Genomic DNA, 56,907 nt, shown 5'->3' with positions numbered 1-56,907 from the left:
GCTCCCGGGTTGTGGGGGGAGCCGGTGCCCTAGGGGTAGGTCACCCCAGGCTTCGGACCCTTACCGCGCAGCAGTACGGGCACCGTGACGAGATGGTAGCCGCGCTTCTTGAGCTCCCTGAGGACCTCCGGCATGACCTTGACCGTCTCCGGAACCACGTCGTGCATGAGGATCACGCCGTCGCGCTTGGCGAGCTTGAGCACGGCCGCCTTGATCTTCTTGGTGTCCTTGAGACTCCAGTCGAGCGTCGTGCCGGTCCACAGGATCTCCGACAGGTCCACCTGAGTGGCCACGCCGAGCACGCGCTCGTCGGTCTTCCCGTACGGCGGCCGGTACATGTCAGGCCGCTGACCCGTCGCCTTCTCGATCACTTCCTGGGTGACCTTGAGCTCTTCGAGGATCTCGTCGTCGCTCAGCGAGGGCAGCCAGGCGTGGGAGTAGGTGTGGTTGCCGATCGCGTGCCCGCGCGCGACGATCTTCTTGGCCATGCCGGGCATCTTCTCCACCCGTTTGCCCACGAGGAAGAACGTGGCTTTGGCACGTTCCTTGGCCAACGCCTTGAGCAGCGCGTTCGTGTATTTGCCCGGTCCGTCGTCGAAGGTCAGCGCCAGGCATTTGACCCGGGAGCAGTCGACGGCGGCGGCCTGGGCGGGCAGGGACGTGAAGGCTAACGAGGCAGCGAGGAGGGCATGAATCACCACACGGCAAGCCTAGAGCCAACAGCGCCCGCCCAGGCTACGGCCGAGGTCTCGTTAAGGGCACTGTCACCGGGCGAGCTTGGCCCGCAGGAACAGGGTCACGCCCTTGAGCGACTTCACCGGCAGGTAGCGCTCGGCCTGGACGATCGCCGACAGCCCCACGTTGACCAGCAGGGGCGTCCTGCGCAGGTCGTTGCCCCTGGAGCGGCGTCGGTGCCGGACCACGAGCGGGCGCAGCAGCACGTTCCAGCTCCACATCCGTTCGACCGTGAGCCCGGCCTTCTCGACGACGACCGTGAGCGAGTCGCGGCCGTAGCGGCGTACGTGGCCGACGGCGTCGTCGTGCGCCGACCACAGCGCCATGTCGCACGGCACCGCGATCAGCGCGTGCCCGCCGGGGGCCAGCACCCTGGCGATCTCCTCGGTGACCAGGTGGTCCTCGCGGATGTGCTCCAGCACGTCGAACGCGGTCACCAGGTCCATGCTGGCCGGCTCGAACGGCAGCGCCCGCGCGTCGGCGCGTACCGCCTTGATGCCGCGCCGCCTGGCCGTCTCCACCGCCGTCTGGCAGTGGTCGGCGGCCGTGGCGTCCCAGCCCGCCTCCACCAGCACCCTGGTGTTCCCGCCGCCGGCCGCGCCGACGTCCAGCGCCCGCCCCGGACGGCCCAGCCCGCGCAACTCCCTGCGCAGGATGGCCCGGCGCTCGCGGTACCACCAGTGGGAGTCCTCCAGCGCGATCAGGCGGCGGATCTCAGAGGTTTCCATTGATCATGTCCTTGGGTTGGAGAGGGTCAGGCGGAGCAGGCAGTACGTGATCGCGGCCGCGCCCGCCATCCGTCCGGCGTCAACGGGCACCGGCAGCACGGCCGGAGCGGCGAGCGCACAGACGACCATGAAGAGCAGCGCTCCGTGGAGATGCGTCGCGCGCCGCCGCCGGGGCGCCGGCCGGTAGGGGCGGGTGAGCACCGGGTCGGGATGCGTGGGCGTCGGCTCGGGCCTGCCCACCTCGACGCGCGCGCGTCCCCTGGCCATCGACCAGGCGACCCTGGCCAGCCCCTTGAGGTCGTCGATGGCCGTCCTGAGCACCTGTACGCGCGAGTCGGCGTCCTCGATCCAGTCCACCGGCACCTCGTGCACGCGCAGCCCGTTGTGCTCGGCCAGCAGCAGCAACTCGGTGTCGAAGAACCAGGAGTCGTCCTTGATCTTGACCAGCAGCGGCCTGACCACGTCCGTCCTGGCCGCCTTGAAGCCGCACTGGGCGTCGCGGAAGCGCACCCCGAAGCCGTGCCGCAACAGCGCGTTGTAGCCGCGCGAGATCACCTCGCGGCGCAGCGAGCGGCGCGTGCGCGCGCCGGGCGCCAGCCGGGAGCCGACGGCGATCTGGGAGTGGCCGCTGGCCACCGCTGCCACCAGCGGGAACAGGGCGTCGAGGTCGGTGGACAGATCGACGTCCATATACGCCACGATCTCGGCCGGGCTGTCCTGCCAGGCCGCCCGCAGGGCAGCGCCCCGGCCCCTGATGTCCAGCCGGCGGGCGTGCACCTGCTCGAACTCCCCGGCCAGCGCGGTGGCGACCGGCCAGGTGGCGTCGGTGCTGCCGTTGTCCACGATCGTGACGCGCCACTTGAGCGGGAAGTCGGCGAGGTAGCGGGCCAGCGTGCGTACGCAGCCGGGCAGCGCGCGTTCCTCGTTGAGCACCGGGATGACGATGTCTACAGTGGCCTGCCTGACCGCCCGGTCGAGTACGCGGGGGCGCGGCTCCATGGTGGCGCACGTGTCCATAGGCTCCCCTGATCTCGCTCGTGGCCGTGGGTCCACGGAAATGGTGCTGCTCAGGTCCAGCGCGGCGCGGGCGGCTTTTCCCGACCATTGCGGCGGCAGAAGATCTCTTTACCTTTGGGGGAGCCGGTAGACCGAGGACGTGGCGTTTCTGAACCGCAGGTCCGCAAATTCCGCCAGTTTCGGATTTATCCCGGTGAAGAGCCATTTGACGCCATATTTCGCTGCCAGGTGCCGCACGTTCTCAGCCGTCGGGGCCATGAACACCGCGTCGTTCGCCACCAGCCGGGCCTGGTCCGCGTACGGGATCGCCAGGTAGGACCGCAGGAACAACTCGGCCCGCGACAACGTGCTCTCGGCGTAGGCCCATCCCTCGACCAGCACCCGCCGCTCGCTGAACCCCGACACCCAGAAGTGCCTGCTGTCGCACACGCGCCACTGCTCGTGCAGGCAGTGCAGATCCGTGGCCACCACGTCATCCGGCGACGAATGCGCCCGCAACCACCGCCCCGCCTCCAGCGCCCCCTGGGGAATCAGCCGCTCACGCCCCTCCTGCGACGGAATGACGTGCCCGGCCACATGCACGACAGAGGACGGCACCGCGTACCCCGCCATGACCGCCACCACCCCCACCACCGACCCGCGCGCCCACGACCCCGGCGCGCCCACTCCGGACGCCGACCCGCGCGGCCACACCACCAACGCCGCCAGCCCCAGCACCAGGTACGGCGTCACGACCCGCCACAGCGCACCGCCGGTGAACTCCACCACCGAGACCACCAGCGCGGCCCCCGCCCCCAGCCCGGCCAGGCAGACCGCCCTGACCCACGGCACGCGCGGCGCGGCCAGCACCCCGCACACGGCGGCGATCGACAGGTAGGGCCGGGCCGCCTCCAGGAAGTACAGCTGCGACTCGGCCGGATGCCCGAACACCACGGTCGCGCCGATCCCCGCCGCCCCGATCCCCAGCAACAGCAGGATCGGCGGCTCCAGCACCCGCCGCCCCAGCCCCGCCACCCCGCCCCACACGCAGGCCAGGCAGAACAGATGCACCCCCGTCAGCACCACCAGCGGCGTCAGGGACACCGAGGCGACCCCCGGCATGCCGATCCCCGCCACCGCACCCCACAACGTGCGCATGGTCGCCAGCGGCGAAACGGCCAACCCCTGACCACCCTGCCCGAACACGACGAACTGGGCGAACACCAGAAACCCCAGCGTGACCCCCGCCGCCCCCAACCACCCCAGCCAGCGTTCGCCCACCGCACGCCCGCCCACCGCACGCCCGCCCACCGCCGCCCGCCCGCCCACCGCCGCCCGCCCGGCCACCGCCACGCACTGGGCCACCGCCGCACGTCCGGCCACCGTCCCGCGCACGATCACCACTACCAGCAGCCCGGCCAGCAGCAACGGCAGATAGGTGGCCTTGGCGCCGGTGAGCGCCGCCAGCAGCACCACGAACGCCACCCACCGCGACCGGGGCCCGCCGAGCAGCAGCACCACCACAGGAGCGAACAGCAACGCCCCGAACGTCTGCGTCGGACTGGTCGACATGGTGAACATCGAGCGCGAGCTGAACACCACGTCCTCCACCAGCACCGGGCTGAACAGCGCGTACGTCACCCCCGCCGCCGCCACCCCGGCCCCCCACCCCCCACCGAGCCGCCGCCCGAGCGCCGCCACCAGCACCACCATGGCCGCCGCCATCGGCAGCGTGGACAGCCGGTAGACCAGGGTCGCGGGCTCGATCCCGGTGACCCAGCTCGTCGCGGCCATCTCGGCGTAGACGAACCAGTGGTAGGACAGCCGCTCACCCAGGACCGACGGCAGCGTGGGCGGGAAATGGTGCTTGGCCTCGCCGACCATGGCCAGGTGGTACGGCAGGTCCACGTACCCGGCCCTGATCGGCACCCCGTACAGGAAGATCGCGCTCCAGGCGATCAGGAAGGCCACGATCCCCGCCAGCATCCAGGCACACCACACCGGCACCCGTTCCCGCGCCGCGGGCCCCCGCCAATGGCGGCGCAGCCGTGGCACGCATGCGAACGTGCCCACCACCACGACGGGCGGAACCAGCACGAGCAGCGGCAACCCCACGGCCCTGGCCGGAATGTAGGCCAGCACCTCGACCGCGTACCCGAGCGCCAGCCCCGCCGCCAGATCCTCCGCCACGGACCGGCCACCCCCGGCCAGCGCCCGCCACAACAACAACCCCGGCAGCGCCACCCCCACCCCGAGATAAGCGGCGAAAACGGCCAGATCCCGCCAGGACACCCCGCACCACCCGAACACGGCCACGGCCCCGGCCAGCACAAAAACGGCCGGCGTCCACCTGGAGCCGACCCACCGCCCCCAAGCCCTGCCGGAGCCGAACGGTGTCATCCGATGACGGTCACCAGGCGCGTGAACTCGGCCGGCAGATCCACCCCGTCCCACACCCGATGGAAGCTCAGCGCGCTGCCCATCGGCACCATACGATCGACCCCGCGCCCGGCCAGCTCCAGCGCCAGCTCCTCCAGCTCGGCCTGGCCGAACCCGAAGTGCGTCATCGTCTGATCCCGCCGCTCGACCAGCCCCGCCAGCTCCCGCAGCGCCGCGAGGCCGGCATGCGCGAACGTCCCCGCCCCCAGCCACCGCCTCGGTGCCGCGGCGGCGGCCGACAAACGCACGTTGGCCAGCGCGTTCCCGCGGAAGTCCACGCTCTCCGCCAGCCCGTCCGCGGCCAGCCCATAGGTCGAGACCCGCTTCTCCACGGCCATCGCCGCATCGACCCCCCACCCGCGCACGGTCACCACCCGCGAGACGTGGTCGATGAAGTCGGCCCGCGCCGTGTCGCAGTCGCCCTCGTCACCCACCCAGAACACGGTCCTGGGGGAGGAGCAGGCGGCCTGGTCGAACCAGTAGGTGTCGTTGACGAACCCCTCGGCGACCGTCACCCGCGCCGCCCGGGGCGCGCACAACCAGGCCGCCGCACGTACCACGGCGAAGGAGGAACGGTCGGGGAAGGTCAGGTCGCGGGCGTGCGGGGCGAGCGCGTGCCGCCTGATCTCCCGCACGGTACGGTCACCGCCCCACACCACCCGCAGGTCGCAGGCCGCCGACAACGCGGCCGTCACGGCGTCGGAGCGGTCGTAGGAGATGACGCGCTGGGTGGCGGCGATGGCGGGGTCGGCGTCGGCCAGCGTCTCGTGCAGGGTCTCCACGATGGTCTCGGCGACCGGGCCCGAGCGGGGCGACAGGCGTACGACGTTGCGGTTGCCCATCAGCGCGGACAGGGCCCAGGAGTAGACGAAGACGGTGTCCACGTTCGCGGGCGGGATGTGGAAGACCAGGCCGCGCGGGACGCGTACATGGTCACGGCCGAGCCCTTCGACGGTGCGGGTCAGCTCGCTGGGACGCAGGAAGAAGCCGAGCGAGCCCAGCTCGGGATGGCGCCTGGCCAGCGCGGGCCGCAACAGCCGCCGCCCGAACGCCGCCAGGAACTCCCGCACCCGCACGTCCCCCACCCGCAACGTCCCGCCGCCTTCGCAGAGGCCGCCTTCGCAGGGGCCGCCTTCGCAGAGGCCGCTGAGCAGCGTGTCCACCGGTACGGACCCGCGTACGGGGAAACGAACGTCCACGGCGCAGGCGTCCAGTATGGTGCGGTCGTCCAGCATCAGCCCTGCCCAAAGGTGTCACTGCAGCCGCGCGCCTCGGCCCGCGGCAGCCTGCCGAGTACCTCGAACCGCTTGCCCGGCCAGCTCCCGTCATCCACGCCCCGCACCACGCCCAGGTCCTCGGTCAGCAGCACGTGGCCCGGGTAGGAGGTGGGTAGCGTGCTCACCACCTCGATCAGTCCCGGCACCCCGGTCGGCGCCTCGCGCCAGGTCTCCGGGTCGCGGATCACCACGTCGGCGAAGTCCGGGCAGTAGAGCCCGTCGCCGTCGGCGCCCTCCAGGAACACGGTCCCGATCTGCTCGACCATGCCGTAGAAGTTGTGCACTCTGCTCAGCCCGCATTCGGCGGCCAGCCGCCGCCGGAACTCGGCGTTGTCCACCGCCTGCTCGGCCAGCCGCTTCCAGCCGCCCGAGTGGATCAGCACCGCCTGCGACAGGTCCACGCCGAGGCCGCGCAGGTACAGCCAGACCATGAACGTGAACCCGAAGATCAGGAACCGCTCGTTCCCGTGCCGCGCCAGGAAGGTCTTGACCGCCTCCGCGTCCACCCGGCCCTGCTCGTCCAGCACGAACGTGTGGTCCCTGCCGAAGTTCATCATGCCCAGCACACCGGCGCCGCGCGCGCTCAGCGTGGGGTCGCGTACGACCGCGTGGCTGTCCACGACCAGCATCGGCAGCCGCCGCCCGCCCAGCACCGCGCCCATCGTGGCGGCCAGCATGCGGGTCTGCGCCGCCGCGGCCTCCCGGTCGAGGTAGACCCGGCTCGGCCGCTGCCCGGTGGTGCCGCTGGAGGTCAGCACCCTGAACACGCGCTCCTCCGGCACGCTGCGCAACTCGTGCGTCTTGAACAGCCGCACCGGCAGCCACGGCAGGTCGGCCACGCGCTCGTACGGCGGCCCCGCACCGACGGCATCGAGAATCCTGCGATACGGCTGGCACGCCGCCCGGTGCCGCTCGGTCAGCTTCACCAACTCCGGCAACAGCACAGCCTCACGCTCGGCCCCCCGCAGGCTGAACACGTCCACGCTCATACGAGAGACTCCAACGTCCGGCGGTCCTTCTTCCTCATGCGTGCTTCCTCATGCGTGGGACCGACCCCAGCGTTCGGCGGTTCTTCCTGCCTATGCGTGGGACCGACTCCAGCGTCCGGCGGTTCTTCCTGCCTATGCGTGGGACCGACTCCAGCGTCCGGCGGTTCTTCCTGCCTATGCGTGGGACCGACCCCTGCGTCCGGCGGTTCTTCCTGCCCATGCGTGGGACCGACCCCAGCATCCAGCGGTCCTTCATGCTCATGCGAGGGACTCCAGCGTCCGGTAGTCCACCTTGCCCGTCGCGAGGATCGGCAGGTGATCGAGATGCCGCACGTCGAACCCGCTCCAGTGCAGCCGTAGCTCGGTCGCCACCCGCCGGCCCAGCCGTACCATGGCGGACGGGTCGAGGGTCTCGGTCCAGATGATCACCCGGTCGTCCCCGGCGGTGACCGCCACCGGCCCGCAGTCGTGCAGCAGGCGCTCGATGTCGTCCAGGTTGACCCGGGTCCCGAAGACCTTCGCGATGCGCTTGAGCCGCCCGGTGATGTGCAGGAACCCCTCGGGGTCGAGCCGCCCGAGATCGCCGGTACGCAGCACCCCGCCCAGGTCGTCGCCCCTGGCCAGGTCCTCGGCGGTGTCCGCGTACCCCATCATGACGTTGGGCCCGTGGTAGACGACCTCGCCGTCGTCGATCTCCAGCCGCCCGCCGGGTACGGCGACCCCGACCGAGCCCGGCTTGCCTGCCAGCCGGTCGGGCGGCAGTACGGCGATGCGGGCGGTGGCCTCGGTCTGGCCGTACATCACGTAGAACCGCTCCATCTTCGCGGCGAACTCATCGACCAGCTCAGGAGCCATCCGCCCGCCCGCCTGCGTGAGCGTGGTGAGCGCCGGATAGTCGGAGCGGTCGAAGCGCATCCGGCGCAGCATCGTGTACTGATACGGCACGGCCGCCAGTGAGGTGCAGTCGTAGGCGTACAGATCCGCCCAGAACGAGCGCTGCAGCAGCCCCGCATCCGTCAGCACCACGGTGCCCCCCGCCACCAGGTGGCTGTTGAGCACCGACAGGCCGTAGCTGTAATGCAGCGGCAGACTCGTGATCGTGGTCTCTCCAGGGCCGATCGACAGGGCCGTGGCGATGGACCGGGCATTGGCGAGTACGGCCCGGCGCGACAGCCGGACAAGCTTGGGATTTCCGGTCGAGCCCGAGGTGGCCAGAAGAAGAGCAAGGTCGGGATGGGTGTCGGGTACGCCGGTGCGTGGGGGCGGCGGCCCGTCGAGCTCGTGCGTGAACCCAAGCAGCCCGGCCGGCCTGTACCGCTCCGACAACTCGGTCAACGTGGCGGCGGGCAGGTCAGGATCGAGCAACGCAATCGGCCGCCCCGCATGCAAGGCACCGAGGTAGGAGTACACGGAAACCAGGTCATTGCGCATCCCACAGAACAACGGCCCCGGCCGCAGACCGTCGAGATCCCTCGCCGAGGCTTCGATATGGCAAGCCAGCCTGTCACCGCCAATACCCTCCTCAGACCCCGAAGGAATGAGCCTGGCCTGCGGATGCGGAAACATCATGAGACCAGCCCACCATCCACGCCCAGACCCGGCCCGGGACCCTGACCGGCGATCAGCCTCGCCTGCGGTGATAGCGGGATCATCATGGGATCAGCCCGCCATCCGCGCCGGGACCCTGGCCGGTGATTGGCCTCGCCTGTGGCGGCAGCGGGAGCATCATGGGATCAGCCCGCCATCCACGCCCAGCACCTGGCCGGTGATGAACCCCGCCTGCGGCGACAACAGGAAAGTCACGGCTGCGGCGACGTCGCCGGGCTCGCCGAGGCGGCCGAGCGGGGTCGCGGTCACCACTTGGGCGCGGCCGGTGTCGTCGAGCGTCTCCAGCATGTCGGTACGGATGTAGCCGGGGGCCACGGCGTTGACCCTGACCCCGGACGGCCCAAGTTCCTTGGCGGCGGCCATCGTGAGTCCGAGCAGCGCCGCCTTGCTCGCGGAGTAGACCGCCTGCCCCGGACCGCCCGCCCGGCCCATGACCGAGGAGACCAGCACCACCGCTGGATCGGCGCCCCGGCGCAGCAGCCTGAGCGCGGCCTGCAGGGTGTGCGTGGCACCGACGGCGTTGACCGCGAAGAGACGCTCGATGGTGTCGTGACCCGTCATGCCGAGCAGACCGCCCGCATGCACGCCCGCGTTGATCACAAGCCCGTCAAGCCACCCGTGCCGCTGAAAGATCAGCCGCATCATCGCGGAAACCTGCGCAACATCGGCCACATCCCCAGCAACCGAGTCCACGGTCCCGCCCAAAGCACCGGAGCCGCCGCAGTCGTCGGAGCCGCCGAAGCCATCGGAGCCGCCGCAGCCGCCGGAGCGGCCCGTGTCACCGAAGCCGTCGCCGGAGCGGCCCAAGCCATCGGGGCCGCCGCAGTCGCCGGGGCCGCCGAAGTCATCGGGGCCGTCGCTGGAGCGGCCAAAGCCGCCGGCGACGCCGCGCGTGCCGGAGTTGCCTGTGTTGCGGGGGCCGCTCAAATCGCCGGAGTTGCCTGGGTCGCCGGGGCTGCTCAAATCGCCGGAGCCCACCGTGCGGTCGGAGGCGCCGGAGCGGTGGGTCGTGTCGTAGCCCGCCACCATCTCGCCCGTCGGCACTGAGGCCATCACTGAAGCCGCCGCCTCAGCCGCCACTTCGGCCGCTGCCTTCGCGGCTTGCTCCTCGTCGCGTCCGTGCATCACGACCGTGTGCCCGGCGGCGGCCAGCATGGTCGCCACGGCCCGGCCGATGCCCCTCGTCGAGCCCGTGACCAGCACGACCCTGGCCTCCGCCACGGGGACCCGCCCCCGAGCAGCGGCCTGCACCCCACCGGTGGCCCGCCCCCCAGCGGTGGCTTGCCCCTGAGCGGCGGTCTGCGCCTCAGCGGCGGTTTGCTCAAGAGTGGCGGCCCGCCCCTCGGCGGTGGCCTGTCTCTCAACGGTGGCCCGCTCCCCAGCGGTGGCCTGCTCATGGGTGGCGGTACGCCTCTCAGGGGTGGCCTGCCCATAGGTGGCAGCCTGCCCCCCAGCGGTGGCTTCCCCATGGGCCGGGGCCTGCGCCTCAGTGGTGGCCCGCCCCTCGGCGGTGGCCTGTCTCTCAACGGTGGCCCGCTCCCCAGCGGTGGCCTGCCCATGGGTGGCGGTACGCCTCTCAGGGGTGGCCTGGCCATGGGTGGGGGCCTGCGCCTCAGCGGCGAGCCGTCCCCTAACGGGGGCCTGCCCTCTGGCGGGGGCTCGTGGCTCGGTGGTGGGTCGACCCTCGGTGGTGGGTTGACCCTCGGTTGGGGGGCGTCGGTTAGACGGTGGCTGTGCCGACGCCATGCTTTTCCAGCAGTCTGGTTGCCTCTTCGAACGAGCTCATGTCGATCATCTCGTCCGTGTCGATCATGATGGAGAACTGGTCCTCCATCGCCGCGATCAGCGCCATGTGCGCGAGGGAGTCCCACTGCGGGATGGAGCGGTATTCGAGGCCGTCGACGTCGGCGTCGGCCGGAAGGTTGAGCGCCAAGCGGAAGACGTCCCGCAGGCGATCGAGATGACTCATGATCACTCACTCTCTGTCCTCAAGCCACAACGAAGTGTAGCGGCAATGGGGCGGGGAGAGAAACCAAGGCCCCGTCCTCAGTAATGGAACCGTATAACGAGGCGTGGCCCACGGACGAGGCTGGGAATGTCGGATGGGACACGGCAACCGTACGGGGGGAATGATGGACGAATCCAATCACTGGTACGGGCACTCCCGCATAATCGGCCGATACTGCGGCCTGCCGGACGAGGCGCCGAAGCGGATTCAAGGTTTCCTCCAGCATGGATGGAACTATCTTCACGGATTTCCGCCCAACGACCACTGGTGCAGCCCCGGTTATCCCCGTTTTGTCTGGTCGGAGGTGCTGCGTACCAGGGGCTGGTCGATGGGGCGCAGGGGACACTACCTCGTCGGCGCGCCTTGGATTTATCTTCTTTACCTTGAGCCCGAGCTCGGCGTGCGGCGCGAACGGAACGGTACGATCTGGTATCCCTTTCATGGCTGGGAAAAGCATTCCGTTAGCGGCGACCACGCCCGGCTTGCCGACGAAATCCGAAATGTCGAGACTGATCCGGTCACTGTCTGCCTTTATTGGCTGGAATACGCAAATCCGGACATTCGGCGTTCTTATGAAACCAGGGGATTCCGGGTCATCTGTCATGGCGAGCGCGGTTCCCGGTGGGAGGGAAAAGGCCGCGACTTCCTGCGCAAGCAGCTGGTCGAGTTGCGGCGGCACCGCAGGGTGGCCTCCAACAGGCTCGGCAGCGCGCTGTTCTACGGCGCCTCGGTGGGCTGCGAGGTGGCCGTCTACGGAGATCCGATGCAGTTCGAGGACGAACGTCCCGAGTACGGCGGCACCGCCCGCCGCATGCGGCTCTGGCCGGAACTGCACGGCACGCACGTCGATCCCGAACTCGCGACCGAGGTGGCGCGGCGCGAGCTGGGATTCGAGTATCAGGCGACACCGGAGGAGCTACGGCGAATGTTCGGTTGGAAGCGGGCGCGCGCATGAGCCACGACCACGAACTGGAAGCGGGCGTGCCCATGAGTACGACCACGAAAGAGGTACCGGGGAACGTCCGGTTGATCGGCGGGGAGATGCTGTTGTGGTCCGACGCGGCCGGCATGGGCGGGGTCACGGACTGGCGGGGTGCGGCGCTGGAGTTGATCAGGCGGCTGGTCCCGGAGGGCGGCCGGGTGCTGCTGGTCGGGCCGCATCCCCAGGCGCTGGTGGACGACGTGGTCGCGCGGGCCGGCTCCGCCGCCGTGCTGCTGCGCTCCTACCCTGACGCCTGCGCGCTGGGCGTACGGCACCAGGACCTCACGGTGTTCTGCGGACGGCTGGAGGTGCTCGACGCCGACGAGCCGTACGACCTGGTGCTGGCCATGGACGGACTGCTGCGCACGCACTCGGCCGAGGCCCCGGCCGCGGCCTGGAACGAGTCGCTCGAAGCGCTGGCCGACCTGGTCGCGCCCGGCGGGCGGTTGATCCTCGGCGTACGCAACGACCTGGGCGTGGACCGCTTCATCGAGGCCAGGCCCGCCGACAGGGAGGGCGCCGACGACCAGTGGGCGCCGCACGGCTTCGACCCGAGCTACCCGGGCGGCCCCGAGGCGCTCGACCAGGGGCTGGAGGCGTCAGGGCTGAGCGTCGAACGGTGCTACGCGGCCTACCCGGACCGGCAGGCGCCGCGCTCGTTGTTGTCCAGGGAGGCGCTGGGGGTCGACCTGCCGGAGGCGCTGACGTTCCCGCTGAGCGCCAGGGAGGGCGACCGGATGCTGGTGGCCGACCCGCTGCGGCTGACCCGGCTGGTGTTCCGGCACCGTCTGGGGGAGGAGCTGGCCCCGCTGTGGCTGGCCGTGGCGACCCGGCTCCCGCACGCCGCGGACGAGGCCAGGCCGGTACGGCTGCCGCTGGGCCTCATCGAGGAGGGCCCGGCCCTGTACGAGCTCACCGCCACGGGCACCAGACGCCTGCCGGGCGGCCAGGAACGGCCGATCCCCGCGGGCCGGGTGGTCGAGGAGATCCTCATCGAGGCGTGCGCCCGCGAGGACGTCAGGACCGTACGCGAACTCCTCGCCGAGCTGGCCGCCTGGCTGGAGTCGGGCGGCGACCCCACGGCCGCGACCGACAGCCTGGTCTACGACGGCGAACGCTTCACCTCGGTCAATCCACACGGGGGCACGGGCGCCGATCTTGAGCCGCGCGTCGTGCTCTGCCGGATCCTGTGGCGCTTCGCGGTCAGGCTGCTGGCGGCGGGGCACCACCACCCCTGGCCCTGGCCGCTGCAGGCCGACCAGCTCACGCTCACCCTGTGCGGCATGGCCGGCAGCCCCTGCGAATCCGGCGACCTGGACCTGGCCCGCAAGCTCGACGCCGAGCTGGGCCGCCCAGCCGAGCTGGCCGAGCGCGCCCCGGCCTACCGCGACCTGCTGGGCGCCCGCGACCGCCTGGCCGACCAGCTGACCGCGGCCCTGGCCAGGATCTCCCGCCTGGAGACCAAGCTCTCCTACCGCGAGCGCGAGCTGGTACGGGCCAAGGCCAAGCTGCGCAGGACCCAGCGCAAGGCCACCGCCTACCGCAGGACGCTCGGATACCGCCTCTCCCGCCGACTGGCCCGCCCCCGCAAGGTCGCCCGCCGCGTCATACGCCTGTTGTCCGGCTGACCACACGATGGCTGTCCATACGATGAGGAGTGCATGTGCCGGTTCTTTCGGTGATCGTCCCTTTCCATAACGTCGAGAAGTACATCGGGCCCTGCCTCGACTCCATCTCCGCCCAGACGCTGGAGGAGCTGGAGGTGATCTGCGTGGACGACGGCAGCGCCGACGAGGGCTCGGCCGAAGTCGAGGCGAGGATGGCCCGGGACCCGCGGATCGCCCTCATCAGGCAGGACAACCACGGCGTCGGACACGCCCGCAACGTCGGCGTACGCCAGGCAAGCGGCGACTACCTGGCCTTCGTGGACGGCGACGACGTCGTGCCGCCCGACGCGTTCAAGCGCCTGGTGACCTCCCTGGAGGAGACCGGCTCGGACCTGGCCTGCGGCAACGTCATGCGCCTCTACCGCAACCTGCTCATCCCGTCCTGGGCGCACCGGCTGGCGTTCGCCAAGCCGGTCAGGCGCACCCACATCACCCGCCACCCGCTGCTGCTGCGCGACCGCATGTTGTGGAACAAGGTCTACCGCCGCTCCTTCTGGAACGCCCTGGGCCTGTGCTTCCCCGAGCGCATGTACGAGGACCAGCCCGTCGCCATGGCCGCCCACATCGGCGCCGAGTCCGTGGACGTGCTGGCCAAGGTGGTCTACCACTGGCGTCACCGCGACGAGCCCGACGCCTCGATAACCCAGCGCCGCCTGGAGCCGGGCAACCTGCGCGACCGCCTGCTGTCGGTGCTGCAGACCGCCGACCTGCTGGTCCACGGCGCGCCCAAGCTCAAGCCCGACTTCGACCGCGACACGCTGGACATCGACATGGCCGTCGCGGTGGAGGCCGTGGCGGCCATGGGGCCGGCGGTGGACCTGAGCCTGGTGGACCTGGCCGTCCGCTACCTCGACGGCGTGTCCGCCAAGGCGTGGCAGAGCATCCCGTTCGAGCAGCGACTCCTGGTCCACCTGCTGCACGAGCGCCGCCTGGAGGACCTGTCCGGCGTCTTCGCCCAGGCCAGGGACGGGCGGCTGCGGCCCAAGGTCGGCTCGGCGGGGCTGCTGCGCAAGCGCTGGTACGGCCGGCACTCCTCGATGCCGGGACACCTGTCGGAGGTCTCCGGCGAGCTGGCCCTGCTGACCAGGCTGGTGAGCCTGGACTGGCGCGAGGGCCGGCTGCACGGCTCCGGGCGGGTGGCCGTGGGCACGTTCGACGTGGGCGAGCTGCGGCGGGTGCGGGTGCGCATCTGGATGCAGGAGCGCGGCACCGGCGAGATCGTGCGGCTCTCCGACGAGGAGAGCCTGCCCGTCTGGGAGAACGCCGAGCAGGAGGACGGAGGGCCGCTGCCGGAGCACGCGTTCCCGTTCAGGTTCGCCTTCGACCCCGGCACGCTGTCGCGGGCGCAGCTGGCCAGGCATGGCCACTGGGACCTGTGCGTGGGGCTTCGCGGGGCCGGGCTGCGGCTGGAGGGCAGGGTGGCGGGGCCGCGCTGGTTGCCGCCGCTGATCCCCGCCCCCAGGCGCAGGGCGGGGTTGTGGCTGGTGCCCGCACGCAACGCCAAGGGTGCTTGGGGCCTGCGGCTGCGTACGGCGGAGGCGGTCATCGGCGAGTACCGCGTGGACGACGGCGACCTGGTGGTCTCCGGGGAGATGTCCGACGTCGGCGACGGCGAGCCGGTGCTGCGGTTGCAGCGCAGGAGCGACGGCGAGGAGATGTACTTCCCGGTGGCGCTGACCGGGCAGGACTTCCAGGCGCGGGTGCCGCTGGCCGACATCGACGAGCGCGTGGGCCACGAGTCGTGGTGGGAGGTGGTCATCGACCAGGGCACGCCCATCCGGCCGCTGGTGCGTACCCGGCAGCGGTCGATCGCGACCGTGGCCGAACGGCGCTTCCTCATCGACCGGGGCGAGGACGGCTGCCTGCTGCTGGCCGAACGCTGACCTACCGCAGGATGTCGCTCAAGGTCTGCGCCACCCGGTCCTGCTGCGCGTCGGTCAGGCCCGGGTACAGCGGCAGCGACAACTCCTCGCCGTAGTACGCCTCGGCCCGCGGACACAGGCCACGCCGATAGCCGAGGTCCTCGAACACCGGATGCCAGTACGCGGGCAGGTAGTTGACCTGCACCCCGATCCCGGCGGCCCGCATGCGTTCGTAGACCTCGCGCCGCCGCCCGTCGCGCACCCTGACGGGGTAGAGGTGCCGGCTGGGCCGCACGTACGCGCGCTGGACCGGCAGCCCGAGCCCCGGCACGTCGCGCAGCAGGCGGTTGTACCGCGTGACCAGTTCGCCGCGCCGCTCACGGAAGGCCGCGAGCCGTCCGAGCTGGCTGATGCCGAGCGCGCACAACACGTCGGGCAGCCGGTAGTTCAGCCCGAACTCGTGCACCTCCTGGTGCCAGCCGCCCTCGCCGGGATCGCGCTGCTCGGCGGGGTCGCGTACCAGGCCGTGGTTCCTGAAGCGGGCGGCCCGCCGCAGCCGTTCGGGGTCGGTGGCCGCCACGGCCCCGCCCTCCGCCGTGGTCACGGTCTTGGTCGGGAAGAACGAGAACGTGGTCAGGTCCGCCAGCGCGCCCACCGGCCGGTCCTTGTACTCCGAACCGATCGAGTGCGCCGCGTCGGCGACGAGCACCGCGCCGGCCCGCTCCGCGACCTCCCGCAGCTCGTCGTAGTCGGCCGGATGGCCCGCGTAGTCCACCGCCGTGATCGCCCGGGTCCTGCAGGTGAGCGCCGCGGCGGCGGCGTCCGGGTCGAGGTTGCCGGTGTCGTCCTGTACGTCGGCGAAGACCACGCGCACGCCCAGCAGCGCGGCCGTGGCGGCCGTGGCCACGAACGTGAGCGGCGAGGTGACCAGCTCGTCGCCCTTGCGCAGCCCGGCCGCCACGTAGGCGACGTGCAGCGCGGCGGTGCCCGATGTGACCGCCACGCAGGGCACGCCGCCCGTCCATGTGGCCAGCTCCGCCTCGAACCGGCCGACCGCGGGCCCGGTGGTCAGCCAGTCGCCGCGCAGCACGGCGGCGACGGCCTCGACGTCGGACTCCTCGATCGACTGGCGTCCGTAGGGCAGCATCAGCCGGTCACCATGCCGCGCAGGTCGTCCACCGACAACCACTGCTCGTTGGTGTCGGAGCGGTAGGAGAAGCCCTCGGGCAGCAGCTCGCCGCTGCCCGGCGGCACGTAGCCCCAGGTCGCGATCGTCGGCTGGACCACGTAGCGGTCGGCCAGGCGCAACGTCCTGCGGCCGTCGTCCGGGCCGATCATCTCCTCGTGCAGCTTCTCGCCCGGCCGTACGCCGATCTCGTAGATCGAGCTGTTCGGGGCCAGCGCCTCGGCCAGGTCGGTGATGCGCATGCTGGGGATGCGCGGCACGTACAGCTCGCCGCCCTGCATCAGGTCGAAGGAGTCGACCACGAACCTGACCGCCTGCTCCAGCGTGATCCAGAACCTGGTCATGCGCTTGTCGGTGATCGGCAGGCTGCTGCCCTGCTCGGCCAGCCGCTGGAACAGCGGGATGACCGAGCCCCTGCTGCCCACGACGTTGCCGTAGCGGACCACGGAGAAGCGGGTCTCGTGCGCGGCGGCGTAGTGGTTGGCCGAGACGAACAGCTTGTCGGCGACCAGCTTGGTGGCGCCGTACAGGTTGATCGGGCTGGACGCCTTGTCGGTGGAGAGCGCGACGACCTTGCGCACGCCGCAGTCGATGGCGGCCTCCACCACGTTCTGGGAGCCCGCCACGTTGGTGCGGACGTATTCGAACGGGTTGTACTCGGCGGTGTCCACCTGCTTGAGCGCCGCGGCGTGCACGACGTAGTCGATGCCGTGCATGGCGCGGGTCAGCCGGTCGCGGTCGCGTACGTCGCCGAGGAACCAGCGCAGCCGCTCGTCGTCGCCGAAGAACTGCCTGGTCTCGTACTGCTTCAGCTCGTCGCGGGAGAAGACCACCAGGCGCCGGACCGCGAGTGAGTTGAGCGCGTGACCGATGAACGCCTTGCCGAAGGACCCCGTTCCTCCGGTGATCAGAATCGACGATCCACTGAGAATGCTCACGTGGCCCCCTGAAATCGCGCTTACGCGCTGTCGTCGTCGTGGCAGGCTGTAGCATAGCGCGATCGGCTAATCACGCGCTGTCACACGGGGGAATGGGGCATTCGGTGCGTATTGTCGGGATTATTCAGGCTCGTATGGGCTCAACGCGTTTGCCAGGAAAGGTGTTGCGAGAGTTGGGCGGGCGTTCCGTCCTGGGATGGGTGGTTCGCGCCGCACGCGAGGCGGGCGCGCTGGACGACCTCGTCGTGGCCACCACGACAGAACCGGACGACGACGCGGTCGCCGCCGAGTGCCGCAGGCTCGACGTGGCCTGGCACCGGGGGCCCGTGGACGACGTGCTGACCCGGTTCACGCAGGTGCTGGACGGGCGGCGGTGGGACGCCGTCATGCGCTTCACCGCGGACTGCCCGCTGCTGGACCCGGTCGTGATCAGGGAGGCGGCACTGGTCTTCCGCGCCGTGCCCGGACTCGACTATCTGAGCACGAGCCTGGCGCGTACGCTGCCGCGCGGGCTCGACGTGGAGATCGCGGGCCGGGCCGCGATGGCGCGGGCCGACGCGGAGGCCACCGGCTTCCACCGCACCCACGTCACGTCCTACGTGTACGAGCACCCGGGGGACACACGGCTGCTCGGGCTGGCCTACCGGCCCGTCGCCGACGACCTGCGGGTCACGCTCGACACCGAGGACGACTGGCGGCTGATCTCCGCCGTGGTGGACGAGCTGGGCGACCGGTGTGTGCCGGTCAGGACACTGGTGGAGTGGCTGCGCGAACGCCCTGAGGTGTGCGGGCTCAACGCCCATGTGCGGCAGAAGGCCCTGCAGGACGCGTGACGGGCGCGGAACGCCGGGTCGGGTTCCGCTGCGACGCCGGGGTGAAGAGCGGGGTCGGCCATCTCGTACGGTGCGTCGCGCTCGCGGAGGAGTTGTGCGGCCGGGGCGTCGAGGTGGTCTTCCTCGGCGAGGTGTGCGGATCGGCGTGGGCGCGGGCGCAACTGCGCGAGCGCGGATACGGGCTGGTCCCAGCGCCGCGCGAGCCCGGCGAGCTGGCCGCGCTGGCTCGCCGGTTGCACCTGGACGCCGTGGTACTGGACTCCTACCTGCTGCCGGAGGAGACCGGGGCGGCGCTCAGGGCGGCCGGCCTGCCCGTGCTGGCCATCGTGGACGGCGACCCGCTGGGCCAGGAGGCCGACCTGTACCTGGACCAGAACCTGGGCGCGGAGCGGCGGCCCTTCACTCGGTCCGGGCACCGCCTCGCCGGGGCGCGGTACGTGCTGCTTCGTGACAGCGTGCGAGGGCGTACCCGCGCGGGTGGCGGGGGCGAGGTGCCGCGCGTGTTGTGCTTCTTCGGCGGCACCGACAGCGCGGGTGTCGCCCCTGAGTGGGCGCGGGCGCTGCGGGCGACCGGGCGGCCCTTTCACGCGACGGTGATCAGCCCGGTGCCGTTCGAGGCGGGCTGGCCGATCGCGGTGATCCCGCCGACGGACCGGCTGCCCGAGCTGATGGCCGCCGCCGACCTCGTGGTCACGGCGGCCGGCTCGGCCGTCTGGGAGCTGCTCCACCTCGGCGTCCCGACGGCGCTGACCTGGGTGGCGGCCAACCAGCGCGGCGGCTACGAGGAGCTGGTCGGCAGGGGGGTGGCGGCGGGGCTCGGGCGCGCGGCAGGCGCGGAGTCCGTGGGCGTGCTGGCCCGCCTGCTCGCCGACCCCGCCGCCCGCGAGGAGCACGGGCGGCGGGGCAGCGGCCTGGTGGACGGAAAGGGCCGGGAACGCGTCGCCGACGCCCTCATGCGCCTGTGTTAGATCAGGTCCCAGGTGAGCGGCGTGCCGAGCGGGACGTCGCGGACGAAGCGCCGGCCCATCACCTGTCCGGCGGCGTCGGGGGACAGGCCGCCCGCGGGCCGGATCGAGCGTACGTTCTCCGGCGTCACCGGCTCGCCCGCGCGCACGTCCCGCACCACGTACAACGAACGGCGGAACCGCAGCCCCTCGCGTTCGGACGGCCGGGGGCCGATCGCGACCTCGCCCAGCGACTGCCAGGCCCGCTCGCTCTCCACCACCAGCGCCGCCAGCTCGGCCGGCTCCAGCGAGAAGGCCGCGTCCACCCCGCCCTCGGCCCGCGACAACGTGACGTGCTTCTCGATCAGGCAGGCGCCCAGAGCCACCGCCGCCAGCGCGGCCCCGAGCCCCGGCGTGTGGTCGGACAGGCCCACGACCTCGCCCGTGAGCGCCGCCAGCAGCGGCAGCGCGCGCAGGTTGCTCTCCGAGGGCGCGGCGGGATAGGCGGCCGTGCACGACAACATGGCGAGCTGCGCGCACCCGGCCGCGCGGGCGGCCCCGACGGCGGCCTCGATCTCGGCGATGGAGGCCATCCCGGTGGAGATGATCATCGGTTTGCCGGTCGCCGCGGCGAGCCGGATCAGCGGCAGGTCCACGATCTCCGAAGAAGCGATCTTGTACGCCGGCGCCCCCAGCTTCTCCAGCAACTCCACCGCCGTGGGATCGAACGGCGCCGAGAAGGCGACCAGCCCCCGCTCCCGCGCCCGCTCGAAGATCGGCTCATGCCACTCCCACGGCGTGTGGGCCCGCTCGAAGAGCCGGTAGAGGTTCTCCCCGCCCCACAGCTCATGATCGTCACCCAGCCGGAAGGCGGGCGCGTCGCAGTCGATGGTCAGCGTGTCGGGCCGGTAGGTCTGCAGCTTCAGCGCGTGCGCCCCCGCGTCGGCCACCGCGTCCACGATGGCCAGCGCCCGCTCCAGGCTCCCGTTGTGGTTGCCCGACAACTCCGCGACGACGAACGGCGGTCTCCCGGGCCCGATCGTCCGCCCCCCGATGGTGATCATTACTTTTCCCTCCTGAGCTCGATGGCCACGACCTCGCGCGGCACCCCGTCCACATCTCTCAGGTACGCCCCCATCTCGACGAACCCGAACCGCCTGTGCAGCCGCCTGACCGGCTCGTTGTCGGCCAGCACCTCCCCGTGCAGCGTCGTCAGGCCGAGGGGTCCGAAGGCGTGCTCGATGGCCGCCTGCTCCAGCCCGGCCCAGGCCCGCAGCAGTGTCCCCGCCCGCTCCAGCCCTTCCAGGTCCAGGTAGTAGCCCCAGCAGGCGCTGTCGCCCGTCACGTCGGCGTAGTTCACCACGCCGGCGGCAGTCCCCTCGTGGTCGTAGATCAGCACGTGCCGGTCCGCGTCGGCGCGTACGGCCGTCCACCAGCCGGCGTGCTCCTCCGCCGCGATCTCGTGCGTGGTGAAGCTGGCGGCCCGCACGCGCGGATGGTTGCGCCAGCGTCGCATTGCGGGCAGATCGTCATCCTGGACGTCCCTCAGCACTGATCCCCCTTACTATTCGTGCTTGATCTCTTGCACAACGTAGCGGATTACGTGTCCGGTAAAGAGCTCATCAGGGACAGCCATCGGGCAGGGAATCCGGCGTCCGGCCGAGGCATGCTGCCCTCGACCGCACAGCGAGCCAAGGAGCGAATTTCGCATGATCCCCCTGCTCAGCGTCGTCGTCCCGATCTACAACGTGGAGCCGTACCTCACCGAGTGCCTCAAATCGCTGGCCGCCCAGACGCTCGACGACATGGAGGTGGTCCTGGTGGACGACGGCTCCGTGGACGGCAGCCGGCGCATCGCCGCGGACTTCGCCGCGATGGACGAGCGGTTCGTGCTGCTCGGGCAGCGCAACCTGGGCCCGGGGCCGGCCCGCAACCAGGGGATCAGGCAGGCGCGCGGCGCGTTCCTGGCCTTCGCCGACGGGGACGACGTGGTGCCGCCGGGGGCGTACGAACTGCTCGCGGGCAGCCTCGCCGAGACCGGCTCCGACCTGGCGTGCGGCGCGGTGCGGCGGCTGGTGGACGGCGAGCTGGAGGAGTCGATCCTGCACGAGAAGGTGTTCAGGCGGCCCGAGCTGTGCACCCACGTCACCGACAAGCAGGTGCTGGTACGCGACCGCACCGTGTGGAACAAGGTCTACCGGCGCGACTTCTGGGAACGCGCGGGCCTGGCCTTCCCCGCGGGCATCTACGAGGACGTCCCGGTCGCCATGCAGGCCCACGTACTGGCGACCAGCGTGGACATGGTGGGCGAGGTGGTCTACCACTGGCGCAGGCGCGAGGAGGGGGCGGACTCGATCACCCAGCGCCGCTCCGAACTGCCCAACCTGGCCGAGCGGCTGGCGGCCATCCGGGCGGTGCGGGCCTTCCTCGACGAGCGCGCGCCGGAACTGCTCGACGGTTTCGACGCGCTCGTGCTGGAGAAGGACACCGTGTTCCTGTTCCAGGCGCTGGAGCGCTGCGAGGGCGACCCGGGGCCGGTGCTGGAGCTGGGCCGCGCGTGGCTGGCCGCGCTGGGCCCGCACGTGCTGGCCTCCGCGCCGTCGCTGCGCCGCCTGGAGCTGCACCTGCTGCGGCGCGGCCTGATCACGGAGTTGTGCACGGTACGCGAGTTCCGCCGGGGTCGCGAGGACATCGCCCGCGTGGTGCCGCGCGGCCTGCGTACGACCAACTGGTACGGCGACTACCCCTTCTTCCGCGACCGCCGCCTGCGCATCCCCGACGAGGTGTTCGACGCCCGCGACGAGCTCAAGCTGATCGCCAGGGTGGAGGAGTGCGAGTGGACCGGCGCCGAGTACCGCGTGCGCGGCTCCGTGGGCGTGCACCGCGTCGATCGCAAGGTCGCCAAGGTGGACATGTGGCTCAGCGACGGGCACCGCCGCGTCCCCCTGGAGACCCGCCGCCGGGGCCGGCACGGAGTCACGACCGTCATCGACCCCCGCCGCCTGGAGGACGGAGGCCCCTGGCGGCTGCAGGTACGGGCGGAAATGCGCGGTCTGGTGCTCAAGGGGTGGTGCCGGGACGGCGACGCCAACAGCGCGTGGCGGTTTTCCGTGCCGGGTTGGTCAAGAAGCGGCATGGACATGCCCCAGTAGTTCCAGACAGTAATCGTTCCGGCGCGGCCCGTGGTCATGCTGGGATCCATGAGGACCTATTCGCTCGATGACGTCCACGAGACACGCAAGCGGAGAGATTCCTGGTGGACCGTGTATTTCGTGGACCCGGTCGCCTGCCGGGTCGCACTCCCCGTCGCCAACCGCACCCGGATGACGCCGAATGAGCTCACGGTGTTCTCCCTGGTCCTCGGCACGGTGTCGGCCGCCTGTTTCATGGCGAACCAGCTCATAGCGGGCGCCTGCTTCTTCTATCTGAGCTTCATGATCGACTGCGTGGACGGCAAAATAGCCCGGCTCAAGGGCACGGGCACGCCCTTCGGGCTCTGGCTCGACTACGTGGGGGATCGCGTCAGGGTGGTCCTGTGCGCCGGCGGGCTGGCGTACGGGCAGTACACGCTGACCGGCGACGTGAGCTGGGTCGTGCTCGGCGCCGCCGTGGCGGTGCTGGACCTCTTCAGGTATGTCAACGCGCCGCAGATGAAGCGCGTGCGCGACCTCATCAGGGAGGAGCCCAGGGAGCCGGAGCCCGACCCGGACCCCATGACGGTGGACCTGCTCGACCCGGAGCCGCCGGGGCGGGGGCCCCGGCCGCGCGGCTTCTTCCGCCTCTTCAGGCGGCTCAACAGGTTCCTGGCCCGCCACCGCGTCCGCTCGCACCTGGTGAGCGGCATCGAGTTCCACGCGGCGGTGTTCGTGATCGCGCCCCTTGCGGGGGCATGGGCGCTGATCCCGCTCGCCGTGTTGTCGGGGCTCCTGCTGCTGGCCAACGAGGTGTTCCTCATCTACCGGTTGTGGCTCTTCACGCGCAGGCACGGCGTGAGCTCGTCTCAGGAGAGCCGAGAGCACGTTCTCGTCTAAGTACTCGGGGGTTTGTACGACATGTCCGACCGGCCAGTCTTCGTCATCGGATGTCCGCGGTCCGGCACCACGATGCTCCAGCTCATGCTCCACTCGCACCCGCGCATGGCGGTGCCGCCGGAGACGCGTTTCCTCGTTCCCGCCTACTACCGCCGCCGCACGTGGGGCGACCTGCGCATCGACGCGCGCCGCCGCGCCCTGGCGGAGTGGATCGCGACCGACCGCAGCACGAAGTTCCGCGAGCTCAAGATCGACAAGGGCGAGTTCGTCAAGCAGGCCGTGGAGGCCCCCGGCTCGCTCGGCTCGGTGATCGGCACTGCCTTCCGCATGTACGCCGACCGGTTCGACAAGGCCCGCTGGGGCGACAAGCGGCCCAGTTACGTCAAGCAGGTGGACCTGCTGCTGCGGCTCTTCCCCGACGCCCAGTTCGTGCACCTCATCAGGGACGGCCGCGACTGCGTGGCCTCGCTGAAGGAGATGCCCTGGTACACGCTGGACTCCTTCCACGCCGTCTCCACCTGGGCCGAGGCCATCGACGCGGGCGGCAGGCTGAAGCGCACGCTGCCCGAGGACACCTACTACGAACTGCGCTACGAGGACCTCACCGACGACCCGATGACCGAGCTGAAGAAGCTCTGCCACTTCCTGGAGGAGGACTTCTCGCCGTCGATGATCTCGCCGCGCGAGGCGGCCAGCGTGGCGGTGCCGACGCACAAGGTCTGGCACAGCAACACGCACCGCGAGGTCACCCGCAGCCGCGTCGGAAGCTGGGCGGACCGGCTGGACGACTGGGAGATCGCTCTGTGCGAGCACATGCTCGGCGACCGCCTGGAATCCATGGGGTACGAGCTGAGCGGCGCGCCCAGGCCGGCCAAGGAGCACGTCGTGGCCGCCCAGAAGACGATGCAGAAGCGTAAGGCCAGCCGCATGCGCAAGGGCGTGCGGGACCGCTTCAACCGGCTGCGCGAGCCCAGCCCCGTGGCCGCCCTGCTCACCGCGCGCCAGCGTTCGATGGCCGGCATCCCGCAGCAGCGCAAGGAACTCACCGAGCCCGTCTAGGGACCTGTCAGCGCTCGATGTGCGCGAACAGCAGTTCCCAGCGGTCCAGCACGTGGTCGAGGCGGTAGGCCTCGGCCCGTGCGCGGGCGTCGGCCCCCAGCCGCCGCCGCTCCTCCTCGTCGTCGATCAGCCGGGCCAGCTCCACCGCGAACGCGTCCACGTCACCGGGCGGCACCGGCACGGGCCCGGCGGCCCGCACGCCGCCCGACACGTCGAAGGCCACCGACGGCACCCCGTGCGCGCCCGACTCCAGCAGCACCACGGGCAGGCCCTCGTGCTCGCTGGTCAGGCCCAGGACCGAGGCGGCCAGGTACTCGGCGGACATGCGCGCGGCGGGCACCAGTCCCCTGAAGACCACCCGGTCGCCGACACCCTCCCGTTCCGCGTGCGCGCGCAGCCGGGCCAGCTCCGCGCCGTCCCCGATGAGGTGCAGCTCCCACGGCGCGGGCGCGCCCGACCGGGCGAACGCGCTGATCAGCCGGTCGAACCGCTTGACCCCCTCCAGCCGGCCCACGCCCAGCACGCGCGGCGACTCCAGCACCGACATCTCCCGTGGCCAGTCCGCCAGCGGGTTGGGCAGCGTGCCCGCGTTGGGCAGCAGCGCGTGCTCCGAGAACAGCAGGGCGTCGTCCTCGCTGAGGAAGACCGCCTGGTCGAGCGCCGGGTAGTGGCGCCTGATCGAGGCCAGGTGCCAGCAGCCGCGGGCGTGGTCGTAGGAGCCGTGGTACTGCCCGATCGGCCGCAGCGAACGCGGCAGCAGCCCGGCCGTCCTGGCCACCACCGACGGCGAGGTCATGACCGCGTATCCGGGGCCGACCGCGCGCAGCAGCCTCCCGAGCCGCCGGTCGGCACTTCTGCGGGCCAGGGCGCCCCCGGCCGGGCGGCGGCTGATCACGTGCCGGTGGTAGAGCGGGTGGTCCACGTACCGGAACGGCTCGGCGGCCCGGTGCAGCCCGATGACGTGCACCTCGTGCCCGCGTTCCGCCAGCCCCTGTGCCAGGGTGTGGGTGACCTGCTGGGTGCCGCCCAGGGTGTCGGCGTCCAGGCAGATGAAGACGACCGTCATCGTGCCGCCTCCTCGAAGAAGTCGGCCACGATCCTGGCCGCCGCGTCGCCGTGCTCGTCGGCGCACCACAGGTCGCGGAAGGCGGCGTACTTGCCGGCGTGGGCCGCGTGCACGGCGGGCAACTCGCGCAGCGCCGCCACCAGGTCCTCCGTCGTCGTCAGGCACGGTCCTGGGGCGATGGCGGGCAGGTCGTGGTAGACGCCGCGCTCGGAGAGCCGGTAGTCGTCCCAGTCGTCGATGAAGAACACCATGGGCTTGCCGGTCAGCGCGTAGTCGCACATCACGGAGGAGTAGTCGGTCAGCAGCGCGTCCGAGGCCAGCATCAGGTCGTTGATGTCGGGATAGGCGGAGGCCGGGCGGACGAAGTGGCGCAGGTGCTCGGGCGGGTCGTAGCGCTCGACCGGATGCGTACGCAGGAGCACCACCCAGTCCCCGGCCAGTTCCTCGGCCAGCAGCTCCAGATCCACCCGTACGGATTGGCCGCTGTTCTTCGCCCGATCCCGGTAAGTAGGCGCATAAAGCAGGACTTGTCGCCCGGGTGGCACCTCCAGCAGCCTCCGCACGTCGTCCGCCGGCCGTGCACGCACGAGCGCGTCACACCGGGGCGTCCCGCACCGGTAGACCTTGCCCGCGTAGCCGTTCGACGGCAGGAACACCCGCGAGAACTCCGCGCTCGGCGACACCAGCGCGTCCCACCGCGCCACCGCCGCCCGCCACAACGCCCGCGGCCGGTCGAAGTCACCGCGCAGGTCGGGCGCGTCGAAGCCGATCGACTTGATCCCCTGCCCGTGCCAGGTCTGCAGGTAGCGGGTGCCGGGCGGCTTGGGGTAGTCCAGCGGGAAGCCGTGGCTGTCCACCCAGATCCCGGCCCTGGCCATGGTGTAGACGTAGCGCCAGCTTCCCCGGCGCACGAGCCGTACGTCGGCGGGGAAGTTCGCGCGCCCCTTGGCCACCGACCAGACGGCCTCGATGGGCAGGCCGCGCCGGCGTACCTCCTCGTAGATGGCGCGCGGGCTGCCGCTGTAGCCCTTGCCGACGTCGGACTCGAACAGGGCGAGGTTCCTCCGGCGCGGCAGCACCCTGATCATGACCTGGTAGGCCCGCAGCTTGTTCTTCGGCGTGCTGAGCCGTTTCATCAGGCGCCTCTTGATCCGCCGCAACAACGACCGGTGGATGGCGTCGGGCCGCACGCACAGGTAACCCGCGTAGCCCTCGACCTTGACCGTGCGTCCCGGCAGCTCGATCGGCTCGGTGTGCGGGTCGGCGATGAGCCGGTCGGTCGTGGTGTGCCCGTCGGCGGTCCTGGTGAAGCCGATGCGCGGGTCGCACTTGCGGGTGGGGGTGAAGGTGACCTCGCTGACGTACCCGCCCTCGCCCGACGGCACCGGCTCGATCGGCACACGTTCCCCGCCGAGCTGCAGGAACGCCGTCCACTCCGCCGGCAGCACGCCGAACGGGTCGAAGGTGCGCACGGTCATCCGCAGCCGCTCGCCGTCCGAGGACAGGCTCGCCACCTCGTGCCGCAGCCGGGAGGCGCTGAAGGGCAGCTCCGCCAGCCGCAGCCGGGTGATGTCCAGGCGCGGGGAGACCGACGTGCCCCAGTACGTCCGCCCGTCGAGCAGCACCGCCGCCCGCGGCGCGGCCCTCGGCCCGGTCAGCGAGCCGGCCGCGATCCGCAGGTCGTCGATGCGGTCGTCCAGGATGAGCTGGCAGCAGACCCGGTCGAGCGGGTCGATCCGCTCGAACACCTCATCCGGCATCTCCGCCAGGTACGGCCGCACCACCGCGGCGAACTCCTTGGCCCACACCCGGTCCCGCTGCGGCAGCGGATTCAGGTAGACCCGCAGGTCCTGCCGCAGGAACCGGTACTGGCGGTGCGGCACCAGGTCCTCGGCCCCGTGCTCGCGCAGGAGGTCGTCGCTGAGCCTGGCCGCGATCACCCGCTGGCGCACGTTCTCCAGGTCCTCGATGCTCAGCGAGATGGACTCGTTCGTGGGCGCCCGGTGCCAGTGGTAGACCACCCACGGCACGATCGCGAACCTGCGCGCCACCGCGTACAACTCGGCGGCGAAGACATGGTCCTCGTAGTGGATGTCCTCGGGGAAGCGCAGCGCCCGGTCGCGCAGCCAGCCCGTGTCATACAGCTTGTTGGTGCTGAAGCTGTCCAGGAACAGCTCCGGCTCCTGCCTGATGCCCTCCACCACCCGCCTTCTGGCGAACAACGACGGATAGTACGGCCGCAGCCGCCCGTTCGACTCGTACAGCCGTGAGATCTGCCCCGACACGAAGCAGGCCCCCGTACGCTCGATCTCGGCCAGCAGGCTCTTGCACGCGTGCCTGGGCAGTTCGTCGTCGCTGTCGAGGAACATCACGTACGGCGCGGTCGCGGCGTCGATCCCGTCGTTGCGCGGCGCCCCGCATCCACCGCTGTTGACCGGCCTGCGCAGGTACCGCACGCGTGGATCGGCCAGCGCCAGCCGCCGCGCCACCTCGGGGGTGCCGTCCGTGCTGGCGTCGTCGGAGATGATCACCTCCAGGTCGCGCAGCGACTGCCGCAGCACGGAACGTACGGCCCTGGGCAGGCGCGGCGCGTCGTTGTAGGTGATGACGACGACGGTGCAGTCCGGCATCCCCTGAGTCCTCCCCGTAGACACCTGGCGGGAATGGGACTTCCCCCAGGTGAAGGGAGGTTTCCGGACTTGATGGAGTATTTGCCTAAAATCAGCGCATAAGGCGACGAATCACCCAGGCGATGACCAGCAGCACCACCAGCGCGCCCGCGATTGGCGCCAGCCGCTTCAGCAGCGGTTGCCCGGCGATCTCCAGCAGATCCAGCGCCTCCTCGTCGGGCGAGCGCGACGTGCGCAGCGAGCCCGTGGGGTGCGCGTCCTGCTCCGAGGCGGACACCGCGCTGAGGTGCCGCTCCTCGTCGGTGGCCTGCTGTTCGACGACCGGTTCGACCGTGGGCTCGGTGAGCAGCGCCGCCAGGTTCTCGGCGAACTTCTCGATGAGCTTGCCGCCCACCTCGGCCATCACGCCCCGCCCGAACTGCGCGGGCCGGCCGGTGACGTTGAACGACGTCTCCACGGTCACCAGCGTGGCCCCCTCGCGCGGTTGCAGGCGGGCCTTGACCGTGGCGGCGGCCGTGCCGGAGCCGCGCGCCTCCTTGCCCGACGCCTGGATGGTGAGCGAGTAGGAGTCCTTGTCCACGTCCTCGAACTTGGCCGAGCCCCGATAGGTGACGGTGATCGGGCCGACCTTGACCTTCATCCTGCCGGTGAACTCGTCGCCTTCGAAGATGTCCAGAGTCGCCCCCGGCAGGCAGGGCGCGACCCGCTCGACATCGAGCAACACGGCCCAGGCCTGCTCGATCGGAACCGGAACCGTGAACTCGTGCTCGAACCGCATCGCCATCGATCCGCTCCTTCTCCAGATGCCTGTGACCTTACGACGGGGCGGGGACGCGCCGGAAGAGGCTGCCCCGACACAGATCCGACGGGACGGGGGCGCCCAGGAGACGGGCGCCCCCGCCGCGGGTCAGGGTGATCCGGCCGCCGTGCGTACCGCGCGGTGGGTCAGGACCCTGGCCAGGTGCCGCCGGTAGTCCGGCTGGGCGTGCAGGTCGGCGGGCGGCGAGGTGTCGGCCGCCGCCTCCTCGCACGCCTGGCGCACCTGATCGCCCAGCTCCACGCCCTGCAGCGCGGCCTCGGCCGCGCGGGCGCGCAGCGGCGTCGCCGCCATGTTCGTCAGCCCGATCCTGGCCTCGGCGATCGAGCCGTTGGATCGCCTGACCGCCACCGCCACGCCGACGATCGCCCACGCCTGCGCGGTCCTGCGGAACTTCTCGTAGTGGAAGCCCCACCCGCGGCCCAGCTTCGGGATCCGCACGCCGGACAGGATCTCGCCCTGCCGCAACGACGTCTCCAGGTAGTCGACGAAGAACTCGGCGGCCGGGATCTCCCGCTCACCCTGCGCGGAGGCCGCCACGAGCACGCCGTCCAGCGCCAGCACCACGGCCGGCAGGTCACCGGCCGGGTCCGCGTGCGCCAGCGAGCCGCCGAACGTGCCCCGGTGCCGGATCGCCGGATCCGCCACATGGGTGGCGGCCAGCGCCAGCAGCGGGCACTCCGCCGCCAGCACGGGAGAGCGCAGGACCTCGTCATGCGTGGTCATCGCGCCGATGCGCACGTGGTCGCCCCGGTCGTGCACGCCCTTCAGCTCGGCCAGCCGGCCGACGTCGACCAGCTTCGACGGGTAGGACAGCCGCAGCCGCAACAGCGGCATCAGCGACTGGCCGCCGGCCAGGACCTTGGCCTCCTCGTCGGCGGCCAGCGCCTGGCACGCCTCGGCCAGCGAGTCCGGGCGCACGTAGTCGAACTGCGCGGGGATCATGCCCGTCCTCCTTCCAGGGCCCGCCACACCCGTTCCGGCGTGCACGGCATCTGGATGTCGTTGATGCCGCGCGGGCGCAGCGCGTCCACGACCGCGTTCACCACGGCCGGGGTCGAGGCGATCGTGCCCGCCTCGCCGACGCCCTTGACGCCCAGCGGGTTGCTGGTCGCCGGGGACTCGGTCCTGTCCAGGGTGAAGTTCGGCAGGTCCGCGGCCGACGGCAGCAGGTAGTCGGCCATCGTGGTGGTCAGCAGGTTGCCCTCGGAGTCGTACACGGCCTCCTCGAACAGCGCCTGCGCGACGCCCTGGGCGATGCCGCCGTGCAGCTGGCCGTCCACGATCAGCGGGTTGACGACCTTGCCGATGTCGTCCACCGCCACGTACGAGCGGATCTTCACCCAGCCCGTCTCGGTGTCCACCTCAACCGCGCACAGGTGGGTGCCGTGCGGGAAGGAGAAGTTCTCCGGGTCGAACGTGGCGTCGGAGTCGAGCCGCGGCTCGGCCCCGTCGGGCAGCGCGTGCCCGGTGAACGCGGCCAGCGCCAGCTCCTGGATGGTCTGCTGCGACTCGGTGCCGCGCACCTTGAACGCGCCCGCCTCCCACTCCAGGTCATCGGGGGAACATTCGAGCAGGTGGGCCGCCAGTTTCCTGGCCTTGTCCCTGACCTTGTCGCACGCCTTCAGCACCGCGATGCCGCCGATGGTCAGCGAGCGCGAGCCGTAGGTGTCCAGGCCCTTGGGCGAGATCGCGGTGTCGCCGTACAACACCGTGATGTCGTCGAACGGCACGCCGAGCGCGTCGGCCACGATCTGGCTCCAGGCCGTCACATGACCCTGGCCGTGCGGCGTGGAACCGGTGATGACCTCCACCTTGCCGGTGGCCAGCACCCGCACCGAGGCGTGCTCCCAGCCGCCCGCGCCGGCGTTGTTCTGGCCGAACCACCTGGACGGGCCCAGCCCGCACATCTCGGTGTAGGTGCTGACGCCGATCCCGAGCTGCACCGGGTCGCCCCTGTCCCGCCGGTCGGCCTGTTCGGCGCGCAGCTTGTCATAGCCGAACATGGCCGTCGCCCGGTCCGTCGCCGCCTCGTAGTTGCCCGAGTCGTAGGTCAGGCCCGAGATGGTGGTGAAGGGGAACTCCTCCTGTTTGATCCAGTTGCGCCGCCGCACCTCCAGCGGGTCCTGCCGCAGCTCGGCGGCCAGCTCGTCCATGATCCGCTCGATGCCGTACGTGGCCTCGGGCCGTCCCGCGCCCCGGTAGGCGTCCGTGGGCATCTTCGTGGTGAACACACCCGTGCAGGCGAACTCGTAGGCGTCCATCTTGTAGATGGCGTTGAACATCTGCGCCCCGAGCAGCGGCACCGCCGGCGTCAGCAGCACCAGGTAGGCGCCCATGTCGGCGAGCAGCTCCACCTGGAGCCCGCGGATACGGCCGTCGGAGTCGGCGGCGAGCCTGATGTGCTGGAGCTGGTCGCGGCCGTGGTGGACCGTGAGGTTGCCCTCCGAACGCGACTCCGTCCACTTCACCGCCCGGCCCAGCTTCCTGGCCAGCAGCAGGCAGAGCACCTCCTCGGCGGTGACCTGCAGCTTCGAGCCGAACCCGCCGCCCACGTCGGGGGCGACCACCCGGATCGTGTGCTCCGGGACGCCGGTCACCAGCGCGAGCATCACCTTCAGGATGTGCGGGATCTGCGTGGACGAATACAGCGTGAACGACTCGCCGTCCGTCTCGCACATCACCGCCCGCGGCTCCATCGCGCTCGGGATCAGCCGCTGCTGCACATACGTGCGGTCGATGACCACGGGGGCGTCCCTGAAGGCGGCCTCGATGTCGCCGTGGGTGGACCTGAAGGTGAACGCCCGATTGCCGCTCTCGTGCACGCTGGGGCTGCCGTCGCTCAGAGCCTGCCGCATGTCGAGCACGGCCGGCAGCGGCTCGTAGTCGACCTCGATCGCCTCCAGCGCGTCGGCCGCGCGGTAGCGGTCCGTGGCCACCACGCAGGCCACCGCCTCGCCGACGTACCGGACCTCGGAGACCGCCATCGGCGGATGGTCAGGCACGATCGTGTCCGGGCTGCGCGGCCACGCGCACGGCAGGCTGCCCTGCTCGGCCTCGAAGTCCCGGCCGCTGAACGCCGCCACGACCCCCGGCAGACCGCGCGCCCCCGACACGTCGATCCTGGAGATCCTGGCGTGCGCCATCGGGCTGCGCAGGAACATCACGTGCAGCAGTCCCGGGCGCGCGAGGTTGTCCGTCCACTGCGTGCGCCCCGTCAGCAGCCTGGGGTCCTCCTTGCGCCTGCGCGGCTGCCCCACTTCTTGCATGGTCATGGGGTACTCACCGCCTGGCCCATCTCCTGCGCGCCCCTGCGTACGGCGCGCACGATGTTGCAGTATCCGGTGCAGCGGCAGAGGTTGCCCTCCAGGCCGTGTCTGATCGTCTCCTCGGACGGCTCCGGATCGTCCCTGAGCAGGTCAACCGCGGCCATGACCATGCCAGGTGTGCAGTAGCCGCACTGCAGCGCGTGCTCTTCGTGGAAGGCCCGCTGCATCGGGTGCATGGAGCCGTTCGTGCCCAGGCCCTCGATGGTGACGATGTCGCTGCCGTCGGCCTGGACGGCCAGCACCGAGCAGCTCTTCGCGCTCTTGCCATCGAGCATGATCGTGCAGGCGCCGCAGTTGCTGGTGTCGCAGCCGACGGGGGTGCCGGTCTTGCCCAGCCGTTCTCGTAGCAGATGGACGAGCAGGAGTCGCGGCTCGACGTCCTCCTCGTACTTGATCCCGTCGACGGTGACGGTGATTCGGGGCATACGTCCTCCCTCAGGAGCAGGGGGAAAGGCGGACACTCCGAACCTACGCCGGTGTTTTTCCCGGTCAAGGGTTACTTACTGAGATGGCTCGCGGTAAGTGCCGAGAGCCGTCCGCGTCACTTGCCCCTGACCACCCGCGCGACGATCGCCACCAGCCCTGCGAAGGCCAATCCCAGCACCATCACCCCGATCAGGACCACTGGTTCCCTGATCGCGCGTGTCACTACCAAAATCCCCAGAACGACGAAAAGCACGCCGCTCAGCAGGGCCATCCAGTCGGTCCTGTGCAGGCGTTTCTGCCGCTCAACCTCACGCGGCACGCCGCACCTCCATGTCGCCCAGTCCGCCCTTCAGGTTCAGCACGATCGTGGAGAGCTTGCCCTCGGGCTCGATCTCCGGCTGCAGCACCTCATCCACGCGCACGTCCACGCCGCCCCGCAACGACTGGTCCAGCAGGATGTCGCCGACCTGGTTGGTGGCGTGCACCTCGATCCTGGCCGTGGGTGGCACCACCACCACCAGTTCGCCCACCGTGACCGAGGCGTTGAACGTCACGCTCGTGCCCGGCGGCATCGCCAGCTCCGACAGGTCCAGCGTGCCGTCGCCGACCCCCACGTCGTAGAGCCGGCCCGACTCGGCGATGCTGGTCGGGGCCCACTCCGACGGGCCGACGTTCCTGGGCACGCCGCCCAGCATCATCCCCATGCTGACGATCAGCGTGAGCGTGGTGCCCGCCGCCACCAGACCGGCGCCACGACCCCACCAGGCCGCGATGAGCAGGCCGGCGCCGATCGTGATGAGCATGGCGCCGCCGACGATGGTCGGGCTCACTCCGCCGACCGACCTGGCCTGAGCGACCACGACGATCCCTCCAATGATCAATGCCAGCAGGATGGTGATGAGGCCGATGAACGACTTCGGCCGCCGCTTGGGCTCCCGCCTCGGGATGGGGCGGCCGTACAGGACGGGGTCGTACGGGCTGAACGGGGGTTGGCCGCCCGGCCTTCTGGCCGGGTTGAGCGGCTGGTAGGGGCCGTTCGGGGCGAACGGCTCGCCGTGGCTGGCGTAGTCGACCGCGGTCGGGGGGTTCGGGCGGTGGGCGGGGCGCTGGGGTGGGGGCGGGGGCGGCTGCTGGTACGGCGGCACACGATGTTCCGCCGTCACCGCCTCCGGCGACACGTCCTCCTGGCCCTGCTGCTCCCGGTATGGCCGGTGCTCCTGCTCTTCGGACGCTTGGGTGTCGGCGTCTTCCCCGTCCCGCACGGCCTCTCGCGGTTCCGCGTGCTCCTGCGGTGCGGCGGCTTTGTGCTGGATGGTGGGTGTGGCCGCCTCGCCGGCCGGTGGTACGGCCTCGTCCGGCCTGGCCGGTCCCGGGTCCGCCACGGGCCGGGCGGCCGCCGGTCCGGGAGCCGGTGGCGCGGGCTCGTACGGCGGCGCAGGCCACTCGGTCCGCCGCCTGCTCAGCCGCTCGGGCATCGAGCGCGCCAGCCCGCGCAGGTCCACCCCGTTGGCGTGCGCGGCCAGCAACGACACGACCAGGAACACCGCCACCAGGAGCGTGCCCACGTCCAGCCACACCGTCGCCAGGTTGATCGCGAGCCCGCACGCCAGCACCGTCGTCAGCAGCGCCATCACGGTGTCGGCGTCGAAGTCGCGGCGCGTCCACTGCTCGATGATCCCGGGCCTGCCGTTCGGCTCCTTCATCAGCAGGAAGGCCGCGATGTAGACGAACAGCCCGATCCCGGCGCCGAGCAGCAGCAGCGCGAAGCCCACACGGAACACCACCGGGTCGATCCCGGTGTGCCGCCCGATGCCCGCGCTGACGCCCATGAGCAGGCGCCCCTCGCTGCTGCGTCGCAGCTCTCGGTGAGGGGAGGCGGGGCGCCTGGGTGGAGCTTCTGTCATGCCTACATCGTGGACCTACGCGCGGTGTGCTCGCATCCGGGAGACCCCTGACCCGACCCGGGGGTTGTTCCCTGATGCTCGCATGCCCCCCGACATGTGACTATGGCCATGTTATGGCTGAGCAGAAGACAATCGCCGAGCAGAGCGGCGACACGCCCTACCGCCGGATGTTGCGCCCACAAGAGGGTCGCCTGCTCGGCGGTGTCGCGCAAGGGCTCGCGACGCAGCTCAAGCTTGATCCGGTGGTGATCAGGCTGATGTTCGTGCTGCTCACGGTCGTCGAGGGGGCCGGCGCGGTGGCGTACGCGGTGCTCTGGATGGTGACGCCGCGCGCGCCCTACCAGGGGCCGCCGCCACAGCGGGACTGGAGCCAGCTCGCCGCGTTCAGCGCGATCGGGGCGGCGCTGTTCGTGTTCGGCTGGCTGACGAACGCCAACCAGGGCGGCGTCGGCATGCTGCCGTTCGCGGTGGGCGGAATCGGCGCGCTGATCCTCTGGCAGCAGGCCGACCCGGAACGCCGCAGGAACTGGGTGAGCGGCGCGTCACTCAGCATCAGGAAGAACCGGGTCCGTACGCTGCTCGGCATCGGCCTGGTCGTGGTCGGCGCGACCGGATTCCTGGCCGCCGAGGGCGAACTGCCGCAGATCAGGGACAGCCTGCTGTTCACCGTGGTCGTGGTCGGCGGCCTGGCGGTCATCGCCGCGCCCTGGCTGGCGGGCCTGTGGAAAGAGCTGCAACTGGAGCGGCGCGAGCGCATCAGGCAGGAGGAGCGGGCCGAGGTGGCCGCCATGGTGCACGACTCGGTGCTGCACACGCTCACGCTGATCCAGCGGGTGGCCCACGACCCGCGCGAGGTCTCCCGCCTGGCCCGCTCGCAGGAGCGCGACCTGCGCAACTGGCTCTACCAGCCGGCCCAGGACGCCGACGCCACGCTGGCGGCCGCCGTACGCAGGATCGCGGCCGAGGAGGAGGATGCGCACGGCGTGCCGATCGAGGTCGTCTGCGTCGGCGACATCGCCCTGGACCAGGCCGGCAAGCTCGCCGCCACGCTCAAGGCGTCCCGGCAGGCGATGGTGAACGCGGCCAAGTACTCCGAGAGCCCGTCGATCTCGGTCTACGCGGAGGTTGAGGGTGAAGAAGTCACGATTTTCGTGAAGGATCGGGGCAAGGGGTTCGACCTTGAGGCAGTGCCGCTGGACAGGATGGGGATCAGGGAGTCCATCATCGGGAGAATGGAACGTCACGGCGGCGCGGCCCGGGTTCGTACCGAGCCGGGTGAGGGCACGGAAGTGATGTTGACGATGAAGGTGGAGAAGGCATGACGCGCGTACTGATCGTCGATGACCATCGGCTGTTCCGGTCGGGCGTGCGCGCCGAGCTGGGCGACTCGATCGAGGTCGTGGGCGAGGCCGAGGACGTCGAGAGCGCGGTGCTGGCGATCGCCGAGCACCAGCCCGACGTGGTCCTGCTCGACGTGCACATGCCCGGCGGCGGCGGGCAGGAGGTGCTGCGCCGGGTGCTGGGCGCCGGCTCGCAGGTGCGGTTCCTGGCCCTGTCGGTCTCCGACGCCGCCGAGGACGTCATCGGCGTGATCAGGGGCGGGGCCCGCGGCTACGTGACCAAGAACATCAGCGGCAAGGAGCTGACCGACGCCATCCGCCGGGTGGCGGAGGGGGACGCGGTGTTCTCGCCGCGGCTGGCGGGGTTCGTGCTGGACGCGTTCGCCTCGTCTGAGGCGCCGTCGATCGATCCCGAGCTCGACTCGCTGACGCAGCGGGAGCGGGAGGTGCTGCGGCTGATCGCGCGGGGGTACGCGTACAAGGAGATCGCCAAGGAGCTGTTCATCTCGGTGAAGACCGTCGAGACGCACGTGTCGTCGGTCCTGCGCAAGCTGCAGCTCTCCAACCGGCACGAGCTGTCCCGCTGGGCGACTGCTCGTCGTCTCGTGTAAGAAGTTCCATCTTTTACGCGGTGCCGTGGCTTCCCACCCGCCGCACCCTGTCAGAAGCTCCATCTCTTACGCGGTGCCGTGGCTTCCCACCCGCCGCACTTCGGCTGATGGCCTTCCAGGAAACGGCCGCTGAACCCTTCACCGGTGGCCCGCCGTCACGCGAGCCCAAGTTGCCCGGAATCGGGCTGGTGTTACCTTTCGGGGTCGCCGGACGTCGAAGGGGGACACCGAGACCTCCGGGGGGACCGTGACCGACGAAGACCAGCTCGCCGCCGAGTTTGAGATCCAGCGCTCTTATCTGCACGCGATGGCGTTTCGCCTGCTCGGCTCGCATGCGGACGCGGACGACGCCGTACAGGAGGCGTGGCTGCGGCTCGCGCGGACCGGTGGGGACGGCATCGAGGAGTTGCGGGGCTGGCTCACGACGGTCACGGTGCGGATCTGCCTGGACGGGCTGCGCAGGCGTGGGGTCCGGGGGGAGCAGCCGCTGCTCGAACTTGAGATCGGCATGCTTCCGCGCGAGGAGGTCTGGGGCTCCCGGATCGACCCCGAGGGGGAGGTCCTGCTCGCCGAGTCCGTAGGGCTGGCGTTGCACGTGGTCATGGACGTGCTCAGCCCGGCGGAGCGGGTGGCGTTCGTGCTCCATGACGTGTTCGAGGTCCCGTTCGACGCGATCGCGTCCATGCTCGGCCGGAGCACCGCGGCCGCGAAGATGCTCGCCAGCCGGGCCAGGGGACGGCTGCGGCTGGGCGCGCCCGCCGCCGACACGGCGGGCAGGAAGGTCGTGGAGGCGTTCTTCGAGGCGGCCGGCAGGGGTGACGTCGCCGGGCTGGTGAGCGTGCTCGCGCCCGATGTCGAACTGCGGGCCCAGGGCGCGGCGGGGTTGGGCACCGTGCGTGGCGCGGGCAAGGTCGCCGCTCAGGCGGCGATGTACCGGAATCCGGACGCGCGGCAACATCTGGTGCTCGTGGACGGCCTTCCCGGGGTCCTCATCACCGTCGGCGGGCGGCCGGTCACGGTCATGGCCTTCACGGTCGCCGACGGCGTCGTCACGGCGATCCGCATGCTGACCGACCCGGGCCTGCTGGGGCAGGTCGTGCCGGCGTGGGTGACGTCCTCGTGAGCCCTGTCGCCCGGGGGTTTTGGACCGTTACAGGATAGTTATTGGTCATCCGCCCACGAATCAGTGGTCTCCGTTGTCACACAAGGAGGTAGTGGAAAAGTACTGATTCCAGGAGTAACCCCTTGAAGCGCGTCACCCGGATGCTTCCGGCACTGGTCGTCACCCTGGTCGCCGCGACCGCCTGCGCGGCGGAGAGTGTGCCCGGCCAGCGAGCTCAGGCCGCTTACCAGGCGGCCGTCGTTCCCGCGGCGGCGGTGGCCCCCACGGGGTCGCCGACTCCGACCTCTGGTAAGAAGCCCAAGCTCGGCATCGCCGACATCACCCCCATGGGGGAGAAGACCGAAAAGGTGGGTGTCGGGTTCCCGATCATCGTCACCTTCGACCGCGACGTGAAGGACAAGGCGGCCGTCGAGGCGCTGCTGGACGTCAAGGCGGAGAAGGTGGTGGACGGCGCCTGGCGCTGGGTGTCCGAGCGCAAGGTCATCTACCGGACGAAGACGTACTGGAAGCCGTACCAGAAGGTGCTCTTCACCGCGCGGCTGTCCGAACTGCCCGGGAACGAGGGCGCCAAGAACGTCTCCCGCCGGTTCGCCGTCGGCGCGAAGAACATCTCCGTGGTCAACACCCGGCAGCACCAGATGAAGGTCTACCGCAACGGCAAGCTGGCCAAGAAGATCGCGATCAGCGCCGGCAGGGGCGGCATGGTCAAGAACGGCGTGGACGTCTACCTCACCACCAGCGGCGTGCACCTGACGATGGGCAAGAAGGCCCTGGAGACCATGACCTCCTCCTGGATGGGCGTGACGGATCCCAAGGACCCGCGCTACTACAAGGAGAAGATCCCGTGGGCGGTGCGCATCTCCGACAGCGGTGAGTACGTGCACCAGAGCTACGGCGACTACCAGTTCCTGGGCCGTTCCAACCAGAGCCACGGCTGCGTGCGCGCCACCCCGGCCGGGGCCAAGTGGTTCTACAAGATCGCCCAGCGCGGGGACGTCGTGAAGATCACCGGCACCAAGCGCAAGCTCCAGTGGAACAACGGCTGGAGCTACTGGCAGCTCAACTGGACCCAGTGGAAGAAGGGCAGCGCCCTGAAGAGCTGACCCGCCCCTTTTCGCCCTCGGGGACGCCGCCCACCAGCGGCGTCCCCGGGTCACGGCTCAGAGGCATCTCCGAGCCACACCTCAGAGCTTCTCCTGCGGTGGCGTCCCCGGGTGTTCGCAGCTCAGAGCTTCTCCAGCGGTGCGTACGCCAGCAGCAGCGTCTTCTCCCCGCCACTTCCGAAGTCGATCTTGACCTTGGTCTTCTCCGCGACCCCGTCCACGGACACCACCGTGCCCAGCCCGAACGCGTCGTGCGAGACCCGATCCCCGGGCGTCAGCGAGGGCACCTTACGCCCGCCGCTCTTGGCCGCGGGCGAGGCCGGACGCGCGGCAGGCTCACGGCGGGTGGCGGCACTCCAGGCGGACTTCTCCGGGTCGGTACGCCAGTCGAGGAGCTGCCCCGGCACCTCGTTGACGAACCGCGAGGCGGGATTGAACGACGGCGCCCCCCAGGAGCTGCGTACGGCCGCCCGCGTGATGTAGAGCCGCTGCTGCGCCCGGGTGATCCCGACGTAGGCCAGCCGCCGCTCCTCCTCCAGCTCCTTCGGCTCGCCCAGCGACCGCACGTGCGGGAACACGCCGTCCTCCATGGCCGTCAGGAACACCACCGGGAACTCCAGCCCCTTGGCCGTGTGCAGCGTCATCAGGGTCACCACGCCCTGCCCGCCGTCCGCCTCGGGGATCTGGTCGGCGTCGGCCACCAGCGACACCTGCTCCAGGAACTCCACCAGCGTGCCCTCCGGGTTGGCCTCCTCGAACTCGGAGGCCACGGAGATGAGCTCGTTGAGGTTCTCCAGGCGGGACTCGTCCTGCGGGTCTTCGGAAGCCTCCAGCTCGGCGCGGTAGCCGGTGGCCACCAGCACCTCCTCGGCCAGCGCCGAAGGCGGCATGCCCTGCCCCTTGGCGATCAGCTCCTCGATGAGGGCGACGAACTCCTTCACGGCGTTGAGCGAGCGCGTGGCCATCCCGTACGCCTCGTCGGAGCGGCGCAGCGCGTCCCAGTAGGAGATGCGCTCGCGCGAGGACAGCGCCTCGATCGTGGCCTCGGCCCGGTCGCCGATGCCGCGCTTGGGCACGTTGAGAATGCGTCGCAGCGACACCACGTCGGCCGGGTTGGCCAGCACCCGCAGGTAGGCCAGCAGGTCCTTGACCTCCTTGCGCTCGTAGAAGCGCACACCCCCGACCACCTTGTACGGCAGGCCGGTGCGGATGAAGATCTCCTCGAACACGCGGGAGGCCGCGTTGGTGCGGTAGAAGACCGCGACCTCGCCCGGCTTGACGTCGTCCTCGTCGCTGAGCCGATCGACCTCCTGGGCCACGAACATGGCCTCGTCATGCTCGTTGTCGGCCACGTAGCCCACGATCTTGGCCCCGTCGCCCTGGTCGGACCAGAGGTTCTTGGGCTTGCGCGACTCGTTGCGCGAGATCACGGCGTTGGCGGCGGCCAGGATGTTCTGGGTGGAGCGGTAGTTCTGCTCCAGCAGGATCGTCCGGGCGTCGGGGTAGTCGCGCTCGAACTCCAGGATGTTGCGGATCGTCGCGCCGCGGAAGGCGTAGATGGACTGGTCGGCGTCGCCCACCACGCACAACTGGGACATGTCGGTGCCAGAACGCACCAGGTCGCCGTCGTCCGTGCGCAGCTCGGGATGCCCGACCAGCTCCCTGATCAGGATGTACTGGGCGTGGTTGGTGTCCTGGTACTCGTCCACCAGGACGTGCCTGAACCGCATCCGGTAGTGCTCGGCCACGTCGGGGAAGAGCTGGAACAACGTCACCGTGTTCATGATGATGTCGTCGAAGTCCATCGCGCCGGCCTCGGTCAGCTTGAGCTGGTAGGCCTTGTACGCCTGCGCGAGCGTCTTCTCCAGGTGCGAGCCGGCCCGGTCGATCGCCGTCTCGTAGTCGACCAGCTCGTTCTTGAAGTTGCTGACCTGCGCCGAGAACGAGCGCGGCGGGTAGCGCTTCGGGTCGAGCTCCATCTCCCTGCAGACCATGGCCATGAGCCGCTGCGAGTCGGCCTGGTCGTAGATCGAGAAGCTGGAGGGGAAGCCCAGCCGCTTGGCCTCGCGCCGCAGGATGCGCATGCAGGCGCTGTGGAAGGTCATCACCCACATCGCCTTGGAACGCGGCCCGACGAGCTTGTCGATGCGCTCCTTCATCTCCCTGGCGGCCTTGTTGGTGAAGGTGATCGCCAGGATCTCGCCCGGATGCACCTCGCGCTCGGCCAGCAGGTACGCGATGCGATGCGTGAGCACCCGTGTCTTGCCCGACCCCGCCCCGGCCACGATGAGCAGGGGGCTGCCGTGATGGATCACGGCCTCGCGCTGTTGCGGGTTGAGGCCGTCGAGCAGGGCGTGATCAACAGAGACTTGGGTCGGCACCCACCTAGGTTAAGACGCTCCACTGACAAACGGCGCATGGAATGCCATCGACGGGGTGTGGGTTGTGCACCGATAAGGGCCCAGAAGGGGGAAACATGCTGCCGGAGAACGAGATCAACCGCGTGCTCGTCGTGACCGCCCACCCGGACGACGCCGATTTCGGCGCCGCCGGAAGCGTGGCGCTGTTCGTGGACAGGGGAGTGGAGGTCACCTACCTGCTGGTCACGGACGGTGACGCGGGTGGCAACGAGCGCGAGCTCGACAACACCGGCATGGCGGAACTGCGCAGGACCGAGCAGCGCACCGCCGCCAAGGCGGTTGGCGTGACGGACGTGCGTTTCCTCGGCTACTCCGACGGTCGGGTGGTGCCCTCGCTGGAGCTGCGGCGCGACATCGCCCGGGTGATCCGCCAGGTCAGGCCGGACCTGGTCATCACCCACCACCCCGACCGCAACTACCAGTTCATCGCCCCCAGTCATCCCGATCACCGCGCGGTGGGTGGCGCGGCCCTGGACGCGGTCTATCCGGACGCGCGCAATCCGTACGCGTTCCCGGAGCTGGTCAAGGAGGAAGGGCTGGAGGCGTGGACCGTACGTGAGGTGTGGTTGAACGGTGGTTCCACGCCCAACCATTGGGTGGACATCACCGAGGCCATGGACCGCAAGCTCGCGGCCTTGCAGTCACATGTGAGCCAGGTTTCCCACGTGGAGGGCTTCGCCGACTTCGTCAGAAGCCGCTTCGCCGCGTGGGCGGAGCAGGCCGGTTTCGGAGAGGGCCACTACGCGGAGGGGTTCCAGGTGGTCTCGACGGCCTGAGCCCTTGTGGGGCTCGTTCAGCTGTTCGGCTGTTCAGCTGGGCCTTCGGGAGCTTCACGGGCCTTCATGGGCCCTCAGGGAGCCATACACGGGCTTTCAACGGACTTCGACCCTGTGTCTTCGGCCGTGGGACCTCAGCGACGGAACCTCGGCCATGGGACCTCAGCCACGGAACCTCGGCCACAGGACCTCAGCCACAGGACCTCAGCCACGGAACCTTGGTCGTGGGACCTTGGCTGTGGGACCTCAGCCACAGGACCTCGGTCATGGGACCTCGCCGCTGGACCTCAGTCACGGGACCGATCCGGGTGGCACCACCCAGAGCGAGGGCTGTCCGGTCACCTCCGAGATGATGTCGAAGGCGTGTCCGTAGTGCAGGATCGTCGCCCCGTGCACCTCGGCACAGGCGGCGATCAGCAGCTCGTTCGGCCCGATCCCCCGGTGCTGGGAGATCTCGACGAGCTGCCGCTGCACGGCCACCGCCCGCGCCTGCACCTCCTGATCCACCGGAAGCAGGATGCACTGACGCTGCGCGTGCAGGATGCGCTGATAGTGGGCGTAGTCCCGCGCGCTGTAGAGCACCTCCAGGTCGATGACGCTGCAGGTCGCCACCGCCCGGGCCGCGTAGAGCGGCTGCAGGGCCTTGGCGATGACGTCGCTGACGCGGATACGGGCCAGGGCGCTCTTGTCGAGGAGATACATCAGTCCTGTCGTAGCCACGCATGCTTCGTGATCTCTGGATCCAGCAGATCCGGGCTCCCCTCCATGCGCCAGAACTCGAACGCCCTGCTCGCACCTGCTCTTTCCGCGTCCCTGTCGACGACCGCTCGCAGCGCGGCGTGGACCGTTTCTCTCATGGTCTGAGTGCCCAGCCTCTCCTGGGCCCCATCCAGGAGCTCCTTGTCGATGTCGATTACCGTACGCATGCAACACCACCTCCATACCTCCGGACGTGAACGAGATTGCGTGTTTTCGGGTACGCACCCGCAAGCGGCGCGGCCCCGAGATAAGGCGTCTCGCAGACGTTAAAGCCTGAGCAAGCCCAGGCCACGACCGGATCCGGGAGCCGGGGGAGAAAACAATGCCGCGAGGCGAAAACCTTCATCCCGCACGAGCCGTTGATCCACCCGCGCCTTCAAGTCGCCGACCACAATTGAGGGCCGGTCGGGGCGAACAGTTCATCTCAAGACATGGCCGAGATTCCACGGTTTCGCAGGGCGCACGACATTCCCTCGGGTCGGACCAGACCCAATCCTCCTCCAAGGAATGATCGCCGCCTTCATGGCAAAGGCCCAAAGAAATGATCTAAGCGGACGAGGCAGCGCGAGGCAGGGGAAGAGGGCAGGGCGGAATAGGCGGGCGAGGCGGGCTACAAGGGCGAGGCGGACGGCGTGGACGTCGTGGACGAGGCGGGCGCAGGTTCCAAAGACCGGGCGGACGCGGACTCCACAGAGGCAGACTCCACAGAAGAGGCGGACGCACGCTCCAACCCGGCCGCGATCCTGGCGAAGAGATAGCCGAGAGAGTTGGTGGCCAGATGCAACATGACAGGCGTCAGAAGACCACGACGGCGACGCAACTCGCAGAACAGCACCCCGGCCGCCGCCGTGGACACCACACTGCCGGCCACGACCCGCGCGGTGTCCAGATGACCGATTGACTCGCCCGCCGTAAGAGCACCGAGGGCGGGGTTGGCGCGGGCCATGTCGATGGCCGGGAGGATGTGCCAGAGCCCGAACAGGGAGGAGGAGATCGCCGTGGCGGCGGCAGTGCCGTGACTCTTGCGCACCATGGCGTACAGAGCCCCCCGAAAACCCACCTCCTCCAGCAGAACCGTGCCGAGGGGAACCTGCAGAAGGGCCTCTTCGAAGACGCGGGCGCGCGAGAGCGACAGGGCACGCTCGTCGCGAAAGAACTGCCTGGTACGCGGCGAGGCGATGCCGACCGTGTAACCGACGGCCACAGCGGCCGCTAAGACACCTCCGGCGACGGCCCCCCGGCGACCGTGCTCGAACCCGAGCTCCTGCCACGACACCCCGGACCTGCGCGCCATCGCGACCAGAGCGGCTGTCGCAACGGTGGAGGTCAGCGGTCCGAGGCGAGGCGCGATCTTGTTGTTGAGAACGTTGGCCGCAGTCAGGACGGCAATCGAGCGGAGCAACACCCTTGCAGGCTACGTGCCACCCAACGCCCCCGCGCGCAAGCCCACCAGCGACCAACATCGGTGCGTAAGCCCACCAGCGACCGACGCCGGTGCGTAAGCCCCACCAGCGACCGACGCCGGTGCGTGAGTCCACCCACCGCCGGCATCGGCGGGTGAGCCGCACGGCCCGCCGACGCCAGTGCGCCAGGTCACCGGCGACCGACATCGGTGGGTGGGGCCTGGGCAGTCAGGAGGCGGCTGGGCGGCGCCAGCCTTCGGGGAAGCGGGTACGGCGGCGTTCCTCTGGGGTCAGGCCGCCCCAGATGCCATCGGCCTCCCCAGCCCGTAAGGCGTAGGCGCGGCACTCCTCCATCACCTGGCAACTTCCGCAGACCGCCTTGGCGCGCGCCTCCTGAACGGGCGTGGGGGCGAGGGGAAAGAAGAGCTCAGGGTCGCTGGATCTGCATGCGCCCCTGCGCAGCCAGCCGATCTCCTCCAATGGCATGGGTCAAAGGTAGAGCGAGGACATGATCAGTAACATCATCCTGTGGGTTTACCCGCGAATACGCCCCGCGGATTGCCCGGAACCGCCACATACGCCCTAGGCAGGACGCCCACACCTACGCCCACGCCCCTACCACCAGCAGCCACCCACGCCCCCGCCATGCGCCCCACACCCCCGCCATGCGCTCCGCGTCCCCGTCATGCGCTCCGCGCTTACGTGAGCCCGCCAGGCACCCATGCCAAGCCCGCCACGTGCACGAGCCCCGCGCCCCGCGCGTATCTGAGCTCGCCAAGCACCCATGCCAAGCCCGCCACGTGCTCATCAGCTCATCAGCTCATCAGCCCGTCAGTTCGTCCCATCCCGTTCGTCCCGTCCCGTCAACAGGCCCCCACGCCACCCCTGTAGCCCGTCGCGAAAGACGCCTGCCGCTGCTCGGCCGTACCGTGAGCCGCCGGGTTGAGCCAGTCGTCCGTCGGGTCGCCTGCCGCCGCCAGGCTCATGATCAGTTCGTTCTCGTCCCCTTCCTCAGCCGTCAGCGCGCCCGAGCCGACCAGCGAGGACAGGGTGCCGCCCGCGTAGCAGTCGGCCTGTAGCTCTACCTGGACGTTGAGCTGGAACTGGGTCTGGAGCTGCGCCTGGACGGCATGTCCGAACTCATGCGGAATGATGACATAGACGGACCCGTCCCCCATCTCGGTCCGCAGCCCTTCCATCCACCCCTGGTCGTAGGCGATGAAGTGACCGTCCGGGCAGTAGAAGGCGTTGTTCGGCACGGCGGGCTCACCACCGCAGGCCGGTCCCGCCGTACCCGAGTAGGGGATGAAGTCGGCGATGGGCCGGTAGGTCCGGCCGAGCTGCCGGAACTGCTGCTCCCAGAACGCCTCCGTCAGCGTGCGAGCCGTCCGTACGTCCTCCTCGAAGGTGTCGGCACCCTCCGTGTCCATGGACGGCGCCCTCGCAACCCCGCAGGCCGCGGCGACCATGACCAGGCCCAAGGCCAGGACGGCGGCGACCAGGCCACGGCCCACGGTCACTCGCGCACCCTGGCCAGGCGGGAACGCAACCTTGCCCGCCATCAGCGGCGGACGGCCCGCGAACAGCCCGGCTCGAACGGGCGGCTGTCCGCCGAGCTCTCCCTCGGGACACACCGCTGGACGTGTCCCGGCTGCGGCGCCCCGCACGACAGGGACGCCAACGCCCTGCGCGACAGGGACGCCAACGTCCTGCGGGGCAGGGACGCCAGCGCCGCCGAGAACGCCATGGCGGCAGGTCTTACCGTGGTTGCCCGCGGAGGTGATGTCAGACATTCCGGGTCCTCCCGGGTACGGTCGGCGGCGGGACAGGAACCCCAGCCCGCGAGGACCGGATTCCCCGTACTGCGGCGGGACGGAGAGGGGTCAAGCATCCCAAAGATGTACGGGCTCGTTGGTGTGCATGCGTTCGATGTACTCCAGCGTCATGGCGCGCAGCGCCTCGTGCCGGTCGCCGGTGGTGCGTTCCTGCGCCCGTACCCGCCTCACCTGCCAGTCGGCCCCCGTACGACCGGTCAGGCAGCGGCCCTCGACGATGGACAGCAGCCGGTCGGCGACGGACCCGTGCACGCCCCACTTGGCCAGGCCCTCGTGGGCCATGGGGAGCAGTCGCCGCAGGATCAGCTCGGCGGCCGGCACCTCCCCGAGCCCCGGCCAGTACAGTCGCGCGTCCAGCCCGTACCGCGCCGCGGCGGTGAGGTTGTCCTCGGCGGCCCTGAACGACATCTGGCTCCAGATCGGCCGCTCGTCGTACGGGAGCATGCGCATCAACCCGTAGTAGAACGCGGCGTTGGCCGCGACATCGGACACCGAGGGCCCGGCAGGCAGGACGCGGTTCTCCACGCGCAGGTGCGGCACCCCGTTCACGACCGCGTACACCGGGCGGTTCCACCGGTAGATCGTGCCGTTGTGCAGGGTCAGCTCGTGCAGGTGGGGGATGCGGCCCTGTTCGAGTTCGGTGCGCGGGTCCTCCTCCTCGCAGAGGGGCAGCAGGGCGGGGAAGTAGCTGACATTCTCCTCGAACAGGTCGAACACGCTGGTGATCCACCGCTCCCCGAACCACACCCGAGGTCGTACGCCCTGCGTCTTCAGCTCCGCCGGCCGCGTGTCCGTGGCCTGCTCGAACAGCGCGATCCTGGTCTCCTTGTGCAGTTCCCTGCCGAACAGGTACGGCGCGTTGGCCGCCACCGCGACCTGGGCTCCGGCGATGGCCTGGGCCGCGTTCCAGTGGGCCGCGAACGTCTCGGGGCTGACCTGGAGGTGCAGTTGCACGCTGGTGCAGGCGGCCTCGGGGGCGAGGCTGTCGGCATGCGTGTCGAGGTGTTCCGCGCCCTCGATGGCCAGGTGCAGATCCTCGCCGCGAGCCGCGAAGATCTGCTCGTTGAGCAGGCGGTAGCGCGGGTTGGCGGAGAGCGTGCCCTCGCCGATGTCCTGCTCGCGCAGGGTGGGCAGGATGCCGATCATGAGCAGGTGGGCGTCCTGCGAGCGGGCGCGCTCCTCGGCGTGGTTGAGGCGGGACCTGACGTCGGCCTCCAGGCGGAGCGCCCCGTCACCGGCCAGGTCCTGGGGTTCGACGTTGATCTCGATGTTGAACTGGCCCAGCTCCGTCGCCCAGTCCGGCTGCGCGATCGCGGCGAGCACCTGGGCGTTGCGCATGGCCGCCTCGCCCGTCGCGTCCACGATGTTGAGCTCGATCTCCAGCCCCGCGAGCGGATGCTCGAACTCGAACCGCGACTCACGCAGCATCTGGGCGAAGACGTCGAGGCATCGGTGTACTTTTTCCCGATAATTCCGGCGGTCTTCCCTGCTGAACACGACGACCGGCACGTCTCTGCCCATATCAGAAAATGTTGCACGACGAAGCCGACTAGACCAGAGCCGGGGGCCGAAGTCGCCCACATGCCCTTCGCCCGCGTCAACGCCGCCCACCTGCCCTTCACCCGTGCCAGCATCGCCCACATGCCCTTCAGCCGCGTCAATGTCATCCACATACGCTTCAGCGGCGTCAGCGTCGTCGTCCACATGCGCTTCAGTCGCCTCGTCGTTGTCCACAGGCTTCGCCAGCCGCGTCCCCGTTGTCCACAGGCCGGTCAGCCGCGTCAACGCCGCCCACCGCGGCTGGCTAGGGTTCAGCCATGCGCGTTTTGATTACTGGTGGGGCGGGTTATATCGGGAGCACGGTCGCATCGGCGTGCCTGGACGCCGGTATCGACCCGGTGATTCTGGACAGCCTTGTGACGGGGCGGCGGGAGTTCGCCGAGGGCCGGACGTTCTACGAGGGCGACATCAGCGACGGCCCACTGATTGACAAGATATTTGCGGAAAATCCGGATATCGAGGCAGTCATCCACTGCGCGGCGCTCATCGTGGTCCCCGACTCCGTGGCCGACCCCATCGGCTACTACCGCGCGAACGTCGCCAAGAGCCTGGAGTTCGTCGACCACCTGCTGCGCAACGGCCGCACCCGGATGATCTTCAGCTCCTCGGCGTCGATCTACCGCACCGGCGACGACTTCACGGTGACCGAGGAGTCCCCGCTCGACCCCCAGAGCCCGTACGCGCGCACGAAGGCGGTCTGCGAGGGCATGTTCGCCGACGTCGCCGCGGGCAAGCCGATCAGGATCCTGTCCCTGCGCTACTTCAACCCGATCGGCGCCGACCCCAAGATGCGCACGGGCCTGCAACTCCGCCGTCCCAGCCACGCCCTGGGCAAGATGATCGAGGCGTACGAGGAACGCGTCCCGTTCCAGGTCACCGGCACCGACTACCCCACGAGCGACGGCACCGGCATCCGCGACTACATCCACGTCTGGGACCTGGCCACCGCCCACGTGGCCGCCCTGCGGCGCTTCGACGAACTCGGGGCCGACGTGATCAACCTGGGCACCGGCGCGGGGACCACGGTGCGCGAGCTGGCCGAGGCGTTCAACCGCGTCGTCGACCGCCCGATCGAGCTCGTCGAGGCTCCCGCCCGCCCCGGCGACGTGGCCGGCGCCTACACCCGCAGCGACCGGGCCCGCCAACTGCTGAACTGGCAGGCCCAGTACTCGATCGAGGAGGGCATCAGCCACTCACTCGAATGGGCAACCCTACGAGACTCCCGCCTGGCCTCAGACTGAGCTCCACCTGAGCCGAAGGCACCCCCGGCCCACCTGAGTGTGGGGGGCTGGGGCTGGCGTGCGCCCGGCTCGTCTGAGTGGGGTGCTGGGCGGAGGATGGGCCCGGTTCGCTTGGGTGGGGTGCTGGCCTGAGCGTGGGGTCGTCCTGGGTCGGGGGTGAGTCCGGCCCACCTGAGCGCGGGGTGCTGAGCCGGGGATGCGCCCGGCTTCCCTGGGTGAGGTGCTGGGCTGAGGGTGGGCCCAGCTTGCCTGGGTGAGGTTCAGGGTTGGGCGTGCGCGGGGCCGTCTGGTTTGAGTTGGGTTCCGAAGGCATCGGCCCAGGCGCAAATCCTGTCCGGCGCCGCCGCGCGGCCCGCTGGAGTCTTGCCGACCTTCTGCCGAAGTTCTGGCAGCCTTCCGCCGAAGTTCTGGCGACCTTCCGTTGAAGTTCTGGCAAGGAAAAGCCCTCCTCGGCCGAGGGTCGGCTGAGGAGGGCAGGGTGGGCGGTTTAGCCGCCGATGATGTCGTTCAGCTTCATGTCCATCAGTGCGGACGGGACCTCGTCCTCGCCCTCGGCGAACTGCGAAGTGACGCCCTCGGTCGGAGCCTTGATCGACACGGAGCTGCCCCAGCCGGAGTACGTCGTGCTCACGCTCACGGTGCCCGAACCGCCGACGACGGACCCGGGGAACGTCGAGACGAGCCGCGTCGGCAGGCCCTTGGAGTCGACCTCGATCTTCCAGGAGATCGACGTCTTCAGCGCCTTGGCGGCCGGCTTGCTCAGCCAGGTCGAGCGCAGCCACGGCGAGGCCTTCCACAGGTCGCTCACCTTGGCCTTGCCCGCGTACCCGTTGCTCGTGGGCTTGGCGCCCTTGAACAGGGTCTTGAGCGTGGCGGGCTCGGCCAGGTTCACCGGCTGGCCGAGCATGCCGGTGATGCCGCCGGTCGGGCCGCCGGGCATCTTGAACCAGGTCTCGCCCTCGGGCAGGAACCGCGTCCACATGCCGCCCGACAGGTAGGCCGTGTTACCGACCTTGATCGTGCGCTCCTCGGCGGCCAGCGCCTTGAGGGCCTCGCCGGCGTCGCCCTCGGGCAGTTCGCCCAGCTCGCTCAGCGAGATGTTGAACTTGCCGGTGATGTCGGAGGCCGCGATCCCGGACTTCTTGAACTGCAGGGTGCCCGTGCGCCGGACGAAGATCTGGCGGGACTTGCCCTCGATGATGGTCGTGCGCTCGGCGAACTTCACGCCCTTGCCGTCGACGAGCTGCTTCTTGACGGCGACCACCGGGTCCTTGGGGGCCGCGGCCAGCGCGGGGGTGGCGGTCACCAGTGCGGCGGTGGTGGCTAACGCCACGCCCGTCAGGATTCGCTTCATGCGGATTTTCCTTTGATGTTGAGGGGCATTGCTGTTCAGCGGGGCCGGGGTGGGCCCTGCGAAGTGCGTGGAGCTGGGGGATTGCTTGCCCGCTCAGCGAGCGGCCGGATCCGCTCCGCGCTCGGAGGCGCAGGTCGGAGGCCGTGCCGAGGCCCGGGATCGCGCGCCGGCCAGCGGCGCGGATGCCTGCGCCGGGCCTGCGAGAATGCGCGTCATCGGGTTTCCTTCGGCGTTACGAGAGCGGGGGGTAAGCCTTCCATTGGAAGATCACGGCTATATCTCGAGTGGCACGTCAAATGGCGTCTAATCGGTGCAATTTTGGTGCAGAGCCTGGTCCAGGCGGAGGTGAGATCACCGTCACATAGCGGCAGAACCGTGACCCGATGACCTGGGCAGGTCAAGCTTCGGGCTAGGCTTCACTGGCGGAAACGCCCGGCACGCACCCAGAGCGTAGGAGCTCGCCGTGAGTGGTAGCGATACAAGCCAACGAACGGCGAAGCGGACGCGACCGTCAGCGCAGTTGCCCGGGCCGTCGAACATCAGTCGGATAAGCAAGGACGGACCCTCGTGGACCTGTTCGAACATCAGGCGAAGGAGCTCTTCGCTGACTACGGCATCCCGGTGCCGCGCGGCATCGTCGCCCACACTGTGGAGGAGGTGCGGTCGGCCGCCACGGAGCTGACCGGCCGCGTCGTCGTCAAGGCCCAGGTCAAGACCGGCGGCCGCGGCAAAGCCGGCGGTGTGAAGGTGGCCGACGACGCCGCTGACGCCGTCGCCAAGGCCGAGGTCATCCTCGGCATGGACATCAAGGGCCACACGGTCCACAAGGTGCTCATCGAAGAGGCCAGCGCGATCGCGGAGGAGTACTACTTCTCCTTCCTGCTCGACCGCGCGAACCGTACGTTCCTCGCCATCTGCTCCGCCGCGGGCGGCATGGACATCGAAGAGGTCGCCCACACCTCGCCGGACAAGGTCGCCAAGGTGCCGGTCTCGGCGCTGACGGGGATCGACCGCGCCAAGGCCCGCGAGATCGCGGTGGCCGGCGGCCTGCCGGAGAAGGCGCTCGACGGCGCCGCCGAGCTCATCGAGAAGCTCTGGTGCTGCTTCGTCGACGAGGACGCCACGCTCGTCGAGGTCAACCCGATGATCCTGTCGGCCGACGGCCAGGTCAAGGCCCTCGACGGCAAGGTGACGCTGGACGAGAACGCCGCCTTCCGCCAGGCCGACCACGAGGCGCTGGCCGACAAGGCGGCCGAGGACCCGCTCGAGGCCAAGGCCAAGGAGAAGGACCTCAACTACGTCAAGCTCGACGGCAACGTCGGCATCATCGGCAACGGCGCCGGCCTGGTCATGTCCACCCTGGACGTGGTCGCCTACGCCGGCGAGGCGTTCCCCGGCAAGCCGTCGCCCGCCAACTTCCTCGACATCGGCGGCGGCGCCTCGGCCGAGGTCATGGCCGCGGGCCTGGAGATCATCCTCTCCGACCCGAGCGTCAAGTCGATCTTCGTGAACGTCTTCGGCGGCATCACCGCCTGCGACGCCGTCGCCAACGGCATCGTCTCGGCGTTCAAGCTCCTCGACAGCCGCGGCGAGAGCGTCACCCACCCGCTGGTGGTCCGCCTCGACGGCAACAACGCCCAGCTCGGGCGCCAGATCCTGGCCGACGCCGCGCTCCCGCGCGTCGAGCTGGTAGACACGATGGACGACGCGGCCAAGCGTGCCGCCGAGCTCGCTGCGGTAGGTGCGTGACCCATGGCCATCTGGTTGACTGAGAACAGCAAGATCATCGTTCAGGGCATGACCGGCGGTGAGGGCACCAAGCACACCCGCCGCATGCTCGCCTCCGGCGCCAAGGTCGTGGGCGGCGTCAACGCCCGCAAGGCCGGCACCACGCACGAGGGCCTGCCCGTGTTCGGGACGGTGCGCGAGGCGATGGAGCAGACCCGCGCCGACGTGTCGGTGGTGTTCGTGCCGCCGAAGTTCACCAAGGACGCGGTCAAGGAGGCCATCGACGCCGAGATCCCGCTCTGTGTGGTGATCACCGAGGGCGTGCCGGTGCACGACTCGACGGAGTTCTGGGCCTACGCGGTGGCCAAGGGCAACAAGACCCGCATCATCGGGCCCAACTGCCCCGGCATCGCCTCTCCCGGCTCCTCCAACGCCGGCATCATCCCCGCCGACATCACCACCGCCGGCCGCATCGGCCTGGTCTCGAAGTCCGGCACGCTCACCTACCAGCTCATGTACGAGCTGCGCGACTTCGGCTTCTCGACCGCCGTGGGCATCGGCGGCGACCCGGTGATCGGCACCACGCACATCGACGCCCTGCAGGCCTTCCAGGAGGACCCGGGCACCGACGCGATCGTGATGATCGGTGAGATCGGCGGCGACGCCGAGGAGCGGGCCGCCGCCTACATCGAGCAGCACGTCTCCAAGCCGGTCGTGGCCTACGTGGCGGGCTTCACCGCGCCCGAGGGCAAGACGATGGGCCACGCGGGGGCCATCGTGTCCGGCTCGGCCGGTACCGCCCAGGCCAAGAAGGAGGCCCTGGAGAAGGTCGGCGTCCGCGTCGGCAAGACCCCCTCCGAGACGGCCCGCCTGATGCGCGAGATCATGCAGGCTCGCTGACCCCAGAGCCGCTCCCCAAAAGCGACAAACCCCGCGCGACCCCCTTCGCGCGGGGTTTCGCACATCCAGCGACAACTCAAACGACCAACAAATCACCCAAAGGCGGCCAAAAGCCCCACAGGTCGCCAGGCGGAACGAGGGCAACGGGTCGCCGTCCGGGCCGAGGGGCACAGGTCGCCAGGTGGGCGAGGGCCCACAAGCCGCCACGGCGGATGACGGTCTGCATGTCGCCACGGAGCGGGGCTCACAAGCTGCCACGGCGGATGACCGTCTGCACGTCGCCACGGAACCGGGCCCACAGGGCGCCGTAACGGCGGCGAGCCACTGACCGAATCAGGAGCGTCTCCCTGGACAGGGGCGAGCCGGCGACGGCGGGTGGGGGCAACTCCGCGAAGCCGTAATAGATGAAGCTATGAACATCGGCGCGTCAACCAAGCTTTGGTCGGGAAAGATTGAGAAAATCGCACTGTGACGGCGATTCTCGACCAGTTGCGTACTGCCCCCAGGTCGGTGCTTGGCAAGCTCCCCGGGATCTCGACCGACGACGACGAGACGCGGCGACCGCTGCCGGTGTCGGGGATGCTGGCCGCCGTCTTCACGCTCGGTGTCGGACTCGCTACGCTGACGACACTAACCCTGGTCGGCTGGATCGCCGCCCCCCGTGGCACGCTGGGCGCCGGCCTGCCCGGAGTGTTCCGTACGGCGGCGCAGCTCTGGCTGGCCGCGCACCACGCCGGCTTCGCCATCCCCGGCGGACGCGTCGGCCTGCTGCCGCTCGGGCTGATGATCCTGCCCGCCATCCTGCTCTACCGCGCGGGCCGATGGATGGCCCGCGACGCCGACCTGCGGCTGCGCCTGCCCGCCCGGCTGCCCAAGAACAGCCCGAAGGAGCAGGCCGGCGCGCGCCGCCGCGCCCAGCTCGTCGTCATCACGCAGGCCGGGGTGTCGCTGGCGGCCCCGTACGCGCTGCTCGCGGGCCTGATCGCGCTCGTGACCAGCAACGAGATCACCCAGCCCTTCATCGGTGAGGCGCTGCTGAGCCACTTCGTGCTGGCGTTCCTGGCGGGCTCGCTGGCCGTCGCGCGCATGATCGGGCCGTGGCGGGTGATGCTGCGGCTGCTGCCCGAGCGCGTGCGCGCGCTGACGGTCGGCACCGCGGTCGCCACGGCGGTGCTGCTCGTGGCCGGGCTGGCGCTGGTGCTGGTCGCCATCGCGATCAACTTCGAGCAGGTCGGACAGCTCTCCGAGGTGCTCTCGCCCGGGTTCGTCGGCGGGGTGCTGCTGGTCCTGATCCAGGCCCTCTACCTGCTGAACGCCGTCGTCTGGGCCTTCTCCTACATCGCCGGGCCCGGGTTCGCCATCGGCGCGGACACCCTGGTCGCGCCCACCGGCGTGCAACTCGGCACCGTGCCCAGCCTGCCGCTGCTCGGCGCGCTGCCGGACAGCGGGACGGTGCCGGCGTGGATGATGGCGGTGGTCGCGCTGCCGTTCGCGGCCGGGGCCGTGGCGGGCGTGATGGTGGCCAGGATCTCACCCTCTCCCTCGTACGAGGCGGCGCCGCTGTGGGGTTTCCTCACCGGCGTCTCGACGGGGCTCGTGGCGGGGTTGCTGGCGGCGTTGTCCGGCGGGCCCATGGGCGGTGGGCGGCTGGCCACGGTCGGGCCCTCGGCCTGGGAGGTGGCGCTGTCGGTGGCGCTGGAGGTCGGCGTGGCCGCGGGCATCTCGGCGGGCGTGACCAACCTGCTGCTGCTCAACAAGCGCGCCCGGGTGCCGCTGGACAAGGCCGCCGCGCCCGTTCGCAAGGCGGGCGCCGCGCTGGCCAAGGCGGCGAGCAAGGTGGGCCTGGCCGAGTCCGAATCGCGCCCGCTGCCCGGCCACTGGCTGGACGCCACGGACGCCGACACCCAGGAGATCCCGGTCATCAGGGACGACTGGCAGGACGAGCACGCGTCGGCGGAGGCGGAGACGCAGGCCCAGGCCCGCCCGCGCCAGAAGGAGCCGGAGCAGCCGCCGGCGGACCGGCCACGGCGCACCGACATCGTGGACGAGTCCGACGACCGCGGCGGCCACGTCATCTACGTCGACCCGTACGCCTGGGACCGCGACTAGGACATCACACCGCTAAAGACGCAAAACCCAGCTACGACGTCGTCGGGTGTTGGTGGGCTTCGCGGAGGGGGCGGCCCTCCAGGCGGGCGGTGACGAGGCTGCCCAGGTTGGGGCAGTCCAGGATCTTGTCGTGCGGGCAGCGCACGGCGTGGCTGACGGCCTCGCGCGCCGCCTGGGCCTTGGCGATCTGCTCGTCGAGCTCGGCCAGCTTGCGCCGGGCCAGCTCGCGCCACTCCTCCGGCGCGCAGGTGAACGCCGCCATGAGCTCCTTCTGCTCGGCCAGCGAGAACCCGGCGTCGTGCAGCAGCAGGACGACCCCCACCTGGGCGAGCGCCGACTCGGGGTAACGGCGCTGACCCGAGACCCGCATGGGGGCGGGAAGCAGGCCGAGACTCTCCCAGTAACGCAGCGCGGAGGCGGCGACGCCGGCGCGGTGCGCCAGCTCTCCGATGGTCAGCAACTGATCGGGCATCGTGCCTTCAAGCGTACTTGAGGGCACGACGCCCGCCGTGAAGCCCTTGGATCAGGGCTGCATGGCGCCGAGCATCTCCAGCACGTCGGCCGGGAGCTTGCGTTCGGCCATGTCCCTGAACTGGGTGAAGCACTCGCCCTGCGAGGACACCGTGCCGGCGCCCTTCATGCACTCGGTGTAGGCCGAGTATTCGTCCATGAGGTAGAGCTGCATCGCCGTGGCCGCGGCGGACAGGGCCAGGGCGATCGAGGAGACGGCGATCCCGCCCACCGCCACGCCCGTGGGCTTGCTCGCACCCTTCAGCAGCGGCAGCGCCCGGATCCCGGCCATCAGCGCGAACAGCGCCATGACCAGGCCGGCCAGCGGCAACATGAACGTCATGGCCAGCGCTGCGATGGACAACCAGATCGCTCGGCGCCCCGCGGACTCCGCGGGCTGCTGGCCTGCCGGTGCCTTCACCGGTGTGGACACCTGACCTCCTCTGCGTCGCCGGACGATGAACAGATACCCTGTGACCCCCACCCTGTTTCCTCATTGGAGTGTGTGTGTCTAAGGCTGGGCGGCTCGTCGTCCTCGTCTCCGGCTCTGGAACCAACCTACAGGCCCTGCTGGACGCTTCTGCCGACCCCTCGTACGGGGCTCGCGTGATCGCGGTGGGCGCGGACAGGGATGGGATAGAAGGGCTGGTCAGGGCGACCAAGGCAGATATCCCGATTTTTGTGGAAAAACTGCGCGATTACCCGACACGAGCGGAGTGGGACGCCGCCATCGCGGCCAAGATCGCGTCGTACGAGCCCGACCTGGTCGTGTCCGCGGGCTTCATGAAAATTTTGGGTACGCCGACGCTCAACGCGTTCCCCCTGCTGAACACCCACCCCGCGCTGCTGCCGTCGTTCCCCGGCGCGCACGGCGTGCGGGACGCGCTGGCCCACGGGGTCAAGGTGACCGGCTGCACGGTCATGCTGGCCGACGAGGGCGTCGACTCGGGGCCCATCGTGGCGCAGGAGGCGGTGCCCGTGCTGCCTGACGACGACGAGGCGGTCCTGCACGAGCGCATCAAGGTGGCCGAGCGGCGCCTGCTCGTCGAGACCGTCGGCCGGATGGTCCGCGAGGGCTGGACGACCAGCGGGCGCTTTGTCCGAATCGGTAACCACACAGGAGGGGAATCCACGTGACTCGCTTCGCCATCCGGCGCGCGCTGATCGCTGTTTACGACAAGTCCGGGCTCGAAGAGCTGGCCAGAGCCCTCGACGGCGCCGGCGTGGAGATCGTCTCGACCGGTGGCACGGCCGCCGCGATCTCCTCCTTCGGCATCCCGGTGATGAAGGTGGAGCAGCTCACCGGCTTCCCCGAGTGCCTGGACGGGCGGGTCAAGACACTGCACCCGCGGGTGCACGCCGGGCTGCTGGCCGACGTCACCAAGCCGCACCACGTGGCCCAGCTCGACGAGCTGGAGATCGACCCGTTCCAGCTCGTGGTGGTGAACCTGTATCCGTTCCAGCAGACGGTGGCCTCCGGCGCCTCCGCCGAGGAGTGCGTCGAGCAGATCGACATCGGCGGCCCCGCCATGATCAGGAGCGCCGCCAAGAACCACAACACCTGCGCGGTCGTGGTGGACCCGAGCGCCTACGGCGACGTGCGCGACGCGCTGGCCGCGGGCGGCTTCACGCTGGCCGAGCGCAGGCGGCTGGCGGGCATCGCGTACGCGCACACGGCCTC

51 protein-coding genes (1 of these 51 cut by a window edge) are annotated in these 56,907 nt (G+C 70.2%); 19 read left to right on the top strand and 32 right to left on the bottom strand.

Annotated features, from left to right (window positions below):
• Window positions 1-29: 29 nt before the first annotated feature.
• The 10 genes from AB0I81_RS28860 to AB0I81_RS28815 all read right to left on the bottom strand — a co-directional run bounded on the left by AB0I81_RS28860 (window position 30) and on the right by AB0I81_RS28815 (window position 10,741).
• A complete protein-coding gene (locus AB0I81_RS28860; protein ID WP_360662745.1) occupies window positions 30-701 on the bottom strand; it encodes a polysaccharide deacetylase family protein in 672 nt (223 codons plus the stop codon).
• A gap of 63 nt (window positions 702-764) precedes the next feature.
• Complete coding sequence (locus tag AB0I81_RS28855; protein WP_360662743.1) at window positions 765-1,463, bottom strand: class I SAM-dependent methyltransferase; 699 nt, start codon at window positions 1,461-1,463, stop codon at window positions 765-767.
• A gap of 3 nt (window positions 1,464-1,466) precedes the next feature.
• A complete protein-coding gene (locus tag AB0I81_RS28850; RefSeq protein WP_360662741.1) occupies window positions 1,467-2,480 on the bottom strand; it encodes a glycosyltransferase in 1,014 nt (337 codons plus the stop codon).
• A 108-nt stretch (window positions 2,481-2,588) separates the two neighbouring features.
• Window positions 2,589-4,859 carry a hypothetical protein gene (locus tag AB0I81_RS28845; protein ID WP_360662739.1) on the bottom strand — a complete coding sequence of 757 codons (2,271 nt, stop codon included), beginning with the start codon at window positions 4,857-4,859 and terminating at the stop codon, window positions 2,589-2,591.
• On the bottom strand, window positions 4,856-6,133 hold the full coding sequence (locus AB0I81_RS28840) for an acyl-CoA reductase (protein ID WP_360662737.1): 1,278 nt from the start codon (window positions 6,131-6,133) through the stop codon (window positions 4,856-4,858). The genes AB0I81_RS28845 and AB0I81_RS28840 overlap by 4 nt, the downstream gene beginning before the upstream one ends.
• Window positions 6,133-7,164, bottom strand: a complete 1,032-nt coding sequence (locus AB0I81_RS28835; RefSeq protein WP_360662736.1) for an acyl-protein synthetase — start codon at window positions 7,162-7,164, stop codon at window positions 6,133-6,135. Before AB0I81_RS28835 ends, AB0I81_RS28840 begins: the two co-directional genes overlap by 1 nt.
• A 34-nt stretch (window positions 7,165-7,198) precedes the next feature.
• The gene (locus tag AB0I81_RS28830; protein WP_360662735.1) at window positions 7,199-7,426 is read right to left on the bottom strand and encodes a hypothetical protein; all 228 of its coding nucleotides are present in this window, start codon (window positions 7,424-7,426) and stop codon (window positions 7,199-7,201) included.
• On the bottom strand, window positions 7,423-8,529 hold the full coding sequence (locus tag AB0I81_RS28825; protein ID WP_360662734.1) for an AMP-binding protein: 1,107 nt from the start codon (window positions 8,527-8,529) through the stop codon (window positions 7,423-7,425). Before AB0I81_RS28825 ends, AB0I81_RS28830 begins: the two co-directional genes overlap by 4 nt.
• A 360-nt stretch (window positions 8,530-8,889) precedes the next feature.
• Window positions 8,890-9,993, bottom strand: coding sequence for an SDR family oxidoreductase (locus AB0I81_RS28820; protein ID WP_360662733.1), 1,104 nt, complete (start codon window positions 9,991-9,993; stop codon window positions 8,890-8,892).
• Between the two features lie 499 nt (window positions 9,994-10,492).
• Complete coding sequence (locus AB0I81_RS28815) at window positions 10,493-10,741, bottom strand: acyl carrier protein (protein ID WP_360662731.1); 249 nt, start codon at window positions 10,739-10,741, stop codon at window positions 10,493-10,495.
• Window positions 10,742-10,901: 160 nt separating this feature from the next.
• On the opposite strand from AB0I81_RS28815, the gene AB0I81_RS28810 reads away from it, so the two are divergent.
• The 3 genes from AB0I81_RS28810 to AB0I81_RS28800 are packed head-to-tail and all read left to right on the top strand — an operon-like array spanning window position 10,902 to window position 15,312.
• Window positions 10,902-11,735, top strand: coding sequence for a hypothetical protein (locus AB0I81_RS28810; protein WP_360662729.1), 834 nt, complete (start codon window positions 10,902-10,904; stop codon window positions 11,733-11,735).
• Complete coding sequence (locus AB0I81_RS28805) at window positions 11,732-13,390, top strand: hypothetical protein (protein WP_360662728.1); 1,659 nt, start codon at window positions 11,732-11,734, stop codon at window positions 13,388-13,390. The genes AB0I81_RS28810 and AB0I81_RS28805 overlap by 4 nt, the downstream gene beginning before the upstream one ends.
• Before the next feature lie 35 nt (window positions 13,391-13,425).
• Window positions 13,426-15,312 carry a glycosyltransferase family 2 protein gene (locus tag AB0I81_RS28800; protein WP_360662726.1) on the top strand — a complete coding sequence of 629 codons (1,887 nt, stop codon included), beginning with the start codon at window positions 13,426-13,428 and terminating at the stop codon, window positions 15,310-15,312.
• Between the two features lies 1 nt (window position 15,313).
• Here the strand turns inward: AB0I81_RS28800 and AB0I81_RS28795 are convergent, their stop codons facing one another.
• Both AB0I81_RS28795 and pseB read right to left on the bottom strand, forming a co-directional pair.
• Entirely contained in the window at window positions 15,314-16,438 is a 1,125-nt protein-coding gene (locus AB0I81_RS28795) for an aminotransferase class V-fold PLP-dependent enzyme (protein ID WP_360662724.1), read from the bottom strand.
• Complete coding sequence (pseB, locus tag AB0I81_RS28790) at window positions 16,438-17,415, bottom strand: UDP-N-acetylglucosamine 4,6-dehydratase (inverting) (RefSeq protein ID WP_360662722.1); 978 nt, start codon at window positions 17,413-17,415, stop codon at window positions 16,438-16,440. The genes AB0I81_RS28795 and pseB overlap by 1 nt, the downstream gene beginning before the upstream one ends.
• Window positions 17,416-17,507: 92 nt before the next feature.
• On the opposite strand from pseB, the gene AB0I81_RS28785 reads away from it, so the two are divergent.
• Together AB0I81_RS28785 and AB0I81_RS28780 are read left to right on the top strand one after the other, a co-directional pair.
• Complete coding sequence (locus AB0I81_RS28785; protein WP_360662718.1) at window positions 17,508-18,248, top strand: NTP transferase domain-containing protein; 741 nt, start codon at window positions 17,508-17,510, stop codon at window positions 18,246-18,248.
• A complete protein-coding gene (locus AB0I81_RS28780; RefSeq protein WP_360662716.1) occupies window positions 18,245-19,216 on the top strand; it encodes a hypothetical protein in 972 nt (323 codons plus the stop codon). The genes AB0I81_RS28785 and AB0I81_RS28780 overlap by 4 nt, the downstream gene beginning before the upstream one ends.
• Here AB0I81_RS28780 and pseI read toward each other — a convergent pair.
• Together pseI and AB0I81_RS28770 are read right to left on the bottom strand one after the other, a co-directional pair.
• Window positions 19,213-20,256, bottom strand: coding sequence for a pseudaminic acid synthase (gene pseI, locus AB0I81_RS28775; protein ID WP_360662714.1), 1,044 nt, complete (start codon window positions 20,254-20,256; stop codon window positions 19,213-19,215). The genes AB0I81_RS28780 and pseI overlap by 4 nt on opposite strands.
• On the bottom strand, window positions 20,256-20,744 hold the full coding sequence (locus AB0I81_RS28770) for a GNAT family N-acetyltransferase (RefSeq protein WP_360662712.1): 489 nt from the start codon (window positions 20,742-20,744) through the stop codon (window positions 20,256-20,258). The genes pseI and AB0I81_RS28770 overlap by 1 nt, the downstream gene beginning before the upstream one ends.
• 157 nt (window positions 20,745-20,901) lie before the next feature.
• On the opposite strand from AB0I81_RS28770, the gene AB0I81_RS28765 reads away from it, so the two are divergent.
• The 3 genes from AB0I81_RS28765 to AB0I81_RS28755 are packed head-to-tail and all read left to right on the top strand — an operon-like array spanning window position 20,902 to window position 24,282.
• Window positions 20,902-22,344, top strand: coding sequence for a glycosyltransferase family 2 protein (locus AB0I81_RS28765; RefSeq protein WP_360662710.1), 1,443 nt, complete (start codon window positions 20,902-20,904; stop codon window positions 22,342-22,344).
• Window positions 22,345-22,392: 48 nt separating this feature from the next.
• Complete coding sequence (locus tag AB0I81_RS28760) at window positions 22,393-23,223, top strand: CDP-alcohol phosphatidyltransferase family protein (RefSeq protein ID WP_360662708.1); 831 nt, start codon at window positions 22,393-22,395, stop codon at window positions 23,221-23,223.
• 21 nt (window positions 23,224-23,244) lie between these two features.
• Entirely contained in the window at window positions 23,245-24,282 is a 1,038-nt protein-coding gene (locus AB0I81_RS28755; protein ID WP_360662706.1) for a sulfotransferase, read from the top strand.
• A 7-nt stretch (window positions 24,283-24,289) separates the two neighbouring features.
• Here AB0I81_RS28755 and AB0I81_RS28750 read toward each other — a convergent pair whose 3' ends face one another.
• From AB0I81_RS28750 to AB0I81_RS28715, 8 genes are all read right to left on the bottom strand, one after another.
• On the bottom strand, window positions 24,290-25,348 hold the full coding sequence (locus AB0I81_RS28750; protein ID WP_360662704.1) for a glycosyltransferase: 1,059 nt from the start codon (window positions 25,346-25,348) through the stop codon (window positions 24,290-24,292).
• On the bottom strand, window positions 25,345-27,978 hold the full coding sequence (locus AB0I81_RS28745) for a CDP-glycerol glycerophosphotransferase family protein (RefSeq protein WP_360662702.1): 2,634 nt from the start codon (window positions 27,976-27,978) through the stop codon (window positions 25,345-25,347). The genes AB0I81_RS28750 and AB0I81_RS28745 overlap by 4 nt, the downstream gene beginning before the upstream one ends.
• Window positions 27,979-28,069: 91 nt before the next feature.
• Entirely contained in the window at window positions 28,070-28,762 is a 693-nt protein-coding gene (locus tag AB0I81_RS28740; protein WP_360662700.1) for an SRPBCC family protein, read from the bottom strand.
• 123 nt (window positions 28,763-28,885) lie between these two features.
• Window positions 28,886-29,740 carry a xanthine dehydrogenase family protein subunit M gene (locus AB0I81_RS28735; RefSeq protein WP_360662698.1) on the bottom strand — a complete coding sequence of 285 codons (855 nt, stop codon included), beginning with the start codon at window positions 29,738-29,740 and terminating at the stop codon, window positions 28,886-28,888.
• On the bottom strand, window positions 29,737-32,070 hold the full coding sequence (locus AB0I81_RS28730) for a xanthine dehydrogenase family protein molybdopterin-binding subunit (RefSeq protein ID WP_360662696.1): 2,334 nt from the start codon (window positions 32,068-32,070) through the stop codon (window positions 29,737-29,739). Before AB0I81_RS28730 ends, AB0I81_RS28735 begins: the two co-directional genes overlap by 4 nt.
• Entirely contained in the window at window positions 32,067-32,549 is a 483-nt protein-coding gene (locus AB0I81_RS28725; RefSeq protein WP_360662694.1) for a (2Fe-2S)-binding protein, read from the bottom strand. Before AB0I81_RS28725 ends, AB0I81_RS28730 begins: the two co-directional genes overlap by 4 nt.
• Before the next feature lie 116 nt (window positions 32,550-32,665).
• The gene (locus tag AB0I81_RS28720; protein ID WP_360662692.1) at window positions 32,666-32,869 is read right to left on the bottom strand and encodes a hypothetical protein; all 204 of its coding nucleotides are present in this window, start codon (window positions 32,867-32,869) and stop codon (window positions 32,666-32,668) included.
• Complete coding sequence (locus AB0I81_RS28715; RefSeq protein WP_360662690.1) at window positions 32,859-34,454, bottom strand: PspC domain-containing protein; 1,596 nt, start codon at window positions 34,452-34,454, stop codon at window positions 32,859-32,861. The genes AB0I81_RS28720 and AB0I81_RS28715 overlap by 11 nt, the downstream gene beginning before the upstream one ends.
• A 113-nt stretch (window positions 34,455-34,567) precedes the next feature.
• Between AB0I81_RS28715 and AB0I81_RS28710 the strand changes: the two genes are divergently transcribed.
• The 4 genes from AB0I81_RS28710 to AB0I81_RS28695 all read left to right on the top strand — a co-directional run bounded on the left by AB0I81_RS28710 (window position 34,568) and on the right by AB0I81_RS28695 (window position 38,631).
• Window positions 34,568-35,776 (top strand): PspC domain-containing protein, encoded by a 1,209-nt coding sequence (locus tag AB0I81_RS28710; RefSeq protein ID WP_360662688.1) that lies wholly within the window; start codon window positions 34,568-34,570, stop codon window positions 35,774-35,776.
• On the top strand, window positions 35,773-36,405 hold the full coding sequence (locus AB0I81_RS28705; RefSeq protein WP_360662686.1) for a response regulator transcription factor: 633 nt from the start codon (window positions 35,773-35,775) through the stop codon (window positions 36,403-36,405). The genes AB0I81_RS28710 and AB0I81_RS28705 overlap by 4 nt, the downstream gene beginning before the upstream one ends.
• Before the next feature lie 247 nt (window positions 36,406-36,652).
• Window positions 36,653-37,528 carry a sigma-70 family RNA polymerase sigma factor gene (locus tag AB0I81_RS28700; RefSeq protein ID WP_360662685.1) on the top strand — a complete coding sequence of 292 codons (876 nt, stop codon included), beginning with the start codon at window positions 36,653-36,655 and terminating at the stop codon, window positions 37,526-37,528.
• Between the two features lie 122 nt (window positions 37,529-37,650).
• Entirely contained in the window at window positions 37,651-38,631 is a 981-nt protein-coding gene (locus tag AB0I81_RS28695) for a L,D-transpeptidase (RefSeq protein WP_360662683.1), read from the top strand.
• Between the two features lie 122 nt (window positions 38,632-38,753).
• Here the strand turns inward: AB0I81_RS28695 and pcrA are convergent, their stop codons facing one another.
• The gene (pcrA, locus tag AB0I81_RS28690; RefSeq protein ID WP_360662798.1) at window positions 38,754-40,982 is read right to left on the bottom strand and encodes a DNA helicase PcrA; all 2,229 of its coding nucleotides are present in this window, start codon (window positions 40,980-40,982) and stop codon (window positions 38,754-38,756) included.
• Between the two features lie 125 nt (window positions 40,983-41,107).
• Here pcrA and AB0I81_RS28685 point away from each other — a divergent pair, with 125 nt between their 5' ends.
• Complete coding sequence (locus tag AB0I81_RS28685; RefSeq protein WP_360662681.1) at window positions 41,108-41,827, top strand: PIG-L deacetylase family protein; 720 nt, start codon at window positions 41,108-41,110, stop codon at window positions 41,825-41,827.
• 291 nt (window positions 41,828-42,118) lie between these two features.
• On the opposite strand, the gene AB0I81_RS28680 is transcribed toward AB0I81_RS28685, so the two are convergent.
• From AB0I81_RS28680 to AB0I81_RS28655, 6 genes are all read right to left on the bottom strand, one after another.
• Entirely contained in the window at window positions 42,119-42,529 is a 411-nt protein-coding gene (locus AB0I81_RS28680; RefSeq protein ID WP_360662679.1) for a PIN domain-containing protein, read from the bottom strand.
• Window positions 42,529-42,753 carry a type II toxin-antitoxin system VapB family antitoxin gene (locus tag AB0I81_RS28675; protein WP_360662677.1) on the bottom strand — a complete coding sequence of 75 codons (225 nt, stop codon included), beginning with the start codon at window positions 42,751-42,753 and terminating at the stop codon, window positions 42,529-42,531. Before AB0I81_RS28675 ends, AB0I81_RS28680 begins: the two co-directional genes overlap by 1 nt.
• Before the next feature lie 443 nt (window positions 42,754-43,196).
• Entirely contained in the window at window positions 43,197-43,991 is a 795-nt protein-coding gene (locus AB0I81_RS28670) for a CPBP family intramembrane glutamic endopeptidase (protein ID WP_360662675.1), read from the bottom strand.
• Window positions 43,992-44,217: 226 nt separating this feature from the next.
• Entirely contained in the window at window positions 44,218-44,475 is a 258-nt protein-coding gene (locus tag AB0I81_RS28665) for a WhiB family transcriptional regulator (RefSeq protein WP_360662673.1), read from the bottom strand.
• 377 nt (window positions 44,476-44,852) lie between these two features.
• Window positions 44,853-45,509: a neutral zinc metallopeptidase gene (locus AB0I81_RS28660; RefSeq protein WP_360662671.1), complete on the bottom strand. Its 657-nt coding sequence runs from the start codon at window positions 45,507-45,509 to the stop codon at window positions 44,853-44,855.
• 363 nt (window positions 45,510-45,872) lie between these two features.
• The gene (locus AB0I81_RS28655) at window positions 45,873-47,345 is read right to left on the bottom strand and encodes a glutamate--cysteine ligase (protein ID WP_360662669.1); all 1,473 of its coding nucleotides are present in this window, start codon (window positions 47,343-47,345) and stop codon (window positions 45,873-45,875) included.
• A 296-nt stretch (window positions 47,346-47,641) separates the two neighbouring features.
• Between AB0I81_RS28655 and galE the strand changes: the two genes are divergently transcribed.
• Window positions 47,642-48,625, top strand: coding sequence for a UDP-glucose 4-epimerase GalE (galE, locus tag AB0I81_RS28650; RefSeq protein WP_360662667.1), 984 nt, complete (start codon window positions 47,642-47,644; stop codon window positions 48,623-48,625).
• Between the two features lie 487 nt (window positions 48,626-49,112).
• Here galE and AB0I81_RS28645 read toward each other — a convergent pair whose 3' ends face one another.
• The gene (locus AB0I81_RS28645) at window positions 49,113-49,979 is read right to left on the bottom strand and encodes a hypothetical protein (protein ID WP_360662665.1); all 867 of its coding nucleotides are present in this window, start codon (window positions 49,977-49,979) and stop codon (window positions 49,113-49,115) included.
• 567 nt (window positions 49,980-50,546) lie between these two features.
• Between AB0I81_RS28645 and sucC the strand changes: the two genes are divergently transcribed.
• The 3 genes from sucC (at window position 50,547) to AB0I81_RS28630 (ending at window position 54,716) form a co-directional block, all read left to right on the top strand.
• Window positions 50,547-51,728, top strand: coding sequence for an ADP-forming succinate--CoA ligase subunit beta (gene sucC / locus AB0I81_RS28640; protein WP_360662663.1), 1,182 nt, complete (start codon window positions 50,547-50,549; stop codon window positions 51,726-51,728).
• A gap of 3 nt (window positions 51,729-51,731) precedes the next feature.
• Window positions 51,732-52,607, top strand: a complete 876-nt coding sequence (gene sucD / locus AB0I81_RS28635) for a succinate--CoA ligase subunit alpha (RefSeq protein ID WP_360662661.1) — start codon at window positions 51,732-51,734, stop codon at window positions 52,605-52,607.
• A 468-nt stretch (window positions 52,608-53,075) separates the two neighbouring features.
• A complete protein-coding gene (locus tag AB0I81_RS28630; protein ID WP_360662659.1) occupies window positions 53,076-54,716 on the top strand; it encodes a DUF6350 family protein in 1,641 nt (546 codons plus the stop codon).
• A gap of 31 nt (window positions 54,717-54,747) precedes the next feature.
• Here AB0I81_RS28630 and AB0I81_RS28625 read toward each other — a convergent pair whose 3' ends face one another.
• Together AB0I81_RS28625 and AB0I81_RS28620 are read right to left on the bottom strand one after the other, a co-directional pair.
• Window positions 54,748-55,188: a MerR family transcriptional regulator gene (locus tag AB0I81_RS28625; protein WP_360662657.1), complete on the bottom strand. Its 441-nt coding sequence runs from the start codon at window positions 55,186-55,188 to the stop codon at window positions 54,748-54,750.
• Between the two features lie 51 nt (window positions 55,189-55,239).
• Complete coding sequence (locus AB0I81_RS28620; protein WP_360662655.1) at window positions 55,240-55,659, bottom strand: hypothetical protein; 420 nt, start codon at window positions 55,657-55,659, stop codon at window positions 55,240-55,242.
• Window positions 55,660-55,733: 74 nt separating this feature from the next.
• On the opposite strand from AB0I81_RS28620, the gene purN reads away from it, so the two are divergent.
• Both purN and purH read left to right on the top strand, forming a co-directional pair.
• Window positions 55,734-56,363, top strand: a complete 630-nt coding sequence (gene purN / locus AB0I81_RS28615) for a phosphoribosylglycinamide formyltransferase (RefSeq protein ID WP_360662653.1) — start codon at window positions 55,734-55,736, stop codon at window positions 56,361-56,363.
• Window positions 56,360-56,907: the start of a bifunctional phosphoribosylaminoimidazolecarboxamide formyltransferase/IMP cyclohydrolase gene (gene purH, locus AB0I81_RS28610; RefSeq protein ID WP_360662651.1), read on the top strand. The gene runs 994 nt beyond the window's last position; only the first 548 of its 1,542 coding nucleotides appear in the window; its start codon is at window positions 56,360-56,362; its stop codon lies beyond the right edge, outside the window. Before purN ends, purH begins: the two co-directional genes overlap by 4 nt.

It is taken from the genome of Nonomuraea sp. NPDC050404 (assembly GCF_040655495.1).
In the GTDB taxonomy this organism is placed as follows: domain Bacteria; phylum Actinomycetota; class Actinomycetes; order Streptosporangiales; family Streptosporangiaceae; genus Nonomuraea.
This window is presented reverse-complemented; position numbering and strand designations above follow the sequence as displayed.

Coding starts and splice junctions, on each gene's coding strand:
- AB0I81_RS28855 (WP_360662743.1), bottom strand. CDS start 1,463: ATGGAAACCTCTGAGATCCGCCGCCTGATCGCGCTGGAGGACTCCCAC.
- AB0I81_RS28850 (WP_360662741.1), bottom strand. CDS start 2,480: ATGGACACGTGCGCCACCATGGAGCCGCGCCCCCGCGTACTCGACCGG.
- AB0I81_RS28845 (WP_360662739.1), bottom strand. CDS start 4,859: ATGACACCGTTCGGCTCCGGCAGGGCTTGGGGGCGGTGGGTCGGCTCC.
- AB0I81_RS28840 (WP_360662737.1), bottom strand. CDS start 6,133: ATGCTGGACGACCGCACCATACTGGACGCCTGCGCCGTGGACGTTCGT.
- AB0I81_RS28835 (WP_360662736.1), bottom strand. CDS start 7,164: ATGAGCGTGGACGTGTTCAGCCTGCGGGGGGCCGAGCGTGAGGCTGTG.
- AB0I81_RS28830 (WP_360662735.1), bottom strand. CDS start 7,426: ATGAGCATGAAGGACCGCTGGATGCTGGGGTCGGTCCCACGCATGGGC.
- AB0I81_RS28815 (WP_360662731.1), bottom strand. CDS start 10,741: ATGAGTCATCTCGATCGCCTGCGGGACGTCTTCCGCTTGGCGCTCAAC.
- AB0I81_RS28810 (WP_360662729.1), top strand. CDS start 10,902: ATGATGGACGAATCCAATCACTGGTACGGGCACTCCCGCATAATCGGC.
- AB0I81_RS28805 (WP_360662728.1), top strand. CDS start 11,732: ATGAGCCACGACCACGAACTGGAAGCGGGCGTGCCCATGAGTACGACC.
- AB0I81_RS28795 (WP_360662724.1), bottom strand. CDS start 16,438: ATGCTGCCCTACGGACGCCAGTCGATCGAGGAGTCCGACGTCGAGGCC.
- AB0I81_RS28785 (WP_360662718.1), top strand. CDS start 17,508: ATGGGGCATTCGGTGCGTATTGTCGGGATTATTCAGGCTCGTATGGGC.
- pseI (WP_360662714.1), bottom strand. CDS start 20,256: ATGATCACCATCGGGGGGCGGACGATCGGGCCCGGGAGACCGCCGTTC.
- AB0I81_RS28765 (WP_360662710.1), top strand. CDS start 20,902: ATGATCCCCCTGCTCAGCGTCGTCGTCCCGATCTACAACGTGGAGCCG.
- AB0I81_RS28760 (WP_360662708.1), top strand. CDS start 22,393: ATGAGGACCTATTCGCTCGATGACGTCCACGAGACACGCAAGCGGAGA.
- AB0I81_RS28755 (WP_360662706.1), top strand. CDS start 23,245: ATGTCCGACCGGCCAGTCTTCGTCATCGGATGTCCGCGGTCCGGCACC.
- AB0I81_RS28750 (WP_360662704.1), bottom strand. CDS start 25,348: ATGACGGTCGTCTTCATCTGCCTGGACGCCGACACCCTGGGCGGCACC.
- AB0I81_RS28745 (WP_360662702.1), bottom strand. CDS start 27,978: ATGCCGGACTGCACCGTCGTCGTCATCACCTACAACGACGCGCCGCGC.
- AB0I81_RS28740 (WP_360662700.1), bottom strand. CDS start 28,762: ATGGCGATGCGGTTCGAGCACGAGTTCACGGTTCCGGTTCCGATCGAG.
- AB0I81_RS28735 (WP_360662698.1), bottom strand. CDS start 29,740: ATGATCCCCGCGCAGTTCGACTACGTGCGCCCGGACTCGCTGGCCGAG.
- AB0I81_RS28730 (WP_360662696.1), bottom strand. CDS start 32,070: ATGACCATGCAAGAAGTGGGGCAGCCGCGCAGGCGCAAGGAGGACCCC.
- AB0I81_RS28725 (WP_360662694.1), bottom strand. CDS start 32,549: ATGCCCCGAATCACCGTCACCGTCGACGGGATCAAGTACGAGGAGGAC.
- AB0I81_RS28715 (WP_360662690.1), bottom strand. CDS start 34,454: ATGACAGAAGCTCCACCCAGGCGCCCCGCCTCCCCTCACCGAGAGCTG.
- AB0I81_RS28710 (WP_360662688.1), top strand. CDS start 34,568: ATGGCTGAGCAGAAGACAATCGCCGAGCAGAGCGGCGACACGCCCTAC.
- AB0I81_RS28705 (WP_360662686.1), top strand. CDS start 35,773: ATGACGCGCGTACTGATCGTCGATGACCATCGGCTGTTCCGGTCGGGC.
- AB0I81_RS28685 (WP_360662681.1), top strand. CDS start 41,108: ATGCTGCCGGAGAACGAGATCAACCGCGTGCTCGTCGTGACCGCCCAC.
- AB0I81_RS28680 (WP_360662679.1), bottom strand. CDS start 42,529: ATGTATCTCCTCGACAAGAGCGCCCTGGCCCGTATCCGCGTCAGCGAC.
- AB0I81_RS28675 (WP_360662677.1), bottom strand. CDS start 42,753: ATGCGTACGGTAATCGACATCGACAAGGAGCTCCTGGATGGGGCCCAG.
- AB0I81_RS28665 (WP_360662673.1), bottom strand. CDS start 44,475: ATGCCATTGGAGGAGATCGGCTGGCTGCGCAGGGGCGCATGCAGATCC.
- AB0I81_RS28655 (WP_360662669.1), bottom strand. CDS start 47,345: ATGGGCAGAGACGTGCCGGTCGTCGTGTTCAGCAGGGAAGACCGCCGG.
- galE (WP_360662667.1), top strand. CDS start 47,642: ATGCGCGTTTTGATTACTGGTGGGGCGGGTTATATCGGGAGCACGGTC.
- AB0I81_RS28645 (WP_360662665.1), bottom strand. CDS start 49,979: ATGAAGCGAATCCTGACGGGCGTGGCGTTAGCCACCACCGCCGCACTG.
- sucD (WP_360662661.1), top strand. CDS start 51,732: ATGGCCATCTGGTTGACTGAGAACAGCAAGATCATCGTTCAGGGCATG.
- AB0I81_RS28625 (WP_360662657.1), bottom strand. CDS start 55,188: ATGCCCGATCAGTTGCTGACCATCGGAGAGCTGGCGCACCGCGCCGGC.